Origin of the sequence: Gynuella sp. (assembly GCF_050297175.1) — a bacterium.
In the GTDB taxonomy this organism is placed as follows: Bacteria; Pseudomonadota; Gammaproteobacteria; order Pseudomonadales; family Natronospirillaceae; genus Gynuella.
In genome coordinates this window covers 56393-114063 of the sequence record NZ_JBNKSF010000026.1, presented here as the reverse complement: position 1 = coordinate 114063, position 57671 = coordinate 56393, and the positions used below count along the sequence as shown (strand labels likewise).

At 47.5% G+C, this 57671-nt stretch carries 46 protein-coding genes (2 of these 46 running past the window's edge); 25 read left to right on the top strand and 21 right to left on the bottom strand.

Going from position 1 to position 57671, the window contains the following annotated elements; genetic code table 11:
• From ACQY6I_RS09530 to ACQY6I_RS09520, 3 genes are all read right to left on the bottom strand, one after another.
• On the bottom strand, nt 1-314 hold the 5' portion of the coding sequence (locus ACQY6I_RS09530) for an ABC transporter permease (RefSeq protein ID WP_428241253.1). 817 nt of this gene lie to the left of the window's left edge; only the first 314 of its 1131 coding nucleotides appear in the window; its start codon is at nt 312-314; the stop codon falls past the left edge of the window.
• Nucleotides 311-1861 (bottom strand): ABC transporter ATP-binding protein, encoded by a 1551-nt coding sequence (locus tag ACQY6I_RS09525; RefSeq protein ID WP_428241252.1) that lies wholly within the window; start codon nt 1859-1861, stop codon nt 311-313. The genes ACQY6I_RS09530 and ACQY6I_RS09525 overlap by 4 nt, the downstream gene beginning before the upstream one ends.
• Nucleotides 1862-2150: 289 nt before the next feature.
• Complete coding sequence (locus ACQY6I_RS09520) at nt 2151-3155, bottom strand: BMP family lipoprotein (protein WP_428241251.1); 1005 nt, start codon at nt 3153-3155, stop codon at nt 2151-2153.
• Nucleotides 3156-3369: 214 nt separating this feature from the next.
• Between ACQY6I_RS09520 and ACQY6I_RS09515 the strand changes: the two genes are divergently transcribed.
• Entirely contained in the window at nt 3370-3567 is a 198-nt protein-coding gene (locus ACQY6I_RS09515; RefSeq protein ID WP_428241250.1) for a zinc-ribbon domain-containing protein, read from the top strand.
• 369 nt (nt 3568-3936) lie between these two features.
• On the top strand, nt 3937-5532 hold the full coding sequence (gene ushA, locus ACQY6I_RS09510) for a bifunctional UDP-sugar hydrolase/5'-nucleotidase UshA (protein ID WP_428241249.1): 1596 nt from the start codon (nt 3937-3939) through the stop codon (nt 5530-5532).
• 89 nt (nt 5533-5621) lie between these two features.
• Here ushA and ACQY6I_RS09505 read toward each other — a convergent pair whose 3' ends face one another.
• The gene (locus ACQY6I_RS09505; RefSeq protein WP_428241248.1) at nt 5622-6122 is read right to left on the bottom strand and encodes a dihydrofolate reductase; all 501 of its coding nucleotides are present in this window, start codon (nt 6120-6122) and stop codon (nt 5622-5624) included.
• Nucleotides 6123-6335: 213 nt separating this feature from the next.
• Between ACQY6I_RS09505 and ACQY6I_RS09500 the strand changes: the two genes are divergently transcribed.
• The 3 genes from ACQY6I_RS09500 (at nt 6336) to ACQY6I_RS09490 (ending at nt 10737) form a co-directional block, all read left to right on the top strand.
• Nucleotides 6336-6893, top strand: coding sequence for a hypoxanthine-guanine phosphoribosyltransferase (locus ACQY6I_RS09500; RefSeq protein ID WP_428241247.1), 558 nt, complete (start codon nt 6336-6338; stop codon nt 6891-6893).
• A 147-nt stretch (nt 6894-7040) separates the two neighbouring features.
• Entirely contained in the window at nt 7041-9101 is a 2061-nt protein-coding gene (ppk1, locus tag ACQY6I_RS09495; RefSeq protein WP_428241246.1) for a polyphosphate kinase 1, read from the top strand.
• 472 nt (nt 9102-9573) lie between these two features.
• The gene (locus tag ACQY6I_RS09490) at nt 9574-10737 is read left to right on the top strand and encodes a M35 family metallo-endopeptidase (protein ID WP_428241245.1); all 1164 of its coding nucleotides are present in this window, start codon (nt 9574-9576) and stop codon (nt 10735-10737) included.
• A gap of 103 nt (nt 10738-10840) precedes the next feature.
• Here ACQY6I_RS09490 and ACQY6I_RS09485 read toward each other — a convergent pair whose 3' ends face one another.
• The 5 genes from ACQY6I_RS09485 to ACQY6I_RS09465 all read right to left on the bottom strand — a co-directional run bounded on the left by ACQY6I_RS09485 (nt 10841) and on the right by ACQY6I_RS09465 (nt 19479).
• Nucleotides 10841-13792: a bifunctional diguanylate cyclase/phosphodiesterase gene (locus ACQY6I_RS09485; RefSeq protein ID WP_428241244.1), complete on the bottom strand. Its 2952-nt coding sequence runs from the start codon at nt 13790-13792 to the stop codon at nt 10841-10843.
• Nucleotides 13793-14451: 659 nt separating this feature from the next.
• Nucleotides 14452-15972 (bottom strand): exopolyphosphatase, encoded by a 1521-nt coding sequence (ppx, locus tag ACQY6I_RS09480; protein ID WP_428241243.1) that lies wholly within the window; start codon nt 15970-15972, stop codon nt 14452-14454.
• A gap of 18 nt (nt 15973-15990) precedes the next feature.
• Nucleotides 15991-16431, bottom strand: coding sequence for a D-aminoacyl-tRNA deacylase (gene dtd, locus ACQY6I_RS09475; protein WP_428241242.1), 441 nt, complete (start codon nt 16429-16431; stop codon nt 15991-15993).
• Between the two features lie 38 nt (nt 16432-16469).
• Nucleotides 16470-17438, bottom strand: coding sequence for a prolyl aminopeptidase (pip, locus tag ACQY6I_RS09470; protein WP_428241241.1), 969 nt, complete (start codon nt 17436-17438; stop codon nt 16470-16472).
• Nucleotides 17439-17646: 208 nt separating this feature from the next.
• On the bottom strand, nt 17647-19479 hold the full coding sequence (locus tag ACQY6I_RS09465; protein WP_428241240.1) for a L,D-transpeptidase family protein: 1833 nt from the start codon (nt 19477-19479) through the stop codon (nt 17647-17649).
• Between the two features lie 280 nt (nt 19480-19759).
• Between ACQY6I_RS09465 and ACQY6I_RS09460 the strand changes: the two genes are divergently transcribed.
• The 3 genes from ACQY6I_RS09460 to ACQY6I_RS09450 all read left to right on the top strand — a co-directional run bounded on the left by ACQY6I_RS09460 (nt 19760) and on the right by ACQY6I_RS09450 (nt 24611).
• Nucleotides 19760-22411, top strand: coding sequence for an ATP-binding protein (locus ACQY6I_RS09460; RefSeq protein WP_428241239.1), 2652 nt, complete (start codon nt 19760-19762; stop codon nt 22409-22411).
• A 48-nt stretch (nt 22412-22459) separates the two neighbouring features.
• Complete coding sequence (locus ACQY6I_RS09455) at nt 22460-23605, top strand: mechanosensitive ion channel protein MscS (RefSeq protein WP_428241238.1); 1146 nt, start codon at nt 22460-22462, stop codon at nt 23603-23605.
• Between the two features lie 361 nt (nt 23606-23966).
• Nucleotides 23967-24611 (top strand): response regulator, encoded by a 645-nt coding sequence (locus ACQY6I_RS09450; RefSeq protein WP_428241237.1) that lies wholly within the window; start codon nt 23967-23969, stop codon nt 24609-24611.
• Here ACQY6I_RS09450 and ACQY6I_RS09445 read toward each other — a convergent pair.
• Nucleotides 24608-28069, bottom strand: a complete 3462-nt coding sequence (locus ACQY6I_RS09445; RefSeq protein ID WP_428241236.1) for a hybrid sensor histidine kinase/response regulator — start codon at nt 28067-28069, stop codon at nt 24608-24610. The genes ACQY6I_RS09450 and ACQY6I_RS09445 overlap by 4 nt on opposite strands.
• A gap of 157 nt (nt 28070-28226) precedes the next feature.
• Between ACQY6I_RS09445 and ACQY6I_RS09440 the strand changes: the two genes are divergently transcribed.
• On the top strand, nt 28227-29192 hold the full coding sequence (locus ACQY6I_RS09440; protein WP_428241235.1) for a zinc transporter ZntB: 966 nt from the start codon (nt 28227-28229) through the stop codon (nt 29190-29192).
• Between the two features lie 226 nt (nt 29193-29418).
• On the top strand, nt 29419-31236 hold the full coding sequence (gene typA, locus ACQY6I_RS09435) for a translational GTPase TypA (protein WP_428241234.1): 1818 nt from the start codon (nt 29419-29421) through the stop codon (nt 31234-31236).
• A 71-nt stretch (nt 31237-31307) separates the two neighbouring features.
• Here typA and ptsP read toward each other — a convergent pair whose 3' ends face one another.
• A complete protein-coding gene (gene ptsP / locus ACQY6I_RS09430) occupies nt 31308-33581 on the bottom strand; it encodes a phosphoenolpyruvate--protein phosphotransferase (protein WP_428241233.1) in 2274 nt (757 codons plus the stop codon).
• A gap of 8 nt (nt 33582-33589) precedes the next feature.
• Nucleotides 33590-34114 carry an RNA pyrophosphohydrolase gene (locus ACQY6I_RS09425; protein ID WP_428241232.1) on the bottom strand — a complete coding sequence of 175 codons (525 nt, stop codon included), beginning with the start codon at nt 34112-34114 and terminating at the stop codon, nt 33590-33592.
• Between the two features lie 112 nt (nt 34115-34226).
• Between ACQY6I_RS09425 and ACQY6I_RS09420 the strand changes: the two genes are divergently transcribed.
• From ACQY6I_RS09420 to ACQY6I_RS09410, 3 genes are all read left to right on the top strand, one after another.
• A complete protein-coding gene (locus tag ACQY6I_RS09420) occupies nt 34227-34919 on the top strand; it encodes an HAD family hydrolase (RefSeq protein WP_428241231.1) in 693 nt (230 codons plus the stop codon).
• Nucleotides 34920-34938: 19 nt separating this feature from the next.
• Nucleotides 34939-36126, top strand: a complete 1188-nt coding sequence (locus ACQY6I_RS09415; protein ID WP_428241230.1) for an imelysin family protein — start codon at nt 34939-34941, stop codon at nt 36124-36126.
• A gap of 94 nt (nt 36127-36220) precedes the next feature.
• Complete coding sequence (locus ACQY6I_RS09410; RefSeq protein WP_428241229.1) at nt 36221-37069, top strand: HDOD domain-containing protein; 849 nt, start codon at nt 36221-36223, stop codon at nt 37067-37069.
• A gap of 7 nt (nt 37070-37076) precedes the next feature.
• Here ACQY6I_RS09410 and cysQ read toward each other — a convergent pair whose 3' ends face one another.
• Nucleotides 37077-37865, bottom strand: coding sequence for a 3'(2'),5'-bisphosphate nucleotidase CysQ (cysQ, locus tag ACQY6I_RS09405; RefSeq protein ID WP_428241228.1), 789 nt, complete (start codon nt 37863-37865; stop codon nt 37077-37079).
• A 171-nt stretch (nt 37866-38036) separates the two neighbouring features.
• Between cysQ and yrfG the strand changes: the two genes are divergently transcribed.
• From yrfG to ACQY6I_RS09375, 6 genes are all read left to right on the top strand, one after another.
• On the top strand, nt 38037-38708 hold the full coding sequence (gene yrfG / locus ACQY6I_RS09400) for a GMP/IMP nucleotidase (RefSeq protein WP_428241227.1): 672 nt from the start codon (nt 38037-38039) through the stop codon (nt 38706-38708).
• Between the two features lie 9 nt (nt 38709-38717).
• The gene (gene hslR / locus ACQY6I_RS09395) at nt 38718-39116 is read left to right on the top strand and encodes a ribosome-associated heat shock protein Hsp15 (RefSeq protein WP_428241226.1); all 399 of its coding nucleotides are present in this window, start codon (nt 38718-38720) and stop codon (nt 39114-39116) included.
• A 5-nt stretch (nt 39117-39121) separates the two neighbouring features.
• Nucleotides 39122-39988, top strand: coding sequence for an Hsp33 family molecular chaperone HslO (gene hslO, locus ACQY6I_RS09390; RefSeq protein WP_428241225.1), 867 nt, complete (start codon nt 39122-39124; stop codon nt 39986-39988).
• Nucleotides 39989-40020: 32 nt separating this feature from the next.
• Entirely contained in the window at nt 40021-42321 is a 2301-nt protein-coding gene (locus ACQY6I_RS09385; protein WP_428241224.1) for a Tex family protein, read from the top strand.
• Between the two features lie 44 nt (nt 42322-42365).
• Complete coding sequence (gene gshA / locus ACQY6I_RS09380; RefSeq protein WP_428241223.1) at nt 42366-43946, top strand: glutamate--cysteine ligase; 1581 nt, start codon at nt 42366-42368, stop codon at nt 43944-43946.
• Nucleotides 43947-44097: 151 nt separating this feature from the next.
• Nucleotides 44098-44298: a ribosome modulation factor gene (locus ACQY6I_RS09375; protein WP_428241222.1), complete on the top strand. Its 201-nt coding sequence runs from the start codon at nt 44098-44100 to the stop codon at nt 44296-44298.
• A 30-nt stretch (nt 44299-44328) separates the two neighbouring features.
• On the opposite strand, the gene ACQY6I_RS09370 is transcribed toward ACQY6I_RS09375, so the two are convergent.
• The gene (locus ACQY6I_RS09370) at nt 44329-44709 is read right to left on the bottom strand and encodes a flagellar basal body-associated FliL family protein (protein WP_428241221.1); all 381 of its coding nucleotides are present in this window, start codon (nt 44707-44709) and stop codon (nt 44329-44331) included.
• Between the two features lie 269 nt (nt 44710-44978).
• On the opposite strand from ACQY6I_RS09370, the gene ACQY6I_RS09365 reads away from it, so the two are divergent.
• The 5 genes from ACQY6I_RS09365 to ACQY6I_RS09345 all read left to right on the top strand — a co-directional run bounded on the left by ACQY6I_RS09365 (nt 44979) and on the right by ACQY6I_RS09345 (nt 49451).
• The gene (locus ACQY6I_RS09365; RefSeq protein ID WP_428241220.1) at nt 44979-45485 is read left to right on the top strand and encodes a disulfide bond formation protein B; all 507 of its coding nucleotides are present in this window, start codon (nt 44979-44981) and stop codon (nt 45483-45485) included.
• A gap of 231 nt (nt 45486-45716) precedes the next feature.
• Nucleotides 45717-46193 carry a sigma D regulator gene (gene rsd / locus ACQY6I_RS09360; protein WP_428241219.1) on the top strand — a complete coding sequence of 159 codons (477 nt, stop codon included), beginning with the start codon at nt 45717-45719 and terminating at the stop codon, nt 46191-46193.
• A gap of 294 nt (nt 46194-46487) precedes the next feature.
• A complete protein-coding gene (locus ACQY6I_RS09355) occupies nt 46488-47357 on the top strand; it encodes a WD40 repeat domain-containing protein (RefSeq protein ID WP_428241218.1) in 870 nt (289 codons plus the stop codon).
• Between the two features lie 230 nt (nt 47358-47587).
• A complete protein-coding gene (locus ACQY6I_RS09350) occupies nt 47588-48334 on the top strand; it encodes an AAA family ATPase (RefSeq protein ID WP_428241217.1) in 747 nt (248 codons plus the stop codon).
• Nucleotides 48335-48527: 193 nt separating this feature from the next.
• Entirely contained in the window at nt 48528-49451 is a 924-nt protein-coding gene (locus tag ACQY6I_RS09345) for a hypothetical protein (protein WP_428241216.1), read from the top strand.
• Nucleotides 49452-49478: 27 nt separating this feature from the next.
• Here the strand turns inward: ACQY6I_RS09345 and ACQY6I_RS09340 are convergent, their stop codons facing one another.
• Complete coding sequence (locus ACQY6I_RS09340) at nt 49479-49946, bottom strand: DUF2390 domain-containing protein (protein WP_428241215.1); 468 nt, start codon at nt 49944-49946, stop codon at nt 49479-49481.
• 242 nt (nt 49947-50188) lie between these two features.
• On the opposite strand from ACQY6I_RS09340, the gene ACQY6I_RS09335 reads away from it, so the two are divergent.
• A complete protein-coding gene (locus ACQY6I_RS09335; protein WP_428241214.1) occupies nt 50189-52096 on the top strand; it encodes an ATP-binding cassette domain-containing protein in 1908 nt (635 codons plus the stop codon).
• A gap of 141 nt (nt 52097-52237) precedes the next feature.
• On the opposite strand, the gene ACQY6I_RS09330 is transcribed toward ACQY6I_RS09335, so the two are convergent.
• The 6 genes in view from ACQY6I_RS09330 to ACQY6I_RS09305 are tightly spaced (at most 18 nt apart) and all read right to left on the bottom strand, a layout consistent with a single transcriptional unit that may run on beyond the window.
• The gene (locus tag ACQY6I_RS09330; RefSeq protein WP_428241213.1) at nt 52238-53479 is read right to left on the bottom strand and encodes a pyridoxal-dependent decarboxylase, exosortase A system-associated; all 1242 of its coding nucleotides are present in this window, start codon (nt 53477-53479) and stop codon (nt 52238-52240) included.
• Entirely contained in the window at nt 53476-55074 is a 1599-nt protein-coding gene (locus ACQY6I_RS09325; protein ID WP_428241212.1) for an acyl-CoA ligase (AMP-forming), exosortase A system-associated, read from the bottom strand. Before ACQY6I_RS09325 ends, ACQY6I_RS09330 begins: the two co-directional genes overlap by 4 nt.
• Nucleotides 55071-56060: an acyl-CoA dehydrogenase family protein gene (locus tag ACQY6I_RS09320; RefSeq protein WP_428241211.1), complete on the bottom strand. Its 990-nt coding sequence runs from the start codon at nt 56058-56060 to the stop codon at nt 55071-55073. Before ACQY6I_RS09320 ends, ACQY6I_RS09325 begins: the two co-directional genes overlap by 4 nt.
• Nucleotides 56061-56078: 18 nt before the next feature.
• Nucleotides 56079-57263 (bottom strand): acyl-CoA dehydrogenase family protein, encoded by a 1185-nt coding sequence (locus tag ACQY6I_RS09315; protein ID WP_428241210.1) that lies wholly within the window; start codon nt 57261-57263, stop codon nt 56079-56081.
• Nucleotides 57260-57550, bottom strand: a complete 291-nt coding sequence (locus ACQY6I_RS09310; protein ID WP_428241209.1) for a hypothetical protein — start codon at nt 57548-57550, stop codon at nt 57260-57262. The genes ACQY6I_RS09315 and ACQY6I_RS09310 overlap by 4 nt, the downstream gene beginning before the upstream one ends.
• A gap of 16 nt (nt 57551-57566) precedes the next feature.
• Nucleotides 57567-57671, bottom strand: the 3' end of a protein-coding gene (locus tag ACQY6I_RS09305; protein ID WP_428241208.1) for an MATE family efflux transporter. 1293 nt of this gene lie beyond the right edge of the window; the window shows 105 of its 1398 coding nt (coding positions 1294-1398); its start codon lies off the right edge, out of view — the gene reads right to left on this strand; its stop codon occupies nt 57567-57569.

Below are 57671 nucleotides of genomic sequence, written 5' to 3'. Positions count from 1 at the left end.
CCCAACCACAACGAAACGAGCGCTACTCCCAGCCCTCCCAGATAGGCCTGACCTTCACCACCAATATTGAACAGTTGTGCACTGAATGCCACGGCCACGGCAAGACCGGTAAAAATAAAGCCGGTTGTGTAATAAAGGGTATACCCCCAACCTTCGGAGTAACCAAATGCTCCCTGCCACATAACCTTGGCGGCATCGATTGGGCTGACACCGATATAAATAAATACCATTGCCGATACCAGGAATGCGGCCAAAACGTTCAACACCGGGATAACGGCATAATTAATCCATGCGGGAATACGTTGCTGACTCATGCGTTTCCTCCAGCCTGCTGCAGATGATCGGGAATACAATTGGCCATCATCAGGCCCAGGGTTTTTTCATCAGCCTGATCACTGGAGATTTCACCGACGATATTACCGTCGAACATTACAATGATCCGATCTGCCAGGCTCATAATTTCATCCAGCTCAACGGAAACCAATAACACTGCTTTACCGGCATTACGCATTTCAACGATACGCTTATGAATGAACTCGATAGCACCGATGTCGACCCCCCGCGTCGGTTGCCCCACTAACAGGACGTCGGGGTCCTGCTCAACTTCACGGGCAATCACCAGTTTTTGTTGATTACCGCCGGAAAAGTTAGCGGTTTTCAAATTGGGATCTGCAGGCCTGACATCCCAGGTATCCATTTTTTCCTGACAATCTTTAAGAATGGCAGCTTTATTCTGTAAAAACATATGGTTGTACTCAGCTTTCCGGTGATAGCCGAGAATAAAAGCTTCCTGAGCATCAAACTTGTTGATCAACCCCATCTTATGGCGATCTTCAGGGACGTGCCCTACACCAATGCCTCGAACCTGATAAGGATCCATATGATACTCTGCGGTAATCTGGTGGCCGTTCAGCTCTATGACACCGCCATTGATTGGACGAATACCTGACAATGCTTCCAGCAACTCTGACTGACCATTGCCGCTAACACCTGCCACACCCAGAATTTCACCTTCATGGACCTCAAAACTAATGTTCTTGAGACGATCCACACCACCTTCACGAACGACAACATCCTTAACGGATAACAGTGCTTTACCAGGCTCATGAGCCTCGCGTTCAACCTTAAAACGCACTTTTCGTCCCACCATCAGTTCGGCCAGTTCTTCACGGTTGGTATTGGGGGTATCCACATGAGCCACCATTTCACCTCGCCGCATGACAGAAACGTGATCCGTCGCCGCCATAATTTCCCGAAGTTTATGGGTGATCAGAATTACCGTAGTCCCCCGCTCCTTCAGCGAAGCCAGAATCTTAAACAGATGTTCGGTTTCCTGCGGAGTCAGCACACCGGTCGGTTCATCCAGAATCAAAACTTTGGCACCACGATATAAGGCCTTGAGAATCTCCACCCGCTGCTGCAACCCAACCGGTAACTCCTCAACAATGGCATCCGGATCAATATCGAGCCCATAGTCGTTTGCCAATCGTTGCAGTTCAGTGCGGGCCGCCCCCATTCCCTGACGTAACATCATGCCGCCCTCAGTTCCCAGCATAACGTTTTCCAAAACACTAAAATTATCCACCAGCATGAAATGCTGATGCACCATGCCGATACCGGCATTGATGGCATCCTGAGAACCCTTAATATGAACCACTTGACCATCTATCAGAATGTCACCGGCATCTGCCTGATAAAATCCGTAGATAATGCTCATCAGGGTTGATTTACCGGCACCGTTTTCTCCGACAATTCCGTGAATCGTGCCTTTTTTAACTTTTAAATCGATATATTTATTGGCGTGAACGTCACCAAACCGCTTATCGATACCGCGAAGCTCTATGGCGAGAGAGTCTGTCATATCATCACCGTGCTGGGCCTGCTATACAGGTAACTTATAAACCAGGTGCGCAAATGCATCGTCCTGATACATCTACCCTTTCACCCTGAAAAATCCGGTACCAAACCGTTTCAATCCTGTGAGTTTTTCGGGGCTGTCTGAGTCGCTGGAAATATCAAAATGCAGCCAGTCAAAGACCTGTATCAGGCATTTCGTTATCCAACAGACTCATTAAACAGCGTAACTGTGTTAATTAAAAAAGGCGGTTACCTTGCGATAAACCGCCTTATATAGTTCTTATTCTATTAGCTCACTGTATGTCACAACTGTTTGAAGTCATGTAGTCATATACTTTAATTTTGCCGGATTTGATATCTTCTTTAATCGAATCCATTTTGGCTTTCATATCATCAGTGATCAGATCTTTGTTGTATTCATCCAATGCCCAGTCAACACCATTGGCAGCAAGATTCATCACTTTCAGGCCACCTTTCCAGGTACCTTCCTGAGCCTCTTTCCAGGACTGGTAAGATGCGTCGCCCACTTTTTTGGTCATCGACGTTAGCATGGTTCCTGGCTGCATATAATTCTGATTGGAATCTACACCAATAGCATATTTGCCTTCATCTTTGGCAGCCTGATAAACACCGATACCTGTACCACCTGCCGCAGCATAGACCACGTCAGCACCTTTGGAAAACTGGGCCTTGGCCAGCTCTGCACCTTTGGCCGGATCCCCCCAGGCAGCAGGCGTAGTACCTGTCATGTTTTCAAACACGGAAATATTCGGGTTTACATATTTAGCACCCTGGACATATCCACAGGCGAATTTACGAATCAGAGGAATATCCATACCACCGATAAAACCGACGGCACCGGTTTTACTCTTCATAGCAGCCAATGCACCTACCAGGAATGAACCTTCGTGCTCAGCAAAAACGATGGATTGAACATTGGGGAGGTCAATAACAGAATCGATAATAGCAAACTGTATGTCCGGGAATTCTTTGGCCACCTTCTTCAATGGCGAATCATAGGTGAAACCAACTGCGATAATCGGACTGTTACCGCGTTGTGCCAGGCGTCGTAAACCCTGTTCCATTTGAGCTTCATTCTGAGGTTCAAATTCACGGACTTTAACACCAGTATCTGCTGTAAATGGCAAAACACCATCTTTATATACAGCTTCATTAAACGACTTGTCGTTCTTACCAGCCTGATCATAAATAACGGCAGGAGCAAACTTTGCTGCCATCGAAACAGATGCAGACAAAGCAACAGCGGCGGCAGCCGCGACTTTGATAAAACCATTCATGGTGACTTTCCCCTTGGGTTTACAGTTTTTAATTATATCGAGCTTCAAAGCGCCGCTAAATTAGCAATTTGCTTAAACAAATTGAAGCTCTATTCTTGATCAACTAACACCAATTTGGTAAATCGGTGCTTCTTTGACCATAACCTGATCATGGTCAACTTGAATCAAACCCTACAGCAGATAATAAGCCAACATTACCGCAAAAGTTAACCATATGGTCAAAAAATTTTGTCCCCACTGTAAAAACTTACTTGAACAGTTGAGAGCATGCGGCTGTCAGGATTGGTTTTGTCAACACTGTGGCGTTCTCGTCTCCAGGAAACAGGCACTGTCAGTATCTGCCGAATACTCCGAACAGGAGCTGAATTTATCTGCAACTGCAGCCGCTAACCTGTCAGACAATGGTGAATAAGATCGAGACAGAGGCTGTATTAACAAACAGGTTTGTCTAATAACAGTGGTAGAACAACGATAAATGTTACAGGATCTTCATCTATATATTTTTTAGGCATATGTACCGACCCGGTCATAAACATAACTGGTTAGTACCATTATTGATCACGACTGACCAAATGCGCACCAGCGCGGGGAACTACCTGCACAATTTCGACAGAATTGATTGATTTCACATTTTTTTGTTGACCACTTGGTCAGAGCCTGCTGTATTAACTCCCTCGCAATAATGTCATCCAACTGTCACAGTTGGACACAATCATGCATACAAAATACGTGCTAATAGTCCCAACAAACGATAACTAAAAGACAAAGGAAGCCACTCAATATGAAACGCTTACTATCTTTGGCCACGATACTGATCGCTTCGATCTCCCTGATCAACGGCTGTTCAATGATGTCCCCCAAGTACGAAGCAGGCAAGCAATATCACCTGACGATTCTGCATACCAACGACCACCATGGTCGCTTCTGGAAAAACGATAAAGGCGAATATGGCATGGCCGCCCGCAAGACACTCATCGACAGCATTCGTTCTGAAGTTGAGTCTGAAGGAGGCAGCGTACTGTTATTGTCCGGCGGTGACATCAATACAGGTGTACCGGAGTCAGACCTGCAGGATGCCAAACCTGACTTCATCGGTATGAAAGCACTTGGCTATGACGCCATGGCGGTAGGTAATCACGAATTCGACAATTCCCGGGAAGTGCTTGAAAAACAGGAAAGCTGGGCTGGATTCCCGTTCCTGAGTGCGAATATTTTTTACAAAGGCACCGATAAAACCCTATTCAAGCCCTATAAAATCTTTAATGTACAGGGTAATAAAATTGCGGTTATGGGCCTGACCACCGAAGACACTGTCAAAATCGGTAACCCTGAATACACCGGCGACCTGGATTTCCGCTCCCCTGTCAGCGTCGCTTCAAAACTCGTTCCGGAACTGCGCAAGAAAGCCGATATTGTCGTGGCAGCCACTCACATGGGGCACTATGCGAACGGTAACTACGGTGGCAATGCCCCCGGTGATGTAACTCTCGCACGCAAGGTATCCGGCATTGATGTGATCGTGGGCGGTCACTCCCAGAATCCATTGTTCGAGCCTGATGTTCAGAACAACACCTTGATTCTCCAGGCTTATGAATGGGGTAAATATGTTGGACGCCTGGATCTCGTCATTCAGGATGGCAAAATTCAGAACTACCAGTATCGCCTTATTCCCGTCAATCTGAAGAAAAAAGAAAAGGATGCTGACGGCAAATCCATTTATACCCTGATGGAAAAAGAAATTGCGGAAGACCCTGCCATGCTGGCTCTACTCACTCCATACCAGGAAAAAGGCTCCGAATCCCTGAACGTCATTATTGGCAGCAGCAATGGCCTTTTTGTAGGTGATCGTAGCGTCGTGCGTAAACAGGAAACCAATTTAGGTAACCTGATCGCCAAAGCTCAGAAGGAAAAAACCAAAGCAGACGTGGGCGTCATGAACTCTGGCGGTATTCGTGCCGATATGGAAGGCGGTGATATCACCTATAAAGACGTTCTGACTGTACAGCCATTTGCCAACATGCTGAGTTATGTGGATTTTACCGGCAAAGAATTGTTTGACTATCTGACAGTGGCTGCGAACAAAGAAGCGGGCAGCGGCGCATTTGCACAATTCGATGGCGTCAGTATGGACGTGAAAAACGGTAAGATCATGAATGTTAAAATTGCAGGTAAACCATTGGATATGAATGCTACCTATCGCCTGGCCGTCAATGCCTATGTGGCTTCCGGCGGTGATGGATATCCTAAAATTACGGATCACCCGAATTACGTCAACACAGGGTTCGTAGATGCGGACATGCTGGTTGAATACATCAAAAACCACAGCCCGCTGAAGGTTGAGGATTTTGCACCAAGTAATGCGGTTAACCGGATGTAGTTTTTACACCCCTCACCCAAAAAAGCCCTGATATCAGGGCTTTTTTTGTGCTGCTAATTTGCTGAACGATAATTTACCGGCAAACATGCTCAGCGGCTGTACACCGCAAAACTGTAGTCGTAGGAGTTATCAGTATCCGCACAGAACTCCTCTGTACTCTGCAACTGCCAGGGCTGCATATCAAATTCCGGGAAACAGGTATCGCCCTCAATATCGGCATGTACATGAGTAATATACAAACGATCTGCAACGGGCAACGCACGGGCGTATATTTCAGCTCCTCCCATAACCATGATTTCATCCTGCTGCCGGGTCGTAGACAGTGATTCCGCCAGCTCAATAGCCTCTTCAAGGCTGCCAACGACATGTACCCCCGGCAAACTAAGTTGCTGTTGTCGGGTGATCACAATGTTTTCGCGATCTGGTAAGGGCCGGCCCAATGAATCATAGGTTTTACGCCCCATGATGACACACTTGCCTGTGGTCAGCTGTCGAAAACGCTTCATGTCATTCGGCAGCCGCCAGGGCAATTGATTATCTTTACCAATAACCCGATTTCGGGCCATTGCCCATACCAATGCCAGTTTCATGGCGAAACTCCTTACTGTTAAAAGCCTGTGACGCTATAACATTATAAAGGGTCTGGTCGAACAGTTGCGATAAAACTGCCGAGCCATTAACCTTAGCTGTCCTCCTGGAACTGTGGATTCAATGCGTCCCGCGACTTCCCGGTTCCGTAAATATTTAGTGGCGCACTGTCCGTTGTTTCCGCATATGCCATACACCTTATTTTGGAGATAGTAATGACCCCCGTTCCCGGCGATATCCAGCAAGTTATGGACGAAGCTGATTGTTTATTCAGTGAAAGCCAGATAGAAGTTGCAATTGACCGCATGGCAAAAGAGATCAGTAACGATATTTCTGGTAAAAATCCGATTGTATTCAGTGTCATGAATGGCGGACTGGTACTAACTGGTAAACTGGTCACCAAGCTCGGCTTTCCACTTGAAGTCAGTTATCTGCATGCCACCCGCTATCGCAATGAAACCCGCGGTTCTGAACTGGACTGGAAAGCGTTTCCTGCTCAACAACTCAAAGACCGCACCATCCTGATTGTCGATGACATCTATGATGAAGGCTCCACCCTCGGTGCCATTGTTGACCATTGCCGTAATGAGCAGGTCGGTGACTTACACGTAGCCGTTCTGCTGAATAAACTGCACGACCGTAAAGCCCGCCCGGATATCCTTCCAGACTACATTGGCCTTGAATGTGAAGACCGCTTTGTCTTCGGTTTCGGCATGGACTACAAAGGATACTGGCGTAACGCTCCCGGGATCTACGCGGTTAAAGGCATGTAATCCCCCCCTCACCGATAGTCACTGATTTGCGGTTGACGGGTCACTGTCAACCGCCTCGTCTGAATAACTTTATCTTCCATTACAATTCTGTAACAGTTACGTCTTATACTGTTATCCGTTTATTGCCTGATAAAAAGCGGTTGTTATATGAAAGAATTATCTTTTTTTAATCGTGAACTCAGCCTGTTGCAATTCCACAAGCGGGTATTGCATCAAGCCACAGATGCGTCCCTGCCGGTATTGGAACGAGTTAGATTCCTATGTATCTCAGCCACCAATCTGGATGAATTCTTTGAGGTCCGGGTTGGAGGTCTGATTGAACTGATTGAGCGCGGATCAGGAACAACCTCCTTTGCCGATGGCATGACCATCACTCAGACCAAAGAGGCAATCGCAGAACAGGCACATGAGTTTGTCCATCAGCAATATACAGTTCTAAATGAACAGATTCTGCCGTTACTCAGGGAAAATGGTATTTATATTCTGCGCCGGGATGAATGGGTCAGCGATCAGATCAACTACCTGCATAACTACTTTCAAAGCGATGTTTTACCACTGCTCAGCCCGATTGGTCTCGATCCTGCGCACCCGTTTCCACGAATCCTGAATAAAAGTCTTAACTTTATCGTCAGCCTCAATGGCAAAGATGCCTTTGGACGAAACTCCGGGCGGGCCATTGTCCAGGTGCCACGATCATTGCCCAATATTATCGAACTCCCTTCTGAGTTGGTCAGCGAAGGACGCGGTTTTATCCTGATGTCATCAATCATTCACCATTTTATGGATGAACTGTTTGTCGGGATGACAGTGCTGGGTTGCTATCAGTTCAGACTGACACGGAATACGGACATCTTTCTGGATGAAGAGGAAACCGATGATCTGCTCAGAGCCATGGAAGGGGAACTTGCCTATCGCCAATACGGTGATGAAGTCCGTATTGAACTGGCAGACAATACACCGGAAGACCAGCTGGAATTTCTGCTCAATCGCTGCGAAGTAGGCAACCGTGATATGTTCAAAGTCAACGGTCCGGTCAACTTATCCCGCTTCAATGATCTGTTTAGTCTGATCAAAGATCCTGCTCACTATTTTCCGCCGTTTACGCAATCCGTACCACGGGCATTTAAACGCTACGATAACTATTTCGATGCTATCCGTCGCCAGGATATTCTGGTCCATCATCCATATGAATCGTTCAGCACGGTGGTGGAATGGATACGTCAAGCAGCCAAAGACCCCCAGGTCCTCGCTATTAAACAGACTCTCTATCGTACCGGTTCAGAATCACCTGTGGTAGACGCTTTGGTTCAGGCAGCCAGAGCCGGCAAAGAAGTGACTGTCGTCGTGGAACTGCGTGCCCGTTTTGATGAACAGGACAACGTTGCCCTGGCTAACAAGCTGCAGCGTTACGGTATCCACGTCATTTACGGTGTGGTTGGGTTTAAGACCCATGCCAAGATGCTATTGATTGCCAGAAAGGAAAAAAACCAACTGCGCAACTATGTCCACCTGGGAACTGGCAACTACCACGCCAAAACCACGCAGGTTTATACTGATTACGGTCTGTTTTCCGCAGACAAATCTTGTGGAGAAGATGTCTATCGTATTTTTCTGCAGCTCAGCAGTATGGGCAAAATGTCCAAAATGGAAACCCTGCTGCATGCTCCGTTCACTCTGCACCGTTCTATGATCCGTAAAATTCAACGGGAAGTGGATAACGCAAACAACGGCAAAACCGCACACATTATTCTGAAAATGAATTCGCTGTGTGAAGAGCAGCTGGTTACTGAACTGTACAAGGCTTCACAAGCCGGCGTCTCGATTGACCTGATCATCCGTGGCATATGCCATTTAAAACCAGGAATTCCAGGACTGTCAGAAAACATACGAGTACGTTCTATCGTAGGCCGCTTTCTTGAACACAGCCGGGTATTTTATTTTGAAAACAACGGTGATCCAGAACTCTGGCTGGCCAGTTCCGACTGGATGGTACGCAATATGTTTCATCGTGTGGAAACCTGTTTCCCGTTGAAATCCAAAAAACTCCGGGAACGTATCATAGATGACCTCAAGCTCGCGCTGGCAGACAATACCCACGCCTGGGTGCTGGACGGTGAAGGCAACTATCATCTGCTACAACCGGAAAACGAAGGCGAGAGTGTTGATTCGCAAGCGATACTACTGGCACAGTGGGCAGCTAACAGCTGATGTCACCCTTTAATAGGATATCTTATTAACTGACTCTCCAAACCCGGCCCGATTGACAGGCGCTGGGTTTATCCTCCCTATTTCCTATTTCCAAGCATCAACAAACTTCATTTATACGACACGAAAGGTTCTCAAAAACGCTAAGGGGCCTCTGAAAAATAGGAATAGTTTTAATGCAATCGAGGAAGCATCACTCGCAGCACTGCAATTTACTGGCCTAAATGAGGATGCGAGACTGGGGCTGACAATGTCCTGCGCGAAAATAGACCATTTTTCAGAGATTCCCTAATCAATCGTAATTTTTATGACAGACAAGGAATGCAATAAGCACAGATATATGCCACACGTGCGAAGCATTTCCAACTTTATCCCACTAATGAATGGGAGAATATTTTTGCCGGTTAACGTTAGTATTTTTTGGCAAAGTGTTCAGGCGGTATCGACAACATAATGCAGATGATAAAGGGCATAAGTGCGTCAACCTAAATTCGCCAGAAAGACAAGCCATTGCCTTATATTATTTTTCAACCACGATCACCGAAATCTTTATAGCAGGAAATCATCCATGAAGATAATAAAGCTACTGTGCACAATAATAATTCTATCATTAACTCCCTTCTTCGCACTTGCAGCTGGTAACGGGCTGTTATCCTTTTCACTTCAGGCGACCAAAAAAAGCACCAGCACTTCTGAAATCAACGTTGTTATCACCAATAACAGTGATGAATTTTTGAAGGTTTTGAAGTGGAATACCCCACTGGAAAAAGAACTCAGTGCAGACGTTTTCTCAATTTCGGCTGACGGCAAGTTCCAGAGCTATCAAGGACGGCTGGTCAAGCGGGGCGAACCTGAAGAAACCGATTATGTGACGTTTAAACCACACGAGAGTAAATCTGTAACTGTCGACCTGTCCCGTTATTACAAAATGGAGCAGGCAAGCTATTACTCTGTTTATCTCGATGGGTCCGTAACTGCAATCGTGGAAACCGCTAACAAGACAAATTCCACAATCAACACAACTCGGGCCAAAAGCACGGACATTGAAGCAAGCAGCAACAGCCTGAAAATTTTCTTTCAACCAAATACTGTAAAGAAGATTCAGAGCGAAACAATCTCAACTAATTATGAATATTGCTCATCCAGCCAGATCAATACACTCAACAGCTCAATGAATGCAGCTGTCAATATTGCCTCTGCGGCATCCAGTGCTCTAAACAGTGCATCCATGCCGACCAGCGCACCACGTTATACCACTTGGTTTGGATCACCCAACCGTAATCGGCAAAATACAGTGACGGCTCATTTTCGAAGTATTTCCAGCGCGTTAAGTTCAGCTCCAGTCCGTCTGAGTTGCGCATGCAATGACAATTATTATGCGTATGTATATCCAAATGACCCTTACAAAATTTACATTTGCAGAGCCTTCTGGTCAGCACCATTGACTGGAACAGACTCAAAAGCCGGCACTCTAGTACACGAGATGTCACATTTTAACGTGGTAGCCGGTACTGATGATAACGCCTACGGTCAATCAAATGCCAAGCGTTTAGCCAGAACCAATCCTGGAAGAGCCGTTCAAAACGCAGACTCCCACGAATACTTCGCGGAAAACACACCCTACCTTTCCATGTATTAGTCGTTTTGAACCGTATGCAGTATGGATGCTGCATACCTCTCAGGATTAAAACGAAGTGAATGTATTGACGGCTACCCACATGTCTACCGGTAGCCGTTTTTTATCAGGCGGGAAAACGGAGAATATTGTTATTATGTCCCATACGCGCACGAATCTGCTGACCACTTTCTGCTGCAGAAAAATAAAAACCCTGTAACGCATCACAATTCAGGTTCTGCAGAATTCTGACCTGTTGTTCGTTTTCCACACCTTCAGCCACTGTTTTTAGAGACAATGCCTTGGCCATATCAAGGATCGCCTTAACAAAGATGACATCCTGCTGACTAGAGCCCAGTTCCTGAACAAACTGTTTATCAATTTTCAGCACATCGAAAGGAAATTTTTTCAGATAACTAAGACTGGAGTAACCGCATCCAAAATCATCGATAGCAATACGAATCCCCATACTGCGAAGCTTTCTTAACACACTGATACATTGATCAGTATTGGTCAGTAATAGCGATTCAGTAATTTCAAAAATAAACCGGGTTCCAGACAAGTTGTAACTCGATAAAATCGTTGCCACGCTATCTATAAAACTACTGTCAGCGACTTGCCGGGCACTGATATTGATAGACATATTTAATTCTTTACCCTGACCTTTCCACTCGGTCATTTGCTTGCAGGCTGCTTCCAGAATGTATTTGCCAACATCATTAATCAGGCCAATGTTTTCAAGTACCGGAATGAAGGTTGCCGGTGCGACCATTTCTCCGGTTTTAGGGTTCTTCCAGCGACAAAGTGCTTCAGTGGCATACACCTCACCAGTATCGCTGTCGACGATAGGCTGGTAGTAGAGAAAAAATTCTTCCTGCTTAAAGGCGGTACGCAAATCATCTTCAAGGGCTACCTGACGAGACAAGACTTTTTCTATCTGATGAGAGTAAAAACAGACCCGGTTGCGGCCAGTATGCTTAGCCCGATACATGGCGGCATCTGCCCGACGCATGAGGGTCTCAGAGTCCTCACCATCCGTTGGGCACAACGCAGCCCCCATACTACAGCTGACGGAAATGGATTTGTGATTAATGATCATGGGCTGACGGACATCGTCAATGACTTTGTCACAAATTCTGGTCACCGCGGTGGAGTCTGAAATACCTTCAAAGACAAATACAAATTCATCCCCCCCAATCCGTGAAATAGTGTCCTCGCCCCGAACATGTTTGCGCAATCGGCTGGCAATGACTTGTAACAACTGATCGCCAGCCTCATGCCCCTGCGTATCATTGATGGTTTTGAAATTATCAAGATCCATAAAAACGACGCAAAAGCTGTAAGCACTGCGCTTGGTTCTGGCAATAGCGAGATTGATTCTGTCCATGAGCAGGATCCGGTTCGGCAGATCGGTTAACATGTCATGCTGGGCCAGATAACTCATTTTTTGGGAAATTTTTCGGGTTTCAGTGACATCCTGGAAGACCATTATGGTGCCAACGACTTCTCCTTTCTGATTAGTTATTGGCGAAATACTGTCCTGAATACCAAACGTGTCACCATTAATGTTTTTCAGCACTGCAAAATCCGGAATACCCTGAACGGTTTTTTCCTGCATCACCCGGTCGACCGGGCAGTCCAGACGTTTTCCTGATTGTTCATCATATAGGTGAATAACATCATTAAAATGTTTACCCGTGGCAACATCAGTACTCGTATACAACAGCGTCTCTGCCACTGCATTAATAAACGTAATATCACCCTTACTATCCGTAGCAACGACTCCATCACCTATCGACCTTAGGGTAATTTCCATAAGTTCGTTTTCTTCCATAAGCTTCTCGCTCAAACGAACTTCCTCTGAAATATTCTGGATGTGAAGGTGATACACTTTTTGGTTTGGGTGACCGTTTGACTCAAAGCTGGCAGAAACCGACAGGTAAATTTCCCGACCATAACGGCTGCGAACCTTGATCATGACATTCTCGACCAGATCTCCTTTTTGCAAAGTATTGAGTATTTCTTTGTCGTAAGTCGGCATGGATTCCGGCACCACTATTTTGCTGAATGGATAGCCGATCAGTTCAGTCGTGTCTAGCTCCATGATTCTTAGAAATCTCTTACTGGCCAGGACAGCATTACCTCCCGCATCAATAGTGCACAACAGCGCAGGCATATTTAAAAGCGCATCACGGGTACTGGTCATCTGCTCTTCGAGCTTGTCCATAACCAGTGTTCTGGCATGCTGTGAGACTGACAATACAACCGAAGGTATCAAGATGATCATAACTGGCAGATAGAACAGAATACCGGTCCTGCTAGGATCATCAATATTTGGCACGTATAACTGAAAAGATGTGATGGTCGTGATGAGAATGCTACATATGGATGCCGCAAAACTAATGGTAATAATATTGGTAAACAGCGCAGCCACCACCAACGTCAAAGCCAGGTAAGCAAAAGGATAAGCCAAGTGCAGGAAGGCATATATGCTGACGGCTGAAGCAATGGCTAGAAATCCCAAAGACCAGGTGGTCAATAATTCTTCTACACACTTTTTAAAACCAAAATGAGACAAAGCAATACCTGGAGCGCCAATGGTTAATCCCCCCAGCACTATACTGGTAAAGCTGACCACCCAGCCTTTATCTATATTTTGAAAACCATTCAGAAATAACCCTATTGCTGCTACCGTCGCAGAGATAGCTGCCGGCACAATGGCAATCACTACCAGTGCTTTGGCATAATTCACTGGGGAATCATAAACCTGTTCGAAATTGTTGCTTTTCTTAGTGAAATAGGCGATTAGCGAGACATTGGAAAGTGCTGTACAGGAGAACACCAGATTAACAGACAACGTTTGTGGTAACGACAGAGAAATACCCAACTGTGGAATCAGGACGGCTACCAGCCCCGCAGGCCAGAACCGATATGGTAATCTAGCCAACAATAAGCCCGCTGCTATGTTGGGGTACCAAACCATTGCAACACTACCAGGCTCTTTTGATAAATACAGTGCCATTGCCGCCAAACAGTAATATGACACCATTATCCCGGCGAGATAGGCCCAATAGGACATTCTTGTCCTCGAGGGTCGTAACTGATTCATCGATACCAACATGGCAAGCATCCTTTAAAATCGTTATCACGATAAAAACAAAATACCTGTCAAATCAAACCGATCATTTTCGACCTTAATTCAGTGAACTACATACTCCTCACACAAAAACGACTGGAAACATCTGAGCCTGAATCTGCTTTTATTATTCGACTACCCATCTACCATCCTGAGAAATTAGGCTATGAAAGAAAAACCCAAACAATTATCAAGACAACCAACAAATTAAATCTTTCTTAACCAAAACTAAAACTCTACAGCTACAGTCAATTATGAGGAGGTGTATAAATAATACCAGTACAAAGGGTCCTTCATTAGTTGTAGACTTTACGTAAATAAACATCTAAAGAAGCTTTGACAACAAACCTTACCGATAACAAAAAAATTGTGTTATTTTTTTATCACTAAAACGCGACAATAGAAAAATATGAACCATGATGACTATTTATGACACGTGAGATCTCACATAATAGTCAGGATTGATGAGAAGGATTGACCGCTTAGAGAGACACCGTTTCTGGCACAACAGTAGCAACAGAAAATGACAAAACCCGCCACAAAAAATTACTACAGCAACAAAATTGACAAACTGACAGATAAGACAACCAGTACTCTTATGATCAAGTACTAGCTTCCACACTATCATTCAAAAGAAGTGAATAACCAATCTGATTCAGATAACGAACCTCATTTTCCAGATCAGCTAATGTCAAAGAGTTATTTTCCAGCCATTCTGTAGCAACATTCAGCGATAACTGTTTACCCTTGGCAACCAATTTTATTTCCGGTAATGGAATATTACGACGAGCACGATTAAAGATAACTGCCAGACGGAAAATAATACTTAGCCGCAACAATGGCTCGTTATCCATTGGAAATTTCTTGACTGGAAAACGTTTTCGGTGCGACAGGACAAGAGCGGATAACTGGGCCTGCTCTGATCGGGAAAAGCCTGCCAGATCCACATGTTCAGCAATATAGGCCCCATGCTTATGATAATCACTGTGGGTGATATCCAGCCCGATCAGAAAAATTCTCGCCGCCCACTTTAATAGTTGCAGAGATTCTTCGGGGTTTAACGCCCAATCTTCAGTCACCTGTGGCAGAAAATCCTCAACAGTCTTTTCTATCTGTCCCACCCTGGGCGACACTACATGATAACGGGCCACCAATTTGTTGATGCTTTCATCGCGAATGTCTTTGTGTTCGAAGCGACCTTTCAGATCAAACAGCAGGCCTTCACGCAATGCCCAGTCCGACGCCGCTATAGTTTCCAGCTGCAAACTTTCAAACAGCGCACTCAAGACAATCAAACCACCGAAAAACACTGGCTGACGATCCGCTGACAGACCCTTCATAGATAAATCAATGTTGCCATGCTCAACAAACTGATCGATCAGGTCAGCAATGTTCTGACGATGGATTTCACCGGTCGTCCAACCCAATTCCGTACAGACCTCAGCAACAGCCTTAATCGATCCGGAAGCACCAATACATTCGGACCATCCCAAATCCAGCAGGTCATCACGCACTGGTTCCAATTCCTGCAGACAGGCTACCCGGGCTTTTTTAATCGCTTTGCGTGATATCTTGCCGTCATCGAAAAAGCGTTTTGTCAGTGCCACACACCCCATGTTGAGGCTTTCTTTGATTTCCGGGTCCATTCCCCGACCAATAATAACTTCGGTACTGCCACCACCAATGTCCATGACAATACGTCGGTCTTTACCCGGTTCGATGGCTTGTGCCACGCCAAGGTATATGAGACGCGCTTCCTCTTCACCGGAAATAATTTCCACCGGATGACCGAGTCTTGCCTGCGCTTCAGTCAGGAATTCACTGGCATTATTGATACTGCGAAGGGTTTTGGTACCCACAATGCGAACACTGCCGGCATTTACACTACGCAGGCGTTCACCAAAACGCTGAAGGCATTCCATAGCCCGCTGAACAGCTTCATCACTGAGGGAACCATCATCCCTCAAACCAAAACCCAGCCGCACGGGTTCCTTTATCCTGTCAATCACGACAGGGGCATCGTTTTGCCAATGAGCAATAATCATATGAAAGCTGTTCGATCCCAGGTCGACAGCTGCCAGCGTTTCAGGAACTGATTTAAATAGTCTGGAGAGATTGAACATGTATCAACGCCTTAATGTTCAAGCGGTTAGCAGGAAGGTAACGGGACCGTCATTTAACAGACTGACTTTCATGTCTGCACCGAACTGTCCAGTCGCGATACGCCCAGGCCAGTAGTCACTCGCCTTCTGCAGCAACAGTTCAAATAGTTCACGTCCCTTTTGTGGTTCTGCCGCTGTTGAAAAACCTGGCCGCAATCCCTTTCGCGTATCGGCAGCCAGAGTAAATTGCGAAACCAGCAGAAGTTCACCCTGAATATCCCGCAAGCTTAAATTCATCTTGCCCAGCTTATCATTGAACACCCGATAAGCCAGTAGCTTGGTAACCATTTTCTCGACAGAAGCCTCAGTATCGTTCTTTTCAATTCCTACCAGCGCCAATAGACCCTGTCCGATACTACCAATGGTTTGGTTATCTACCACAACACTGGCATGTTGAACTCGTTGAATCAAAACCTGCAAATCTTATACAACCCCGTATTCGTTTGTGATAAGGCCGATCAAGCCTGCATGGGATCATGCCCAAGACGTTTTGCCATCGTCCAGGCTGCTTTGATAGTGGCATCAACGATGCCGTTTTCATATTGCGAATGCCCGGCTTCACGGACCACATCCAGTTCAGCCTCCGGCCACCTCCGATAAAGATCGTAGGCATTATCGAGAGGACAGACCATGTCATAACGACCATGAATAATAATCGCTGGCAGATGTTTGATCCGATCCATATTGTCGAGGATCTGATTTTCCTGCAAAAAACAACCATGACGCATGAAATGGATGCCAATGGAAGCCATACCGAGTGCAAACGATGGATCAGAGAATGAAGTCTGGGTCTTTGGATCCGGCGTCAGAGTCAGGCAGTGGCCTTCCCATCCCGTCCAGCTTTTTGCGGCTCCCATGCGCTTCAGTTCATTGGTTCCGGAAAGCAGCTGATAATAGGCATCGATCAAAGGTGTTCCATTTTCACCTCCGACCATATCGGTAAAGGACTCCCAGAATTCAGGAAAAATCCGGCTGGCGCCTTCTTTATATAACCAATCAATGTCTTTGGTCCGGGCCAAAAACGCCCCTCTCAGCATGAATCCAAGCACCGAGTCTGGGTAGTCCTGAGCGTAAGCCAGTGCTAGAGTCACCCCCCAACTACCGCCAAACAACAGCCATTGGTCAATCTGCAGATACTGACGCAAAGTCTCGATATCACTTTTTAATGCGTCCAGGTGATTGTTGTCCAGGCATGCATGAGGTGTGGATCGTCCACAGCCTCGTTGGTCATACTGAATAATACGAAAGACATCCGGATCGAAGAAACGTCGGGCATGCTCACTCATACCGGCGCCAGGTCCACCGTGAATGATCAGCACCGGAATGCCTTCCGGACTGCCACTCTCACAGATGTAGAGATTATGCGGTGCCTGAACCATCAATCGATGTTCTGCATACGGTCTGATTTCTGGAAACATCTGCTGCATAATCAACTCCTTATCGTTCGAGGCAGTTTAACCCGAATACCTTACAAAGACATATGAAAAAGGTCTCTTATCCGGCAGATAGAATTTTTCAACCACAGCGTTCCAGATGATCCCTTTAAAAATAACCGATTAGCGACAACAACACATTTGGTGATTGTCGAATTTTTCTATTGGCGTTGCGAATACTGCGCCAAGAACCAAAAGCCTGCTAGGGACTCAGGGTTGAAATAATATTGCTGGCCAATTGTGCCGCTGCATGATCGCTGCCGAACTTGTCCAATCCATCCCATTGATACACGTCGGGGCGCTGTTGCAAAACACCTTTGTCATCAACCCAGGCAGTCCAGTACATCAGATAGGTCGGTACCGGTTGCGATAATTTAACATAGGTTGTCCGCTGCGATTGAATAACCTGAGTCAACTTTTCGGCCTGCCAAGACGGTGTGTCCTGCAACAGCAAACGGGCCAGCAACTCCGGTTTTTCCACTCGCACACAACCAGAACTCAAGGCTCGCATATCCCGTGAAAACAGATTTCGGTGATTGGTATCATGGAGATATATAGCCATGTTGTTTGGAATCACAAACTTCACCATACCGAGTGCATTATCCTGTCCAGCTGCCTGACGAAAGGTAAATGGCAACTGCCCTGCACCCAGTCGTTGCCAGTTAACCGTTGCCGGGTCAATGGTTTTCAATGTCCCGTTTCGGTCATAACGTATCAGCTGCAAGTGCTTGTCGGTCAGATAAGCCGGGTTTTTTCGGACCTGCGGCAGAATATCCCTGACCGCAATTCTCCCAGGCACGGTCCAGGTCGGATTCAATACCAGAGAGGAGATGTTGCCAATGATCGTCGGCGTACGGCGATCAGTACGACCAACGATGACTTTCATGGATGCCAGCGGCTGATGATCTGCAACTACCTGTAAACGGAAATCCGCCATATTCACCATCACATACTTTGAGCCCAGCCTATCCGGCAAATGGCGCCAACGCTTCATATTAAGAGCAATACGACGGGCAATACGCTGCGGCGATTGCTGAAGACACAAACGAGTTGCTTCATCAATCCATCCGGTTGGTTGCAGGCCGTTTCGCAACTGATAGTGCCTGACGGCCTGCTCCATTTCGTCATCAAATACAAATACGGGATGCGAGGGATTGAAGCTCACTTCCTGTCGATAGAGAGATCGTTCTTCACTGAACCAAACCCCCGAGTAATCTCCAAACAACAATAGGTTGTTTTTGATCACACGAATATCAGGATGAGCGTCTCCAGGCTTTAAAACCGGTCCGTCTCCAAGAGTTTCCCACTGCCCACCCAGATCCAAACGCTGATAGTATTCCAGCTGCTCCCTCAGATTCAGATAACCGGCATGGGAGGGCGTCAGACTTTTCAGTAGCACAAGCAGACCCTGAGCATCCAGTTTCTGCTGCAATTCATACAAAATTTGATCACTGGTCCAGCGTTCTGTCACCGGCTCCGCCACCACACGATAGTCTGACTGATGATCATGGGACTTGAGATCAGGCAGATAATTGTTATTGCGAACATCCTGAATAAAGGTCAAGAATGCATCGCTGAGCAGCAGATCCAGAGCAGTTACCCGGGCCGGCAAATTTCCAATTTCCGGCTCCGCTTTTAGAATCGCAGGTAAATGATAGCTGTAGAGATAACGATCATCGGCGACTGTTTCTCGCAGACTTTGAATCAATAGTTGGGCCGGAGCATTCAACACATAATTATCAAACCAGATGGTGTGGTAGCGATTGGAGCGATACAGCCTGCGTAATTCATCACGATGAAACAAACGGGCATAACTGCCATTCGGATTCTCAAATCTCGGCGGCTCACTGAGCCATTGTTGGATATGTTTGGCCGCCACTTTCTGAGGCAGCACAGGTTTTATCCCGGCAGCAAAATAAAATATACCGAATAACAGAGCAAAACACAGGGCAGCAACCAACGTTACCGCTATTGCAGTACGGGAGCGGCGCGAACGGGTAGCGGAATATTCAGGAGGAATGTAACTATAGCTCATAAACTAAGTATGGCAGCGATTCAGAATTTCGCCCGGTCATTCGGGCATAAGTCAGAGAGTTTTTCCCAGCATCACTTTTTTGCTTCAGGTATGCCGTGTCATACCGTACTTTTTGACGGCTTTCTGCTATCTCAACTATGCTAGGACGATAGACTTATCATTTTTGCACCGTCAAAATTGAGCTAGTGTGCTAAAAACAGGCAACTGTCAGTTGACCGGAACCACTAGCCCACCGGACACTGGCCTTGTTATCAAGGAAATCAGGAATATTTTGGAAGGTATGAACCAGAAGTCGGAGCTGCATACAGCGGGCCGGACCCTGATTGTCTGCTCGCTGACGATCTTGTTATATCTGATCAGCAATATGCTGGCCGCTGCTCCTGTTCAACAACTGAGGCAAGGTTGGTTCAATCCACCTGCTGATTTGAACCTGAATGCCCAACTCGATATCCACTCCATTCAAACCGGTGACGAAGCCGCAACTATTAAATTAACCGGCGGAGTGTTCTGGTATCTGACCCAAGTGGCCATCAATGAATCGGGCTCTTACGTCATTGATTTTAACAACTCCAGTGTGATTGGTCGTTTCAGCCATTTTATTTTTGATGAGCAGGGTAAAAACATCGCTCAATACAGTGGCGGTATACAAAGCAAAAGCAAAAACCCGTTTATGCTCCGACACGGGCGAACAACAGAACTGGATAGCGGCCGCTACACGATTATCACAAAGCTCGACAGCCCTTTCTTTCTGGCCAAGCCAGTACCATCGGTGACACCGATAGAACAATATCAGTCAAGCATCAAGTTCGGTAATCTGATCACCCTGATCGGATTAGGTATCTTTATTGCGCTTGGTTTTTACTATGCCGTACTATCTCTATTCCGATTCCGCCCAGCCGACATTTTTTATTCGACGTTTATTCTCGGCAACCTTATTTTTAACAGTACTGCTCTACTGGTGCTCAGTGATGTTTTTGATGTGCACTGGTTCTACAGCATCAGTATTCCTATCCTGATTTCCAATATTGCCTACATCTCATTCGTCCTCTATCTGCTGGATATCAACTACCGGCAACACCCCAGGCTGTTCGTTGCAGGGATTCTATGTATGGCGACACTCACCGGGCACATTCTGATTTCCATATTGTTGCCCAATCAGTCCCTTGAGTTGGATCGATATGGTGTGGCTATCTTCTCTGTGTTTGGTTTCACCTGCGGTATCATCCGGATGTTTCAAGGCAACATGACAGCCCGGCTGTATATGATCGCCAATGTCACATTTCTGATACCGGCGGTCATTTCCATTTCTCTGAACAGTCTGAGCTCTAACTTTAATCTGCTGATTGAGCATATTGGTTTGATCGCTGTCGCCACTGAGGTACTAATGCTGGCGTTGGTACTGAACTACCAGGTCGGTCAAGTCTATCAAGAAAAAGAAGAGGCTCTGGAAACAACCCGCAAGGCGCTCAGTTCAGCAGAAAAAGCGAATACGATTAAGAATGAATTTCTCGCCAACGTCAGCCACGAAATCAGAACGCCAATCACAGGTATCATGGGTGCTCTGGAACTTCTTAAACTGAAAATAGCCAATAAAGACGGACTCGAACTGGTACGAATTATTGACTCGTCTTCCAACTTTCTGCTGTCACTGATTAACGATATTCTCGACCTTTCCAAAATTAACGCAGGGCAGCTGGAATTACATAAAATGCCTTTTGACCTGGATCGTCTGCTGAGCGAGATGATTGAATTGTTCGCCCTGACGGCCACCCAAAAGAATATCTGCATCTCCCTTGATCAGGACCCTACACTTCCGTCGTCTGCGTTTGGTGACGAAATGCGGATCAGACAGATACTGACCAACCTGCTCGGCAACTCTCTGAAATTCACCTCAGAAGGAGAAGTGCGCCTGGAGGTCAAAAAAGGGGAAAACAACCACATCCTGTTTAAAATCAAAGACACAGGTATCGGTATTGCCGCCAATAAGGTTAAAGATATATTTAACCCATTCACTCAAACGGACAGTTCTATTTCTCGCCGTTTTGGAGGTACCGGGCTTGGGCTGAGCATCGCCCAAAAGCTGGCACTTATGATGGATGGAACACTGTCTGTGTCGAGTGAGGAAGGCCAGGGCAGTGAATTTACGCTTTCAATTCCTTTGCCGGAGCACCCGGTTTCAGCCATGAATTTTGCCTATCTAAAAGTCGTGGTTTTGTCAGACCAGGATGACAGCGAAGCACATAAAATTATTCAGGACCTGCCATTTTTTGGCATCAATGTCGAACATCATTTTCATGATCCCGAATGCATCAGCCAACTGGATTTTACTCCGGACATTTTATTTGTTTTTCCAGCTCAGAGCTCTATACCGGAAGGCAAGGAACTGCTGGAAAAGTTTAAGCATCAGGCAAACCGGGTATACTACTGGATTGACATTGCCCGCTATCATGACCCTGATTTCACCGACACCCAACTGGTATCACTCCCCTATACCCGTTTTAAATTGTACAGTTTATTAATTGCAGAACTAAGTCCATCCCGCACTGAGGCCAAACAGGTTACTGATTTTTCTAAAGCCAACGTAATTGCCATTGATGACAATCATGTCAACCTTCAGATTCTGGTCTCCATGCTACACCGAATCGGCGTAAACGCTACTGGGTTCATGAGTCCTGAACGAGCCATTGAAGCAGCAATCAACAGCCCCCCTGACTGCATTATCATGGATATGCAGATGCCCACACTGGATGGCCCATCAGCCACCAGAGTACTACGCCAAAAGCAAATTTCTGTACCAATTATCGCGTACACTGCGAATGCTACGGACACGGACAGAAAAATCTGTGTTGAATCTGGAATGAATGATTTTTTAATAAAGCCGGTCAAGCTGGAGGTGTTAAGAAGTACTCTCAGCCGATGGTTAAATAACTGACCCGGTTATCAAATCCGGGCAAAAAAAACTGTTGTAGGAGAGTTAACCATGTCATCCAATAAATGGGGGCTTTTATGGCCAATGTTATTAACCTTTATATTAACGCTGGTAACCGCCTGGTTTAAGTATCCGACAAACCATCTGCCTCCGGGTTTTGGAGTGTTTCCCCCCATTCAGATTGGAACCACTCCTGGGTTCAATTTGATCTACTTTATTGTGATCGCGATCGGTGCCCTCGCAGTGACCCTGTTTATATTATTTCCGACGCTGTTTGGTTTTCAAAAGCCAGCGTCATCTGGATCCCCGTCCGGCTCACGGAAACTGCCCTGGTGGTTTTTCCTGGGGTTTATTGTGATGGTTTTTTTCTGGTGGCTGATGTGGTCCAACAGTTTTGTTTTCGGCAACCTGGTGTACTACGCATTTACCCCAATGTGGTGGGGTTTCATTATCGCTGTCGATGGCATCGTTTATTATCGCAATAATGGTCATTCTATCTTGAGCACACGCCCGACCTTAATGATCATCAGCGCGATATTCTCAGTTTTTGGTTGGAGTTACTTCGAGTACTTTGATTACTTTGTACTCAGCAACTGGTACTACCCCAACGGTCATATGAGCGAACTGTCTCACATGACCATCGTAATTATCTTTTTGGCTGCCTATTCCACCGTGTGGCCGGCGGTATTTGAATGGTATACCTTGCTCAACAGTTTTCCCGGTCTGATGCAGCGTTATGCCAATGGCCCCAAACTGCCAATAAATGGAACATGGCTGCTGCTGGCAGGGTCCGTCATTTCTGTTGCTGTCGTCTGGTTGCCTTATCCTATGTTCTGGGGAATCTGGATCGGCCCGATGGCCATCATTTGTGGTCAGTTACTACGCCTGAACATCTGGAATCCATTGACGGACATTGCCAATGGCAATTGGTCTCCCGCCGTCTTAATTGCCCTGGCATCAATGGCCAATGGCTTCTTTTGGGAGATGTGGAATTATGGCAGTTCTCATCCAGTTCCACTTGAACCGACCAACCCTAACTATTGGATCTACGACATCCCTTATGTCAATGTATTGCATTTCTTCTCCGAAATGCCACTACTTGGTTATTTCGGATATCTACCTTTCGGTTTGTTTGTCTGGATCATGTATATCTGGGCAGGCAAGCTATTTGGCTTTAGGACAGATCTAACACTCTGATCAGCAAACAAACTTCATGTACTTCAACGGGCGTCGCACAACTCATTATGACGCTCGTTTTTGTGTCATATTTGCAACATTGCCAGACTTAATCGCCATTATTGACGACAATATTAGTCTTCACAAAACAAAAGGACATATTTGACTCATCCCTTTGAACGACAGAAGTTTCCTTAGCTATCAAAATGTCCATTTTTATCGGTTTTTATAGCACAAAACTTGGGATTTCCAGTCTAAAGAAGAGGCAAACGCTTCCTTTTTTCCACTACCAAAAATTAATATTGAGCGAGTTCATTTTATCCAGAAAAGAATTCTGTTATAACTGAGATCTGATTCGCGTTAACTTAATACAATAAAACCTATGAGTTCACTTAACCTCGTTGTTGCAGATGATCACCCTCTATTCCGTAAAGCGCTAACTGAAGCCCTGCGGGAATCCGATTACCAGGTAAATATTATTGAAACTGAATGCCTGGGCACCACCAAAGAAATACTGGATAAACAAAAAGGAGACATTGACGTTCTCTTTCTTGATCTACAGATGCCGGGCAGTGAAGGCATTATGGGACTCATTGAGATCAAAACTGCATATCCTGAACTGGCCATTGTGGTCGTTACGGCCAATAAATCGAGCAAAATCATGCAGCAGATCAAAGCTGCCGGAGCACTCGGTTACCTTCCAAAATCCTTGACACTGACCGAGATGGTAGGAGAAGTAAATAAGCTGTTTAAGGGACATCCCTGTTTTCCGGCTGATATCGAGGAAGAACAACCTAACGAGACTGATATTGACGCAGTCAAAAAAATTGCCTCTTTAACGCCTCAACAGCAAAAAGTACTCACTCTGATCAGTAAAGGCTTCCTTAACAAACAGATCGCTTATGAACTGGATGTCAAGGAAACCACAATTAAAACCCATGTCTCCGAAATTTTTCGCAAGCTGGGCATTTACAACCGCACTCAGGCGGCGGTGTATCGTCAATACATGGAGCACGACGATTCTTAGTTCAGTACCCGATCAACCAAGGAACGAAGCTGTAGTGGTTTGACGGGTTTTTTAAGCAGGTAGTAGTTGCGCGACTGTATTTCCTTCTGAACAGCATCCGTATAATCTGCGGTAATAACGATAACAGGTATATTTTTCAACCAGGACTTTTTCCATTCCGTCAGCAGATCAAGACCAATTTCATCATTATCCAAGTGATAATCGATGATGATCAGATCCGGCAGTTGCTGACGAACCAGATCCGTCACCTCGGAGCTATCCGATATTCCCATTACTTCATGACCCCATTCAGACAACAGGCTGCGCATTCCTTCTACAACCTGAACCTCATTGTCCAGACACAGAATATGCGCACTTCGACCACCTCGATAACTTGTTTCTATATTAACTTTATCCGTTACTCGAGCTTGAGTAACAGGCACTCTGATCATAAAACCGCTACCCCGACCAATTTCACTCTTGATGGAAATCGGATGCTGCAATAGATTGGATAAGCGTTTCACTATCGCCAGTCCAAGACCCAGGCCTTTTTCTTCATACGAGACATGAGGCAAACGATGAAACTCGTCAAAAATAACATCTTGTTCCTGCTTTGACAGTCCGGGACCGGTATCCCAGATTTCGATGGTGCAATACTCTCCGTGGCGGCGCACTCCTACACTGATACGGTTACGAAGACTATATCGCACCGCATTGGCCAAAATATTCTGAATCATACGCTTGATCAGCCGTGGGTCAGTGGTAATCCATAAAGAGGAACGTACAACCCGGAGACGGATACCTCTTTCGGCCGCCAACGCACTTTGTTCTGTCTCAATCGACGCAAGCACATCATTAAGACTGACGGCATCGACATTAGGCTTGACCACATCGGAATCCAGCTTGGAAATTTCCAATAACTCACTCAACAGGTTATCAGCTGAAACCAATGAACGTTCGATCTGACTGGAAAGCTCCGCCAGCTTGTCATGATTACCTTCTTGTGGCTGTCGTATCAGTTTGGCATGCAGGCTGGCTGCAAACAGTGCCGCAGCATTAAGAGGTTGCACGAGGTCGTGACCGGCTGCCGCCAGAAAGCGGGTTTTATTAACATTGGCTTTTTCCAGCTTCGCATTACTTTCCTGCAGCTCCTGGGTCCGCGCCCCCACTTTTTCCTCCAGTTCCTCATTAATACGACGCAGCCGGTTTTCAATATTGCGCTGTTCAGTGACATCTGTATAAACAATGATGTAACCCCCGCCTGGCATAGGGCTGCCTTGAGCTTCGATGAACTGTCCATTGGGGCGCTCACATTCATAGCGGTCCGGCTGTCCCCGGCTCAATTTTTCCAGATGCAGCTCCACCCTATCAGACGCATAATGGACCAGGTCACCGTGTTCATGGTTATGTCGTTGAATGGTCTTATAAGATTGACCCACGATCAGTAACTCTTCCGGGTAATCGAATAAATAACGAAACTGTTGATTCCACGCCACCAGATTACGATCCCGATCATAAATGCAAATTCCCTGACTGATGGATTGCAATGCGGAGTGCAAAATCTCACGGTTGAACTTGAATACCTGAGAGGCTTCATCAACCATGGTAGAGAGGTCCCGCCAGTCATCACCCCCTGGCTCAACAAAATGTTCAAACAATAATCTCACTGCAGGGGCACCCAACATTGAAGCCAACAGGCGCTCAGACTGAAAAATAAACTCCCGGTCAGCCTGCCGGTCACCAATCAGACGGCCATTCACCGGATTGGTATAAGGTGCAAACAGTTCCTGCATTTTTTCAGCATCGATAAAGCGCCCCATCAGAACATGCAGATCACCGATCGAAGCCTGGAAGGAAGTATGAGTGACCAACCCGTGTTTGGCCGGAATCGAGTGCACAAAACTGGCAGCCTGCAGGCGATCCTTGAAGGTGCCGGTGAAATACGCCGAACCAATCCACAACCCAAGTAAATTGGTACAGAGACTCCAGAGCACGCCATGGGCAACTGGATCCAGATGGACCCCCATAAATGCATGCGGATCAAGAAATACCAACATCCCTTCAAATTCCAGCCAATGTCGTGGAACAACCCCCACTTCCGCCAGCAATGGTAAAATCAACGTGTAGAACCACATGCCAAAGCCACCGATCAACCCCAGCATGACACCTCTACGATTCAGCCGGGACCAATAAAGGCCCAACACCAGAGCCGGCCCGAACTGTAGGGCCGCGATCAGGGAAATATTGCCAATTTCAGCCAGGCTGCTGTATTTGGTGACCGTACGCAGATAAAAATATGCCAACAGCAAAACCAATAAATGACTGCCGCGTCGCAGCATCAGAACAACCCGGTCAGAATTATTGGCCTCAACAGCCCACAACCGGGTACGAATCAACAGAGGCACCAGAATTTCATTACTCAGCATAGTGCTCAAGGATATAGAGGCGATGATCACAATAGATGTGGCAGCAGACAAGCCACCCACATATGCCAACAGAGTCAAACCACTCTGACCCTCCTGCATCGGCAGATGTAAAGTCAGATACTCCAGTTGCGTCACATCCCCCTGAAAATACTGATACCCAACAATAGCAATGGGTAATACCAACAGATTAATCAGAATGATATATACGGGTAACAGCCACCGTGCCTGTTTCAATTCCTGGTGGCTATGGTTCTCCACAGCGAGTACGTGAAAATGATGTGGCAGCGTCAGAAAGGAAATAAACCCAACGATGAGCATAACCAGATAGGTATACGGGGTACTGAAATCCGTCAGTGTTGCACGGATAAGCGCATCATTTGTGGCCGTATTGATGACACCGGAAATGCCATCTCCAAGATCAAACAATATCCACCCGGACACCAGCAGAAACGTAATAAGCTTGATCACAGCTTCAAATGACAATGCCAGCATAACGCCGGGATGACGGTCATTCACCCCCACTTTCCGGGTGCCAAATAACATTCCGAACAACGCCATCAGCAATGCACAATAGAATGCCAGATCAGAGTACCAGTGACGGGTTACAGGCTCCGTAGCCGAAACAATACTGAAACTGACCGTTATGGCTTTCAGCTGAAGTGCCATGTAGGGAACCAGCCCTACGATCGCCAGCAGCGTCATGGTCACTGCCACCGCACGGCTATGACCAAAACGACTGGAAGTCAGATCAGCAATCGAGTTGATGCCTTCGCGCCGGGTCACCTGTATGACTTTTTGCAGCAGACTGAACCCCAGCAGCAAAATCAGAATATTGCCAACGAATATCGGCGATATAAACCAGCCTTGTTCGAAATAGTCGAGGGTATTCCCATAAATTGCCCAGGTACTGCAGACAATGGTTAAAGAGAGACTGTAAATCCAGGGCTGCCAGGATCTGGGCAGGTTTTTCCGTTCGCCATAAATGGCGACCAGGAACAGCAAACCAATATAAACCAGGGCAACCAGCGCATAAAGATAGGTGGATAAATTCATAATCCCATTGCCTTATTGTTTTTTGAGGGGAAAAAAAGGGCTGGCACTCATTGTAGGGAGTTTCAAGAAAATCAAAATCGGCCATTTTTCAAAAACTTGCAAGACGTTTCAAGGTAACCGAAGCTTACAGCCTTCACAAGAGAGATCAGGAGCGCATATGGATCAGGGGCTAGTATATGCCGGTCTGCTGGATCAACCGGAGATACAATTCAAAGACTGGCAGGCACTTAATCAATGGCAACCGGAATCGGGCATTATTTGGGTACATTTGGATATCAACTGCCAGGATGCGAGAGACTGGCTGCTGATGCACAGTCAGCTGAATGATTACGCCATCGACACACTGCTAACCGAAGAAACCCGGCCGCGAATGGAGCCTCACAAGGGCAGTATCTGCATGGCATTAAGGGGAGTCAATCTGAATCCAGGGGAAGACCCCGAAGATATGGTTGCCATCCGGGTCTATGCCGATGCACATCGAGTTATTACTGCACGCCGCCGTCGACTGCACTCCATCCAAACCGTCATGAATCTGCTCGGTCAGGAAGATGCCCCAGCCACCACCGCGAGCTTCATTAATGAACTGATCAACCAATTAACTGCACGACTGGAAGAAACCATTGATTCGGTGGAAGACCAGGTGGATGCTCTGGAACAAGCACTGCTGGATGATGCCAGCCATGGTTTGCAGAAGGAACTGTCGTCACTGCGACGCGCTGCGGTAGTTCTGCGTCGTTATCTTGCTCCTCAACGAGAAGCCCTGTCCCGTCTGTATCTGGAAAAACTCGACTGGTACCCTGAATCGGAAAAGCTCAAGTTACGAGACTTATCCGACCGCCTGATCCGTAATATTGAAGACCTCGATACTGCCCGTGAACATGCCATACTCGCTCAGGAACAAATCGCCAGCCGGCTATCGGAACAGATGAATCAGCGCATGTATGTGATCTCAATATTCTCAGCCATCTTCCTGCCACTGGGTTTTTTAACTGGCCTGTTGGGAGTCAATGTCGGCGGTATTCCCGGCGCCCACGATTCCTTCGCATTCTTAATCTTCATCCTGATTTTGCTCAGTGTGTTTGGGGTGCAATGGTGGTTGTTTAAAAAATACCGATGGCTGTGATACTGAGCACAGCCTCAATTAGTTGCTACAAAAAATAAATTGCCGGAACAGAGTCGCAAATCTAGAGCCGATAACAAATTGCTACCGAAACAAACTCTGGCAAAGCCTTTGATTCCAAGGCCTTTCTATAACATCCATAACCCCGGAGAAAATATTCGGGCTAGGAAAGTCAAGTTTCTCAGGTATAATCCGCGCCCTTCAGAATTTTACCCGAGCGGATATCCTTGTGATCGAGAAATTACGCAATATTGCCATCATCGCCCACGTTGACCACGGAAAAACCACGTTGGTCGATAAATTGCTGCAACAGTCAGGCACTCTGAGCCGTAAAGATCAGGATTCCGAGCGGATCATGGATTCTAACGACCAGGAAAAAGAACGCGGCATTACCATCCTGGCCAAAAACACTGCCATCAGCTGGAATGGCTATCGCATCAACATCGTCGACACCCCTGGGCACGCCGACTTCGGAGGAGAAGTTGAGCGCGTACTGTCAATGGTTGACTCCGTATTACTACTGGTAGATGCAGTAGACGGCCCCATGCCACAGACCCGTTTTGTGACCCAGAAAGCATTTGAAAAAGGGCTTCGTCCTATCCTGGTTGTCAATAAAATTGACCGTCCCGGTGCCCGTCCGGACTGGGTGGTCGATCAGGTATTCGATTTGTTCGACCGCCTGGGTGCCACCGACGAACAACTGGATTTTCCAATCGTCTACGCTTCAGCTCTGAACGGTATCGCCGGTAGCGATCCGACAGATATGGCAGAAGATATGCGACCTTTATTTGAAATGGTCGTCAACCGGGTATCCGCTCCTTCAGTAGACCTGAATGGACCATTCCAGATGCAGATCTCAGCGCTGGACTATGACAGCTATGTCGGTGTCATCGGTATCGGCCGGATTACTCGCGGCGAACTGAAACCCAACCAACAGGTGGTTATTGCCAGTGCCAATGGCAAAACCCGCAAAGGAAAGGTTCTAAACGTCAAGGGTTATCATGGCCTGGAGCGGATGGACACCCAACTGGCAACGGCTGGCGACATCGTGTGTATCACCGGTATCGATGGCCTGGGGATTTCCGACACCCTGTGTGATCCCGAGCAGGTTGAGCCGTTACCGGCGCTGACAGTGGATGAACCGACCGTCAGCATGACATTCCTGGTTAATGACTCACCATTTGCCGGCCGTGAAGGCAAATTTGTCACATCACGAAATATCAAAGAACGATTGGAACAGGAACTGATCCACAACGTGGCATTGCGCGTTGAAGCCGGTGATACTGCCGATAAATTCAAAGTATCCGGTCGCGGTGAGCTGCATCTGTCTGTACTGATCGAAACCATGCGCCGGGAAGGGTATGAACTTGGTGTTTCCCGCGCTGAAGTTATCCAGAAAGAAATTGATGGCGTACTGCAAGAACCCTATGAATTGGTGATCTTTGATATCGAGGAAAGCCATCAGGGCTCAGTCATGGAAGAACTCGGACTGCGTAAAGCCGAACTGCTGAACATGGAGCCCGACGGAAAAGGCCGGGTTCGCCTGGAATATATGGTACCTGCTCGCGGCCTGATCGGCTTCCGGGGCCAGTTCCTGACCATGACCTCCGGTTCCGGCATCATGACCAGTATTTTTGATCACTATGGTGAAGTTAAAGAAGGCAACATTTCATCACGTCAGAATGGCGTCCTGATCAGCATGGTCAAAGGTAAAACCCTGGCATATTCATTGTATTCATTGCAGGATCGCGGTCGACTGTTTCTGGGCCATGGCGTGGATATATATGAAGGCCAGATCATCGGCATTCATTCCCGCTCTAATGATCTGACTGTCAATCCGACCAAGGGTAAACAGCTGACCAACGTCCGTGCCAGCGGCACCGACGAAGCGCTGATCCTGACACCACCGATCAAGTTCACACTGGAACAGGCACTGGACTTTATCGAGGACGATGAATTGGTGGAAGTGACACCTCAAAGTATCCGTATTCGCAAAAAAGCACTGAACGAAGCGGATCGCCGCCGCTCCAGCAGAAATAAAGACTAACGGAAACTTGACCTCCGGAGACAAAAAAAGCGCTGATCATCAGCGCTTTTTTTATGCCTGCTATTGTACATTCATCCCGGTTTGACGATACCGAGCTGAGCCAGTGACAAACCTGCTTTCTTCATCGCAAATTCCAGCGTACTGCGAATTACCAAAGGGTTATCCATTTGCAGGATCGTGTTTAACAGATCCCGGGCCCACTCAGTATCGATTTGTCGCAACAAAGCTTTCACCCGCAACAGACTGGTCGGGCTCATGGAAAGATTCCGAAACCCCATCGCTGCCAGCAAAATCACACCAATCGGATCGCCGGCCAGTTCACCACAAATACTGACAGGACAACTACAGGCACTGGCATCCTGATAGATTCGCTGCAATGCCATCAATACGGCCGGATGATAATTGTTATACAAACTGGCAACTCTTGGATTGGTTCTATCCACTGCCAACAGATACTGGGTCAGATCATTACTGCCAACCGAGATAAAATCGACCCGGGCCGCAATATCACGAATCTGATACACATTGGCAGGAATCTCAATCATCATGCCAATTCTTGGCATCACCACCTGATAACCTTCTTCCTGTAATTCGTACATGGCACGGTAGATCAGGTGCATGGCCTCTTCCAGTTCTCCGATACTGGAAACCATTGGGATCAAAATACTCAGGTTATCGAAACCCTCACTCGCCCGGATCATTGCCCTGACCTGAACGATAAAAATTTCCGGATGATCCAGTGTAACCCTGACACCTCGCCATCCCAGAAATGGATTCTCCTCCTGAATCGGAAAGTAGCTCAGGGATTTATCACCGCCGATATCCAAAGTTCGCATACAGACATTATTGGGTGCAAATGCCTGCAACTGCTGACGATAAATTTCGGCCTGCTCACTCTCGGAAGGAAACCGGTCCCGCATCATGAATGACACTTCAGTCCGATAAAGCCCGACTCCTTCGGCTCCCTGATCCAGAGAACGATACACGTCTGTCATCAGCCCGGTATTTACCTGGAGACAGAAACGCTGTTGATCAAGGGTCTCGCAAGGCTCATTTTTCAGATATTCCAGCCCAGCAACAAACTCCTTCTCTTCCCGAACAATTGCCTCAAAATGCTGCAGTTTGTCCAGGGTCAGATTGCAATAGACATGCCCCCGATATCCATCCACCACCAGTTGTTCACCATCCAACTCCTGAAATGGTATATCCACCAACCCCATCACCGTTGGAATGCCTAATGCTCTGGCAATAATGGCAATGTGACTGTTAGCAGAACCACTGACGGATACGATGGCTGCCACCCGGTCTTCCGGAACTTCCGCCAGAATAGCAGGGGTCAGTTCCGCGCCAATAATGATGGCATCTTTGGGGAACTCACCGGGGATGGGCTTGATATCAGCCAGATAGCTGATCAGCCTGCGAGCCAGATCACGAATATCCGTTCCACGCTCACGCAGGTAAAGATCCTCCATCTCCTCAAAGTGACGTGAGTAAGTCGTCGCTACCTGAGCAATGGCACCCTGAGCCCAGATGCCGGTATGAATTAGACGCTTAACCTCACCGGCTAACGCCTCATCATCCAGCATGCCAAGATAGACATCGAACAAAGCACGCTCTTCAGGTCGCAGATCACTTGAAAGCTTGCTGCCAGCCAGCTCGATATCAGCCCGCACCATCGCCAGCGCATTCTCGAATTCAGCCAGTTCATAATCGATATCTTTTACCAGTCTAGGGGGAATCGTTTCGAGGGATTTTCCCATGGTCAACAACACCGCAGTACCAATGGCCACACCATTGGCACCCGCCACCCCCTCAAAACGAACGTTTCGCTGATCCTGTCCAAAGAAAGAGCGGCGCAGATAGCCTGCGGCATCTGCATGTGCAATGGCGGAAGCCAACTGCGCAGATACAGTAACCAGGAACGCTTCATGACTGGCTTCAAATAATGCTTCGTCTTTTTTTTGCACCACCATAACACCATGCAGTTTCCGGTGGTGAATGATGGGCACCGCCAGCATGCCGTGCAAATCGCCCTCGGCCATACTCGACACTTGATGGAAAGCAGGATGCTCTTTGGCATTGGCAATGTTTAACGGCTCTTCACGCTTGGCCACAACCGCAATAATTCCCTGGTTAGCCTCCAGAGTGACCTTGCCCAACACCTCACGGTTAAAACCTTTATTGGCGCTCAATACCAGTTTACGGGCCTGGTCATCCCACAGAAAAACCGAACAGACTTCTGCCCCCACCCGTGAGGGCAGAACCTGAACGACCATTTCCAGCGTTTCGCCAAGATCCCTCGCACTGGTGATGTCCTGAGCAATGCGTTTTAACAGGTTCAGCATAATTATTATTATTGTCCAGCAATTCGTTTTAGCATTTGGCGCTCCCGAATTATTTTAACTTCGCGGGCCAGCCTGGGAGAAAGCTCTATCAACGCACGTCGATACACATCCTTTTTAAAACTAACCACCTTCCCCAGCGGATACCAATAGCTGACCCACTGCCAGCCATCAAATTCCGGAGCCTCACAACCGTCAACATTGATACGGTTCTCCGGACAGGCCATTTTCAACAAAAACCATTTTTGTTTCTGGCCCACACAGATCGGCAGACTGTTCTGCCGGATCATCCGCTTGGGTAACCGATATCTCAGCCACCCCTGAGTGCAGGCAATAATCTCGACATCGCGGTGCTCCAGCCCGACTTCCTCTTTCAGTTCACGAAACATGGCCTCCACCGGCGTTTCATGAGCACGAATTCCTCCTTGAGGAAACTGCCAGGCGTCCTGGCCGATGCGTCTTGCCCATAGTACCTGCCCCTTATTGTTGGCAAGGATGATCCCAACATTTGGCCTAAAACCATCAGCATCTATCATATTTGCGCCTCCAGCCCGAAAAATCCGGGCTGACTTTGATCGTTACTTGCATTGTTCCACAATAACTGCCATCAAGCCAGCTTGGTGCTTGATGCCAATTGCGCCGCCTAATATGCTTGAAACTTTCACCAATACTGGAGCGCAACGAGTGACCCTCGCCATTTTTGACTTGGACAATACCTTACTGAATGGAGACAGCGATCACGCCTGGGGTGAGTTCCTGATCGCCAGACAACTGGTCAACGCTGATCAACATCAACAGCAAAATGACTTCTTTTACGAACAGTACATGGCCGGGACCCTGGATATTTTTGCCTATCAGGAATTCGTTCTCAGCTTCCTGACCCAATACGATGAGACGGCCCTCGAACAACTGCATCAGGAGTTTATGACCGCAAGTATTGAGCCCATTATCCTGCCCCAAGGCCGGCAATTACTTGCCCAACATCGTGAGCAGGGTCATTTTATTATGATTATCACAGCAACCAATGACTTCATTACCGGGCCAATTGCCAATATGCTTGAGGTCGATCACCTGATTGCCACCCAGGCGGAGAAAATAAATGGTCGTTATACCGGCAGGATTACCGGAACACCGAGTTTTCAGCAGGGGAAGGTGATCAGATTGCAGCAGTGGTTGGATGAAAATGGAGAATCTCTCGATGGCGCGTATTTTTACAGTGATTCCCATAACGACCTACCATTGCTGCAGCAGGTAAGCCATCCCGTTGCAGTCGATCCCGATCAGACCCTGGCAACATATGCCCGGGAACATAACTGGCCGGTGATCAGTCTGCGAGATTAATTTACAAGGAAATCTTTGAGTGAATCGTAAAACAACTCTGGCAATCGTTGCCGCTCTGGTCATCCTGAACGGCTGTGACCGACCCGAACCGACCCAGGCGGAAATTGCCGCAACGGAGTCACCAGCCTTCCAACCGATTGCTGAAGTAGACCCGACACCATTGGTAGAATACTGGTATCACCGGGCGGAAAGCTGTCTGGATCTGGCCTTATCCTCCGCCAGAGAACTGCAATCCAATGTCGAAACGTTTCTGCTCGAACCCAGCCAGTCCAAACTCGACCTGGCCAGAACCAGCTGGCGAGCGGCCCACGGCAACTATATTTCCTGCACACTCTACAGAACTCAGGCTACCAGCTCGCAAAGGCAAGCGTTTCTGGACAGAATCACCTCAACCATCGATGCATGGCCGATTCAACCTGGATTTATCGACTACCTGCCGGATTATCCGCAAACAGGCTTGATTAATGACACGACACTGCAGCTGACTCAGGAACGGCTGATAAAGGAACATCAATTCAGTTCACTGGAAGATATTGCTCTGGGATTTCACGCTCTGGAATTTATGCTTTGGGGTAATGATAACAATCGTCCGGTAGATGACTTCATCGCCGTTGCCAGTCACAAAGCAGACAATGACATTGAACTTGAGCCACAGAACCGTCGCCGTCACTACACCACCTTATTAACCCATCATCTGACGGAGCAATTAAAGTTACTGACGGACGCCTGGAATATTGATAACGAAGGCGATGCCCTGAGCCTTAAGAACATGCCGGCTTCGGCACAACTGAACTATTTACTATCGGCACTCTACAATACCCTCAAGCAACAGGTATTGGCAGGATATTTCACCCCGGCCGCGGAAAATGACATGGAAGCCAGTAATGAGGCACCGTTCAGCAGCTCCACCCACGAGGCATTGGTTTCCATTCTGCTGGAGCTGAATGCCATGGTGGTCATGGAACCTCAGGGTGAACATCAGAATCTGGCCCAGTTTATCGATAAACAACATCCGGAATCAGCCCTCAAACTTACTGAGGCACTCAGTGAAGTAACGGCAGCACTTGATCAACTGCCAGCAGATTACCTGCAAGACCTGGAGGCTAATACGGCAAAAATCGATACAGTTAAACAAAAGATCAATGCTACGCTAGACGTTCTTCAGGAGATTGCCGGACAATATGATCAGACTCTGACATTATTGTAATAAATCCTGCAGCGCTGTTAACAAATTTATCCGACACCCAACCCGGAAGCGGCTAAACTGTACCGGTGTGTAGATAATCCACATAGAGAGCATTATGGAACTGACACAAGATCAGATTAATAGAATTCTTCAGGGCATTTCGATTCCTCCGCAGCCGCAAATCATGGTAGATCTCCAGATGGAACAGTTGCAGCCTAATCCGGATATTCAACATATTGCCCAATTGATCTCCCAGGATGTCGGTCTTGCCGGAACCATGCTGAAAATCGTCAACTCTCCATTGTTAGGTTTATCCAACTCCATAACCTCAATCCAGCAGGCCGTCATTTTGCTGGGTTACAACGCCGTTATCGGTCTTGTAAACGGAATTTCCATCAAAGGCGAACTGTCCGACGAAGAAATTTCCAATCTCAATCGCTTCTGGGATTCGGCCATGGACATTGCACTGGTTTGTGCCGCTGTGTCCAAACAGATCAACTTCCGCAATATCGATGACGCTTACTCCATTGGCCTGTTTCATAATGCCGGCATTCCATTGATGGCCAAGCGCTTCAAGGATTACTTTGACATCATGGCGGAAAGCTATCGCACTAAAGGCAAACGCTTGATAGATATCGAAAACAAACATTTTCAAACTAATCATGCAGTCATCGGCTACTACGTTGCCCGTAGCTGGCACTTACCCAAAGTTGTCAGCGACGCCATTGCCGACCACCACAACATCGACCATATTCTGCGCCAGGGTAACGCGGAAAAAACCGCACTGATCTGCATTTTGAAAATTGCCGAACATATTTGCCGTGAGTATAAAAATCTCGGCGATTCGAACATCAATTACGAATGGGAAACGTATGGAGAGGAAATTATGCTCTATACCGGACTCAGTCAGTATGATATCGAGAGCATGGCCTCTAATTTTGTTGACCTTGGCCTGATCGTCTGAACATCGGCTACAGCGCCAATAAATTGCTCAACCACCGGGGATCCCTCAAGGCATAAAAATGAGGATTCAGTAGTTGGGGTTTGTTATATCTAAACCGGCGTCCGTCACTATCTACCAGTAGACCACCAGCACCTTCCAAAATCGCCTGACCGGCGGCGGTATCCCATTCACACGTCGGTCCAATGCGTGGATACAAATCCGCCTGGCCTTCTGCCAGACGACAAAACTTTAACGCACTACCCTGCTGAATTCGCTGAATGCTGAAATCAGTCTGCTGCAACCACTCGAACCACGGTCCCCGGTGCTTCAGTCTCCGGCTTCCCACCACTCGAAATTCGTTATCATCATTTCGAAAACCGTGCAGACGCTGACGCCCATGAAAACTGCCCAGCACCCGGCTCCCCCAGTAATAATCACCGGTTACAGGCTGAAAAATGAAACCGAGCAATGGCTCATCCAGATCCATGAGTGCAATGGCGATACAGAACTCACCGTTGTGAGCAATAAAGTCCTTGGTGCCGTCCAATGGATCGACCAGCCAGTATCGTTGCCAGGATTTACGCTCCTCCCAATCAATAATTGACTCTTCTGACATAATGGGAATTTCCGGAGTCAACCGTGTCAGTCCCTCAAGAATGACATCATTGGCGGCAAGGTCAGCAGCTGTCACTGGAGATTCATCACTCTTAGCCTGAATATCGTAGTTTTCGGGACAGTCATAGATAGCCAGAATCACATTACTTGCACGCTGGCAAATTTCGACAAGTTCAGGTACAAGCTCAATTAAATTTTCCATAGTGGCATTCTTACTTCAGGAACTATTGGGGAAGTCGACCATCCGGCGAGCACCGACAGCCATTTAAATAATAGCAGTTATGGTAAAAAAAGATGGAGTAAAAGAGTCAGCTTTTACAGCATGAAAAGTACGCATTTACGAAGTCATCGTATATTCTTCAGGAGCACTTGAATGATCAAATGGGAACAAGTGGACTGGGTATTTCTAGACATGGACGGAACCCTGCTGGACCTACATTTTGATAATCACTTCTGGCTGAACTTGGTTCCTGAACAACTGGCCCACCGTGACTTCAACCACCTGCCTTTTGATCAGGCAATCGATGCCAGCAGAGCGGCTGTATATGAACGGTATCAGTCAGTTCAGGGAACTCTGGACTGGTACAGCACAGAATATTGGAATCAAACACTGCAACTACCGATCATGGAACTATCCCAACAACAGCAACACCGGATTCGCTATCGTTATGACAGCGAGCAGTTCCTGAAATGGCTTAAACAGCAGAACATGCAGGTGGTCATTCTGACCAACGCTCATCCCGATAATTTACATCTGAAACACCAGGTCACCGGGCTACTTGATTATGTTGATATGGCGATTAGTGCACATCAGGTGAAATATCCTAAAGAAAACCCTTTATTTTGGCCGGCATTGTCCCAACATTTGCCATTCGATCCAAACAGGACACTGCTCATTGATGACAATGAATCTGTACTTTCCACCGCAGTTGCAGCTGGTATTGCCCAGGTATTATGCATTTCCCAGCCAGATACCACTCAGCAAAGCCGGATAATTCCGGATTTTCCTGCCATCACCTGTTTCCATGAAATCATTCAATCGTAACCATTAGCTATGACAGATCAAAAATCAATTCGACTGGACAAGTGGCTCTGGGCCGCGCGTTTCTATAAAACCCGCTCCATCGCCAAAGATGCGATTGAGGGCGGTAAGGTTCACTACAATGGAGCCCGTACCCGTCCCAGCAGAGCGGTGGAACTGGAAGCCACCATCAGATTGCGGGTAGGCTGGGATGAAAAAACCATCATCGTCCAGGAACTTAGCGATCAACGGCGCGGCGCGCCGGAAGCTCAGAAGTTATATCAGGAAACAGAAGAGTCAGTGCAAAAACGTCAAGTTGCAGCACAGGCGAGAAAAGATATGAATCAAAGTATACTCGCGCCGGAAAAACGTCCCAGCAAAAAACAACGCCGGGATATTCTTAAAATCAAACACGATTATTCAGACGACTAACCGCCATGAGCAATCCAGATCAAAGCCAACGTTTTTTATTTGATAACAGCCCGGTCAGAGGAGAGCTGGTTGGCCTCCACAAGACCTATCAGGAAGTATTGTCAAAGCACAATTATCCGGAACCGGCCCAACAATTACTCGGACAGTTCATGGCCGCCGCCGCCCTGCTGTCTTCACGCCTTAAACTGGATGGCAGCCTGATTTTGCAGGTCTCCGGAAACGGTCAGGTAAGAGTGTTAATGGCCGAATGCAATGCTGCCGGTGAATTACGTGCCATCGCTCAATACAATGATGATTTCGATGATCAGGGTAAAACTCTGGGCAGCGGCCAGTTGACGATTACCTTCGATCCCGTCAAAGGCAATCGTTACCAGGGCATTGTCAGCCTGAATGACGGTGAAAACCTGGCCGATGTATTACAACAGTATTTTACCCAGTCAGAACAACTCGATACCCGCATATGGCTTGCTTGTGATGGTCAGAATGCCAGTGGACTGCTGCTGCAGCGATTACCAGCAGAACAGCATCATGATCGCGATGAAGACGACGATATCTGGAACCGGGTTACCCACCTGGCAGGAACCATTAAAGCCGATGAGCTGTTGAACCTTACCAACGAAGTTATACTTCACCGTCTGTTTCACGAAGAACAGGTTCGTCTGTTTGAGTCAGAGGATCTGAGTTTCAAATGTGGTTGCTCACGCGAGCGCTCCGCCAGAGCGTTGCTTCACCTTGGACTGGATGAAGCCCGCCAGCTTATAGAAACACTTGGACACATTGATACTGATTGCCAGTTCTGTCACCAGCGCTACAGTTTCAGTGCCGACCAGGTAGAGGCTATTTTTCAGGAACAACGAAATTCACTTAATTGAAATTCACTTAATTAATGGAACCACCAGAAAACATGCAAAAGATTTTTTCTCAAATTGCGACTGAACTGAATGCTGGACTGAATCAGGTTACCGCTGCAGTATCTTTGCTGGACGATGGCGCGACAGTGCCTTTTATTTCCCGTTACCGGAAAGAGGTCACTGGTGGTCTTGATGACGGCCAGCTGCGTACTCTGGAAGATCGTCTGCGTTACCTGCGCGAACTGGAAGAACGTCGTGGTGCAATTCTGAAAAGCATCGATGAACAGGGCAAGCTGACTCCGGAACTGAACCGCGATATTCAGTCTGCGGTCACCAAAACCGAACTGGAAGATCTGTATCTGCCTTACAAACCCAAGCGCAGAACCAAAGCCCAGATTGCCATTGAAGCCGGCCTGTTACCGTTAGCAGACTTACTACTGGAAGATCCGACCCGCACACCGGAGCAGGAAGCCGAGGCATTCCTCAATACCGAACACAATATCAATGATGTCAAATCAGCGCTCGAAGGAGCCCGTTTTATCTTAATGGAACGCTTCGCCGAAGACGCACACCTGCTGGCCAAGTTACGAGACTTCCTGAACCGTGAAGGTTTGTTAACCTCTGCGATCGTTTCTGGCAAAGAGTCTGAGGGGGAAAAATTCCGCGATTACTTCGAATACAGCGAAAAAATAAACAAAGTTCCGAGTCACCGCGCCCTGGCAGTCTTTCGAGGCCGTAACGAGGGTATCTTACAGATCAACCTGACACTGGATGGTGATGAACCGGGTCAGCCTTCGGCCTGTGAAGGCATCGTTGCCGACCATTTCAACATCCTCAATCAAGGTCGACCAGGAGATAAATTTCTGGCAGAAGTGGTGCGCTGGACCTGGAAAGTAAAATTGCTGACCCACATGGAAACAGAACTGTTCGGACAGCTGCGCGAACAGGCAGAAAATGAAGCCATCAACGTCTTTGCCAAAAACCTTAAAGACCTGCTGCTGGCTGCTCCAGCCGGCCCCAAAGCAACGATCGGACTGGATCCAGGTTTGCGAACCGGTGTGAAGGTTGCCGTGGTCGATGCAACTGGCAAGGTGCTGGATCACGGTGCGATCTTTCCTAATCCACCGCAAAACAAAATCAAAGAATCTGAAAAAATTCTGGCCGCCCTGTGTCAGAAATACAACGTTGAACTGATTGCCATTGGCAACGGTACCGCCAGCCGTGAAACTGATCGTTTTGTGGCCGGCATGTTCAAACAGTATCCGGATCTGAACGTTCAGAAGGTGGTCGTCAATGAATCCGGCGCATCTGTTTATTCCGCGTCAGAATTTGCTGCCAGAGAATTCCCGGATCTTGACGTTACCATTCGAGGTGCTATTTCCATTGCCCGGCGCCTGCAAGATCCTCTCGCCGAACTGGTGAAAATCGACCCCAAGAGTATCGGTGTTGGTCAGTACCAGCATGACGTTTCCCAGGTAGCCTTATCAAGACAGCTTGATGCCGTCGTAGAAGATTGTGTAAACGCAGTTGGCGTAGATCTCAATACGGCTTCGGCACCTTTGCTCAGCAGGGTGTCAGGATTGACCGCCAGCATGGCTTCAAACGTTGTTGAGTATCGCCAGAACAATGGTGGTTTCAAAAACCGTAAAGAACTGTTGAAAGTCACCCGTCTCGGACCGAAGGCTTTTGAACAGGCGGCCGGATTCTTAAGAATCACAAACGGCGATAACCCATTGGATCAATCGGGAGTACACCCGGAGTCTTACGAAGTCGTAAACACCATTGTTGCCAAGCTACAAAAACCGGTTACTGCCATCATCGGTGACCACAAAACCCTACGTGCACTGAATGCCGAAGAATTTACTTCAGAGCAGTTTGGTCTGCCAACCGTTAAAGATATTCTCAGCGAATTGGAAAAACCCGGACGTGATCCACGCCCGGAATTCAAAACAGCTGTGTTCCAGGAGGGTGTCGAAGAACTCAAAGATCTCCGCCCTGGCATGATCCTGGAAGGAACGGTTACCAACGTCACCAACTTTGGCGCATTTGTGGACGTAGGAGTACACCAGGACGGCCTAGTCCATATTTCTGCGATGAGCCATCAGTTTATTGATAACCCTGCCAAAGTGGTCAAAGCGGGGGATATTGTCAAAGTCAAAATTATGGAAGTGGATGTTGCCCGTAAACGCATTGGTATGAGTATGCGTCTAGACGATCAACCCGGCGAAGAGAAAAGCGAAAACAAACCCGGTAATCGCAATTCCGGTAAGGGTCGTCAATCGCAACCAGCTCCATCAAACACTATGGCGGCCTTATTTGCCAAGGCCCAGAACAAGCAGAAAAAGCGGCTCTGACCCGGTCACAACTTCGACCTGCTGCAAGCATGAGGAAACCCGAATTGAATACGATACTGGAAAAGCGCCTGAAATGGTTAGGCTCACTCACTCCACAAGCCATCCGTTTCATCCGTGGCATTGAAAAAGAAGGGCTGCGGGTGACCCCGGATAGCCGATTGGCACAAACCAGTCATCCGGTGGGACTTGGCTCGGCATTAACGCATCCCAGTATCACTACTGACTATTCGGAAGCCTTACTGGAGTTTATTACTCCAACATTCAACAGCACCGAAGAAAACCTGGATTATCTGGAAAACCTACATCGTTATGCCTATCTCAAAATGCCGGCCAATGAACTCATTTGGCCTGGCAGTATGCCGGCAATTATCGACAACGAACAGGATGTACGAATTGCCGAATATGGTTCATCGAATATAGGCCGTCTGAAACACGTTTACCGACATGGCCTGTGGCACCGTTACGGACGCATAATGCAGGCTATCGCCGGCCTGCATTTCAACTTTTCCATGACGGATGAGTTCTGGCAGCACTTTCAGCAGCATCAACAAAACAATCAGTCGATAGAGGATTTCAAATCAGACCGTTATTTTTCCCTGATTCGTCACTTCCGTCGTCACTCCTGGTTGTTAATGATCCTGTTCGGAGCATCTCCAGCCATTGATCAATCGTTCCTGAAGTCCGCGACCAATAGACTATCGCATCTTCACCGCAGAACACTGATTTCACCAACCGCAACCTCTCTGCGTATGAGTGATATCGGCTATACCAATAGTGCACAGGCAAACCTTCATGTTTGCTTCAATGGCTTACCCACCTACATTCAAACCCTGCGTTCGGCTATTCATACCGAGTACCCGGCTTACGCCAGCATGGGCATTAAAAAGGGCGATGACTATCTGCAAATGAATACCAATATTCTGCAGATCGAAAATGAGTACTACAGCGACATCCGTCCTAAAAGAACTGTTCAATCCGGCGAAAAACCGGTCTGCGCATTACAACGCCGCGGTGTGGAATACATCGAAGTACGGTGTATGGATCTTGACCCCTTCAACCCCATAGGTATCAGCGCACAAAGCATCGCCTTTTTGGAGTTGTTTTTGACCTGGTGCATGTTGAGTGACAGTGAATTCATCAGCGATGAGGAATGCGAACTGTTAAAACAAAACCTGGCAGGCATTGTTATGAACGGCAGTCAACTGGACCAGGACTATCCCACCATGACCGGCAGTTTCAAACTTCGGCAACAGGCCACGACAATACTTGATGAGCTAAAACAGTTAGCCGAAGTAATGGACCACATCAATGGCGATTCAAAATACCGGACAGTCATCACTGAGGCGCAAGAAAAAATCGACCATCCTGAACTGTTGCCATCGTCAAGAATCCGTGCACTGCTGGAAGATGGACAGGAATATCACGAACTCATGCACAACCTGGCGCAGCAACACCGTGAAACCCTGATGCAGACACCGTTATCAGAGCAACAGATTCAGTCAATGGAAACCATCACTGCGGAGTCGTTACAACACCAGCGGGAAATCGAGTCAAACGATGATATTTCTTTTGAGCAGTTTCTTGCTGAATATCAGGATCAGGATGCGCGTTTCTGTCACGACTGACAAAAACACCTATGACTAAAATATGAGAACATATTTGCGTATTTTGTGAACAACTAGGTGGAGCCATTTAATTACGCTTCGATACAATAAGATACACAAAGGTGATAACTCACTAAAAAATCCAGTAAAACTGATGCCAGGAGCACGGCTTATGGATAATAAAACCGAATGGAATCTTGAATCTCTGAATAAGGCATACCAGCAAGGCTACATGCGTGGCCTGGCTGGTTACAGCGATGCTAAGGACAACCCATATATAGATGAAATCCTTGCTGCGGCGTGGGATTCGGGTCTTGATGATGGTAACGAACAACTCAGCAAAATATCTGAGGATCACCCCAAAAGAGCTTGAATTATTCGTTATCAGGGTTACGTCAGATGGTTATTGAACCACAAAACTGGTAAACAGCACCTTGTCAATCATGGGTTTTCCAGTTTCCTGAATCATAACTTCCTGTAAGCCGGTCAGTGCTTCTTCTTTAACCTTCTCTTTTCCTTCAATGGTCGAAAAATCGTCTGCCTTCTGTTTACTCAACAGCATAATCAATTGATGCCGCAAATAATCTGCATGATAGGTAATTTCTGAGCTGGCCATTTCATCATCTGTCGTCTGCAGAGTCACCTCCACCTTGAGATAGTGCAGTCGTTTACCATCGTTGTAGTTCACAATAAAAGCTGGTTGCAGGTCCACAAACGTGGACGCACGGGTCAATCCCGAAATCAGCAACAACAAAATCGGAAAAAATTGTCTAAAAATAGCCATTCCAAGTCACGATTTTCTGTAAATACCAGTAACTATCTTAGCTGGTTTTTCCGTTTTCGCGTAACATATCTGGCCGATTGTTGAAGATCTGTCTTCACGCATAGACGCATAGAGCCCCCTGGACACATGATCAATCGTATCGTCCCCCGGAATGGGATCAATATTGACGTACGGATCCACGATAAGCCTGGGCAGGCATTCGTTGCAGATTCCAACAAACAGTGAAACATTACCCTCAAATTGTTAACTGATAAGAACTTAGGAACCATATGCTCTGGAATATCCGTACTCTCAATTTATTGGCCTTTCTCGTTACCGCCGTTGCAATGGCAACAGCCCTACTGTATTTCCAGGGATACCTGGGCCTGACGGCATGCCCGCTGTGCATTTTCCAACGGGTCGGCATGATAGGGGCCGGTGCAATATTCCTCATTGCCGGACTGCACAAACCCGCCAATACAGGAACCAGAATTTACGCACTGATAGGCCTCATTCCCACAGGTTTTGGTGCGTTCATCGCCGCAAGACACATCTGGATCCAGGGACTGCCACCTGATCAGGTACCCGCCTGCGGTCCGGACCTTGCGTACATGATGCAAAATTTTCCATTGCAACAAGTGATTAATACTGTTTTGAAAGGTAGTGGGGAGTGTGCCGACGTTCAGTGGAACCTGCTGGGTTTGACGATTCCCGGATGGACTCTCACTGTATTTATCATTCTGATGATGTTCCAATTGCTGCAACTGATCAAAGGTGACTTTACCCGGAAAGGTTAATCCCTTTTCGAAGCTTTCGGTAATGCTTGCTTTGCCGTTTGGTGTAAACTTACCTATATTACAAGCAGTTGAATTAGACAGGTTGTTGAAAACTCTGCCGGGCCGCAAATATAACAACAGCGCCCGATGATCGAACATTCGATCAACAACCTGAGGATACTTACTTTAACAACACACTGACAGAATAGCTGCACGGACAGTGTGTGAGCCGACTCGTAGGATGATGCCATTATGTTGCAACAAATCACTAATGCAAAAGAACGCTGGGGTGGCGTTAACGATGTCATCGACAGATGGCTGAACGAACGTCAGGAACTGTTGGTCAGATTCTGTTCAATTGAAGGACTGGAAGAGTTTCAATCCACACCAACCTCTGTATCCTCAAAGATCCAGTCTTTCTTCGATATTCTCATTGACTATGTTTCTGCCGGGCACTTCGAAGTATACGAAAAGCTATTGAAACAGGCTGATCAATACAACGATGACGGTAGAACCCTGTATGATCGCGTGTATCCAGAGTTGCAAAAAAATACCCAGGAAAATCTGGACTTTGCCGATAAATATGCAACCGAAGAACTGTGTCGCCAGAATCGTGAATCGCTGAGTTCTGATCTGTCAAAACTGGGTGAAGCTTTGGAAAACCGCTTTCAACTGGAAGACCAGTTAATAGAACAGTTACACGAAGTTCATCGTGAAAAAACTGCCTGAGTCATGATTCAAACGGAGTAGTTAAGTACTACTCCCTCCTGCGTTTTTGCCTTTCTCTTTTCAGCCGCACACCCATCTGTTTTAACTTCTGTACCGTCCCATACAAATGGCACAACAGTATTCTCCATCATTTCAATGAGCATTAGGGCACTGAGGCAGCTACAATATTTCAATGAATACCTACATCATCGTCATCCTAACTTAAAGAGCAGCATGTTCAGGCCCTTATACCTTTTGATCTGTCTTGCACTAACAGCATGCGAGATACCTGACAAACCCGCCCGGCAATGGCAAATGGCCTTACAGGGTAGTTATGACACCAGTATTTCAACAGATGGTAGCTACCTGCTGATAGCCTCTATTTTTCATGGGGCCAGTCTATGGGACACCCGCCAATACGCCCGCCTGTATAACTGGAACCACAAGCAAGGCAACTTCACTGAAGTGCTGACAACAGCCATTTCACCGGACCAACAGTTTGCATTAACCATTGAAGAACGCGATATGGTTATCTGGAGCACCAAATCAGGTAAAGCACAGGGATACTGGAGCGCTCCGGACGATGTACTGGATGCAGAAATCACCAATGGTGGCAAATTTGTCTTTCTGGGCATGGCGAACTTCAGAGCCAGCCTGTTTGATGCTGTTCACGGCGGAACGATTCGTGAGTTTCGCCATGATGGTCCGATCATGAGCGTTTCCCTGAGCGCAGATGGCCTGACTGCACTCACAGGGTCTGAAGACCATACCGCCAGAGTCTGGGACATCAGTACAGGACAACAGCGTGCATTATGGCCACACGACAATACCGTAAGACTGGTGAAACTGGCTCCGAGTGGCGAGTTCGCCTTCACGGCTTCAAATCGTGAGAAAGCCAACCTCTGGGACGTGCATACCGGCAAACTGATTCAACAGCTGAGTACCAGTAATCAGACTCTAAATGCCGCCAGGTTTGTCTCAGAAGATAAGGAAATCATAACCGGCAACAATAATCGTCTGGTGCAGCTCTGGGACATCAAATCAGGCAAACAAATCAAGTCCTGGAAACTCCCTCAAACCGGTAAAAAGCAGTATAGCAGCTCATTTATTTATGACCTTGCACCCGCTGGAGAAAATTTTCTGGCAGCATCTTCAGATGGCTACCTGTTTCTGTTATTAAGATAATAGCAACAAAAAATCATTACCCCCGTAACAATTTTCAGACCGGTGAGTTTGAAAACCGGCCCGATAAGTTGCCGCAAAGCCAGGCGGCACCCTCGCCAGATGTAAATGCTTACTCAGGATTATTTTTGACTATGCTGAGATAAATTATGCAAAACTGTATCTGTTCTGCTAGTACTGATAGCATAGATATAAAGTTTTCGACGCAAACTTACTCAAATGTGGTGACTCCGTTGTCAGAGCAGCATTCCAGTAAAGAATCTCATATTAACGATATGCGATCTCAGCCCCGGGTTATTTCCAAATCCCAGCCGGTAAGAATTCTGATTGCCAACGCCAAAGGGGGCTGCGGCAAAACCACTATCGCCACGAACATTGCCAGCCGTTATGCTTCCAACAATCTGAACACCTGCCTGCTTGATTTTGACCCACAAGGCTCCTGTATGCAGTGGCTTCGGGTGCGGCAGTCTGACCAACCTGAAATCCATGGTGTGGCGGCTTATCAAAAAACCCCAGGACAAGTAACCCGTACCTGGCAGCTCCGAAGCCTTCCCATCAATACCAACAGAATTGTTATTGATACACCTAGTGGCATAAATGGCCCACTATTAAACGATCTGATCAGAGAAGCAGATCTCATTCTGGTACCTGTCACCCCCTCTCCTATCGATATCAGAGCAACGACACAATTCATTAAAGATGTGCTATTGAGTCCGGCATTCAGAAGCAAGCCCAAACATATTGGTGCAGTAGCAAACAGAGTGAAGCGTAATACACTGGTATATGCAAAACTAAAACTGTTTTTAAACAGCTTGAAAATCCCCTTTATTGCGACCCTGCGTGATACTCAGTTTTATATTCGTGCATCTGAATATGGTGTGGGAATCCATGATTTGAAAAACCGGCAAAAATCAGATGAAAAAGAATGGTCACCATTAATGCAATGGCTGGAAGATCACATTCCGGATCAAAGTGGATGACTTTAATCATATTCGCCTGAATATTTAGGTTTTTTTCAGTACAAACCCAAAAAAACCATTGACACTTTAATTGCGACTGGCTATTCATTGCACATCCTGTTTAGCGGTCAATTCTGATTCACTTTAATCAATAAATCTGCCTAAAACAGACTCTATAATGAAAGTAGCAGTTTAACTAATGAGGTAACTCCTAATGCCAGCAGCTAAGAAAAAAGCGCCCGCCAAGAAAAAAGTAGCGGCGCCTAAAAAAGCCGTAAAAAAAACCCCCGTAAAGAAAACAGCCACTGCCAAAAAAGTTGCTGCTAAAAAAGCTGTTGTAGCAAAGCCTAAAAAAGCTGCTGTAGCAAAGCCGAAAAGCGCAGCGGTTTCCCCTGTTGAGAAGCTGGAAGCAGAAATCTCCAAATTGCAAGCTCAACTGGAAAAAGCAAAAGCAGGCTTGGTTGCTGACGCAGAAAAAGCTTTCCAGAAAGCGAAAAAGGCTGCCGACGCTGCCACTAAAAAAGCAGTAACAGCTACTCAAAAAGCAGCTAAAGCCAAATCCTCTGCCGCCAAAGCTAAAGCCGTTGAACAAAAACAGGCAGCATCTGCTGCAGCCTCTGCCGCCAAAGCAGCTCTGGCTACCGCGAAAGAAGAGTTAAGCGCACTTGCAAATCAGGCAAAAGAAGAGAATGCCCTGAAGAAAGTGGTTGATAACGCAGTCAAAGAGTTCAATAAGAAAAAAGCCGTCGCAGAAAAAGCCAAAGCTAAAAAGAGCAGAGTAAAGGCAAAAGCGAAGACCAAGGCAAAACCAACGGCCGCTAAAGCCCCCAAAAGCAGCGTAGCAGCACCTGCAGCGAAAACCGCGGCACCCAAAAAAGCCAAAGCAGCCAAAGCGACCAAAACAGCAACTAAAAAGGCTGTTGCCAAGAAACCCGCCGCGAAAAAAGCAGTCGCCAAGAAAGCACCCGCTAAAAAGGCTGCTGTTAAAAAAGCACCTGTAAAAAAAGAAGCGGTTAAACCAGAAGCAGTAGAGCCAGTCTCAACTCCTATTCCTCAGGAGCCTACTCCAGAAGTAGTGACTACCGTACCGGAAGTTGGTGAAAATCGCAGTCTGTTCAATCCTGAAGAAGACGCATAAGGTTTTCATTCCATTAAAGAGGGCTATTCAGCCCTCTTTTTCATTGACGTCATGTCCCAGCTGAATCAACCACTCCAACTCTGCTTCTGAGAGCACATCACCGCCCCCCAACTTGTCCAACAACAACGACAACGATGATTCTGGCCCACTACTCGGAGCTACCGATACCACACGCCATAGCTCATCGAAATACGCCCGTTCCAACTGTAATTCCAGTTGTAGCAGCCGATGATAAAACCCTTTAAATGCCGACATCTCACGTACACCTGTACGAATCCTTCGCCAGGGTTTAATGACTGCCTGGTAAAGCTGGCGGGCGTCATCAGTAAGAGAGCTCACTTCCTGTTGATGTGTGTAAAACCACAAAGCCAATAAGATACGCACCACATCCAGATCTCGCTGATCCTGCCATTGCAGCAAGCGTTCAGCCACACTATCCTGCTGATACATTGCACAAATATCTTGCCAGGCCTGTTCCTGCTTGTTTCCGGACATAGATGACTACTCCCATTGAAATATCATTAGCGCTATGCTCTTGCCAACCGTCAGAATGGCCAGCTCCGCTCACATACCTCACTGGCCGTTTAAGAGATTTCCCAGCGCAGGATGCATTTATACTGGCTCTCAACAATATCCCTCTGTCACACAAAAGCGTAATTCCTCAGGCAGAAATACCTGCCTGCTGAATAACCTGCTAAAATCCGCGGCCAAAACTCATCATATACGCTAATCAATTCATGATTCATATAAAAGACCTCAGCATGTATCAGGGTGCCACCCGGCTGCTGGACCACACTTCTGTACAACTTCACGATGGCTGGAAAATTGCCCTGATTGGTGCCAATGGATGCGGAAAGTCCAGTTTCTTCTCTCTGCTGCTGAATGGTCTGACCGCTGACAGCGGCGAATGCTCCATTCCAAGTGTCTGGCGTGTATCTCATATGGCCCAGGAAATTTCGGACAGTCACAGATCTGCACTGGACTACGTGCTGGATGGACACACCGAATATCGACGCCTGGAAGCCGTTATCCATGATGAGACCCAGAATCCGCAAACCCTATCCAGGGCACTGGCGGCATTCGACGACATCCGTGGATACGAATGTCCCAGTCAGGCTGAAAGATTACTATCCGGCCTTGGCTTTCAACCCCAACAATTCAACAATCCGGTCAATTCATTTTCCGGTGGATGGCGTATTCGTTTGAATCTGGCCCGGGCGCTCATGGTTCCATCAGATCTGCTGCTGCTTGACGAACCAACCAACCACCTGGATATGGAAGCCTGTATATGGCTGGAGAAATGGCTGAATGCTTATCAGGGTACATTGTTGTTCGTATCCCATGATAAAGAATTTATTAATAACGTTGCTGATCACATTGTCAGTTTCGAGGCCCAGACCTTACAGCTCTATAACGGCAATTATGACACTTATGAAATCACCAAGGCTCAGCGTCTGCTACAGCAGCAGTCAGCATACGAGAAGCAGCAGCAACGAATTCAGGAGATCCAGTCTTTTGTAACCCGCTTCAAAGCCAAGGCCAGCAAAGCCCGTCAGGCCCAGAGTAGGGTAAAAGAACTGGAGCGTATGGAATTGATTGCACCGGCGCATATGGACAGTCCGTTCAACTTTCATTTCCGTGAAGCAGACAAAACCTCCGACCCTCTGATCAGGATCGATAACCTGAACATCGGTTATCAGGATACCCCCATCCTGGAAAACATAAACCTGATGATCAGTCCCGGTGACCGGATAGGCCTGCTCGGTGTGAACGGTGCGGGAAAATCCACATTGATCAAGTTTCTGGCCCACGAGATCAGAAAAATCAGTGGTGATGAATATCGTGGACAGAATCTCGCCGTTGGCTATTTCGCTCAGCATCAGCTGGAGGCACTGCGTGCAGATGATTCGCCTCTCAGTCATTTTCGTCGTCTCGCACCTGATACCCATCAGCAGGAGCTGAAAAATTATCTGGGAGGATTTGGTTTTCAAGGAGATAAAGTCGATGCCCGGATTGCCAACTTCTCTGGTGGAGAAAAGGCCCGGCTGAGTCTGGCCACCGTTTCCTGGTATCGACCCAACCTGCTGTTACTCGACGAACCAACCAACCACCTCGATCTGGAAATGCGGCATGCGTTGACCATGGCACTGCAATCATTTGAAGGGGCGGTTGTCCTGATTTCCCACGATCGTTATCTGTTGAGAAATACTGTGGATCAGTTCTGGGTTGTCGCCAATGGTCGAGTCACCAGCTTCGACAATGAATTGGAAGATTATTATCGCAACCAGTCCGGCACTCCCAAAAATGAAGTGGTCACTGAAACCAAAACAGAAAACAAATCCGCAGCAGATGCACAAGCGCGCAAACGCCGTGAAGCCGAGATTCGCCGGCAGTTAAGTCCGATAAAAAAACAGATTGAGAAAACGGAACAACAACTGAATCAGTACCAGCAACAGAATAGTGAACTGGAACGGCAGCTGGCCGACAGCGAACTGTACAGTGATGAGCGCAAGGCCACTCTGATTGAGTTACTGGAACAAAAAAAATCTCTCGACAGTAACATCGAAGCCCTGGAACAAACCTGGCTGAGCCTTCACGATGAACTGGAAACCTTGCAGCAGGATCTCACTAAAGACCAGGCCTGAAGCTACCACAATCACAACAGTCGCGCCGGATACTCATCCGGCGTTCCGGCACTCACCAGCATCCTCTGCGCACTTCATACTCTTAAAAACGCCGATTTATTCAGGTTTATTGTTTCCGTTCAGATATTTCATTGGAATGCATTAGACCAGTGCCTCCCTCACCTCCGGATGACTCAGAAACAAACCCGGACTGGCACTTCGACCATACGCGCCCGATTGGAAGACCACCACCAGATCACCTGGTTGCGCAGTATGAAGAGTGGCGTTATCCGCGAGTTGATCCAACGGTGTACATAACGGCCCCACAACCGTGGCGATTTCATTCGCATCACCGTGGCGGGCATTAATGGCCAAAGGATAGTTACGCTTGATCACCTGACCAAAATTACCCGAAGCCGCCAGGTGCTGATGCATACCACCATCGATAATCAGAAAGTTTTTTCCCCGCGATTCTTTTTTATCAATGATACGACTGACATAAACACCCGCTTCACCAACCAGATAACGACCCAGTTCAATCACCAGTCTGGCATGGGGATGACTGACATTGAGTTCAGCGTCCATGTCATGAAGCTGGCGTGCAATGGGTTCAACGTCCAGCGATGTGTCATTCACCGTATAGGGAATGCCAAAGCCACCACCGAGATTAAGATATTTCAACGATAATCCAAAATGCTGAACCCATTCCAATGTCAGCTCGTAACTTTTTCGCTGCACTTCAACAATGGCGTCACTCTTCAGATTCTGTGAGCCGGCGAACATATGAAACCCTTCAAACGACAGATCGTATTTCTGAATACGTTCCAGCATGTCAGGTACATATTCCGCATCGATACCAAACTGTTTTGAACCACCGGACATTTTCATACCAGAAGCTTTCAACTCAAACGGCAGGTTGACGCGAACGCTGACGCGTATTAGTGGATAGCGTTTACGAAGGTCTGCGAGCAATTCAACTTCGCGGAACGACTCAACATGAATAAGTATCCCTGCAGCAACAGCCTGCTCCAGTTCTGCCAATTGTTTACCAGGACCGGCAAAACTGATGTGCTCGCTGTGCATGCCGCTGTCCAGCGCAACTCGCAACTCAGCGGACGAAGCTACATCAAAGCCTTGCACACTCGGCTGTAATGCACAAACCAACGCAGGCATGGGGTTGGCTTTTATAGCGTAGTGCAGCAACAAACGTTCAGGCAGCATGGCTTTCAGTTGTGTGATGCGCCTTCCTATTCGCTGACGGTCATACAGATAACAGGGCGTTCCGCCAACACTGGCAACAACATGTGAGAGAGGCTGACCATTCAGGGTAAATTCACCCTGTTCATTCCTGGGCCAGATCGCAGAGTGTTCGTATGCAGTCTTGTGCTTGTTTACCTGACTCATTGGTCGACAACCTCCGTGTTGTTTTCCAGTAAAGTATTGCGCAACAGGTTGCGGTCGATTTTGTTATTACTGTTACGTGGTAAGGAATCTGTCTCAACCATAATCGTCTTTGGTAACATGTAGTTCGCCAGGGTTTTGCTCATATGGGCAATCAGAGCACGTTCGTCAAAATCGTCCGAACTTGTGTGAACCACCAAAACCACTTTCTGGCCGAGCCGCTCATCCGGCACACCAAACACAGCAGCTTCATGAACCAGGTGACTGCTGTAGGCAGCCTCTTCCACTTCCGTCGGACTGATGCGATACCCGGAGGATTTGATCAGCTCATCACTCCGCCCAACAAAATACAAATAGCCTTCATCATCCCGGTAAACCAGATCACCGGAAAACACTGCCATCTCGTTGCTAACACAACCACCGGCTACAGGAATCTGCCGGAAACGCTTCGCCGTTAACTCAGGCGCATTCCAGTAACCCAGACTGACAGTTGAACCACGATGCACCAACTCACCATGCTCACCGGGCGCACAGGGAGTCAGATCCGGTCGCAGTACCATGATTTCCTGATTGGGAATGGCTTTGCCAATGGAATTGGGTCTGGCGGACACCTGCTCGGGGTCGAGATACGTTGAGCGAAAGGCTTCGGTCAATCCATACATCAGATAAGGACGTGCTTTGGGTGCTTTTTTCTGCAACACATCCAGAACACTGCGAGGCATGGCGCCACCAGTGTTAGCGAAGTAACGCAAGCTTTCAGCAATTGCTTCTGACCAGGGGTGTTCAATTAACTGAATCCACAACGGTGGTACTGCTGTCATGCCTGTCACACCTTCCGCCGCAATTACTTTCAAGGCTTCTTTAGCGGTGGTGTATTCGTACAGAACAACCGTCGCCCCTGCAGTAAAGGCAGTGGTTAATTGTGAAAAGCCAGCGTCGAATGAAAACGGTAGAGCCGCTATCAAAACGTCATCTGCCCGTTGCTGAAGATATTCAGCAACACTGGCGGCACCCGAAACCAGATTGCGATGGCTGACAACCACCCCTTTTGGTAAGCCGGTACTGCCAGAGGTATAAAAGATGGCTGCAATATCCTGATCAATGATATTCACGGCCTCGGTACTGGCCGGTGCCGGAATAAATTCGTCCCATTGCCGGAGCATGTATGCGGGCTCAGTCTGAGATGATACGGTCATCCCCTGCTTGAACACCACGGTTCTTAAATCCGGGCATTCGTTGAGCGTGGATTCGATCGACAGGTAACGCTCCGGCGAGGTAATCAGAACCTCCACATTGCAGTCATTCAATATGTGTTTCAGTTGTGAGGCCTTCAGCGCCGGATTGATCGGCACGAAGACACAGCCGGCCATAGCCGAACCAAACGCAGCGATAACGTATTCAAAACATTTGGACAGATAAATACCAACCCGTGCAGAGCGAACAGCACCACATGCCAGAAGTGCATCAGAAAATTCCTTCACAGATTGGTGAAGTTCGGCATATGTCATCACCTGTTGTTTGTGGCGCAATGCAATTGCATCGGGCGCCACCTCACTGCGATGGCTCACCAGATGATGTAACAGAGTCGCAGGTTTCATACGGCCTCCTTAGAATCTGAATCAACCGAAGCCCAGAGATGCAGTTGCCCCATCAATGTTTTAACCTGTTCAAACAAACGGCTGAACGGCAATCCTTCCACAAAACCGTGACCAGCAGCAGTTTGCAGAGCATCTCTGGAGAGTTTAAATGTCAGCTCATCCAGATAATCCAGAACGGGTACTATTGTGTCTGCAGCTGCTATTTCCTGATCGAACAGAAAATCCAGATACAGGGTGAGCGCTTCCTGGTGCAGCGTAATATCCGCAAGGCGCAGCGCAACCGCCTGGTGCTGGTAAATGGGTTTGCCGGATGATTGCCGCTCACGTGCATACTGATATGCAGATTCCGTCATTTTTTGGCAGACACCCACCAACAAACCACCGTACAAACCCAGCATCAACGTTTTAAACTGCTGCCATTGTTCAGCTACCAGTGTATGTGTGACAGTTGCCTCGAACGTATCTGAAGGTATAAACAACAGCCGATGAAAAACAAAACCCGGTGTCTGCACCGCTGAAGGCAGAAGCGACGTAACCGCACTAAAAGGTATAGTTCGGGTCTGCATCTGCCCGGTTGAAGTTTGCCTTTCCAGCAAGGTGATGTCGGATTCGTTACCGGGAGCAGCCAACAGCATCACCGCATGATTCTGGTTAAATCGCAGAGCAATGTTTTCAGTCATCGGCACAGCGATCATCTCTGCCGGGGTAGCACTCAGACCTTGCAGAGCAGCATCACTGTTGGCAATGGCCAGCTGCTTTGCCGCCTGGTACATCAGATTGATTTGTTCCTGAAAGGTATCGGTCAATGCCCCGGCTTCTGCAATATCCAGTGAGCGGATCGTTTTCACGGCTTGCTGCACACCCGCGGCAGTTAAGTGATCCGGATTGACTGTATCAATACCGTGAGCAACCCGTTGTAGCTCCTCAATATACGGTTCTGTCTGGACAGACGGTCCAAAGCGAATATCAGCGGTTATAGTTTCCATGATGAATCCTTCTTGTGTTTACGCAGCCGATTGCGCTTTGGCGATCATCAGTCGTTGCATGTCTCCAGTGCCTTCCAAAATGTCGAATCCTTTCGCATCGCGATAAAACTTCTCAATCGGGTTATGTTTCTGCATTGCCTGAAACGGAAAAGTGCACGTCAGGTAATGGGCCAGGTCTATAGCTGTTGTGGAAGCAAACGCTTTGGCAATGGAAGCAAAGGTTGAAGCACGCTGCTGCTGATCGTAGCTATGAGCAGCACGCAACGACATCAGCCGCGAAGACTGACAACGGGCAGTAAAGACATCAAGCCGATGTGCTACCGCTTCACGCTCGGCGATAGTCAGTTCAACCTGATTTGTCTGCAGTAGATTGCGCGTGTATCGGATAATTCCGATACAACTGCCGTTAATGACCGAAGATAACACCGGGCGCATAAAATCCCAGGAGTGCTGAGCACCTGTGAAAGCGTCGATCAGTGGACCGCGTTTACCGTTATGACCCAGCATGTATTCTTTAGGTACGCGACACTCGGTAAAGGACAGATGTGTTAACTGACTCGACCTTAAACCGAGCATGTCCTCGCAACGGTTAACCTTGAAGCCTGGCGTGTTTGCCGGCACGACATACGCCCGGATACCAAAGCGCCCTTTCGACGGATAAGCATTGGCGAAAACCACCACCACTTCAGCTCTCGCACCATTCGTGATAAAACACTTTTCGCCGTTGAGAATGTAATCATCACCATCCTGAGTGGCGGTTGCTTTCAGGGCAGTGGCGTCCGAACCGCAGTCGGGCTCAGTGATGGCAAACGCACCCCAGACAGGAACATCGCGATCTATAAAGCGTTGCAGGTAAGCACGCTTCTGCTCTTCTGTTCCCAGGTGCAATACCGGCGGCATCGACAAACCCGGGCCCGGCATACTGATGGGCAGGCTCGGGCAAATTTCACCAATACGCTCAAACAGCACAGCCCTTTGCAGAGCTGTTTCCGTCATTTTCACACCACCGTAAGCAACCGGGATATTGATTCGATTCAATAGATCCACCGGGGTTACCGACCAGATTTCCTCTGGTATTTCTCCGGTCATGTCCGCTTGCAACGCCCATTCATGCATGGCGATCCGATACGCTTCCAAACGGTTGAAGTGTTCGGGGTCGCTGTCTTTTATTTGCCTTAGAATGGCATCGGTATCTACGTTCACGACTCAACACCACTGGTTTTCTGACGATAGACTTCCAACAACTCCAGTACCGAAATGCCTTCAATGGTCATCCCGTCGTAGCGGCTGTTTTTAATGCTGACGTCAACCCAACTGGTGTTGTCGAACTGGCTTTGGTCGAACAAAACCTGCGAAAACCGGCTGTCTGAAAAACTGACCTCCATCAGCGTGCTGCCAGACAAGCGAACATCTTCCAATTGGCTGCAGGCAAAGTCACAATCGGTGGCGTGCATTTCATAAACAGCGTCAGTCAAATCTAACTTTTGCATTGTTATTCTCCTTGAACTAGAAGTTGGTAGTGTTTCGAGTAGGTTTGAGTTCGCGCATACAGCGCAGGGAAATAATGATGGCCGTAACAACGTAACCGGTGATCATTCCCCACCAGATACC

Coding starts and splice junctions, on each gene's coding strand:
- ACQY6I_RS09525 (WP_428241252.1), bottom strand. CDS start 1,861: ATGACAGACTCTCTCGCCATAGAGCTTCGCGGTATCGATAAGCGGTTT.
- ACQY6I_RS09520 (WP_428241251.1), bottom strand. CDS start 3,155: ATGAATGGTTTTATCAAAGTCGCGGCTGCCGCCGCTGTTGCTTTGTCT.
- ACQY6I_RS09515 (WP_428241250.1), top strand. CDS start 3,370: ATGGTCAAAAAATTTTGTCCCCACTGTAAAAACTTACTTGAACAGTTG.
- ushA (WP_428241249.1), top strand. CDS start 3,937: ATGAAACGCTTACTATCTTTGGCCACGATACTGATCGCTTCGATCTCC.
- ACQY6I_RS09505 (WP_428241248.1), bottom strand. CDS start 6,122: ATGAAACTGGCATTGGTATGGGCAATGGCCCGAAATCGGGTTATTGGT.
- ACQY6I_RS09500 (WP_428241247.1), top strand. CDS start 6,336: ATGACCCCCGTTCCCGGCGATATCCAGCAAGTTATGGACGAAGCTGAT.
- ppk1 (WP_428241246.1), top strand. CDS start 7,041: ATGAAAGAATTATCTTTTTTTAATCGTGAACTCAGCCTGTTGCAATTC.
- ACQY6I_RS09485 (WP_428241244.1), bottom strand. CDS start 13,792: ATGTCCTATTGGGCCTATCTCGCCGGGATAATGGTGTCATATTACTGT.
- ppx (WP_428241243.1), bottom strand. CDS start 15,972: ATGTTCAATCTCTCCAGACTATTTAAATCAGTTCCTGAAACGCTGGCA.
- pip (WP_428241241.1), bottom strand. CDS start 17,438: ATGCAGCAGATGTTTCCAGAAATCAGACCGTATGCAGAACATCGATTG.
- ACQY6I_RS09465 (WP_428241240.1), bottom strand. CDS start 19,479: ATGAGCTATAGTTACATTCCTCCTGAATATTCCGCTACCCGTTCGCGC.
- ACQY6I_RS09460 (WP_428241239.1), top strand. CDS start 19,760: ATGAACCAGAAGTCGGAGCTGCATACAGCGGGCCGGACCCTGATTGTC.
- ACQY6I_RS09455 (WP_428241238.1), top strand. CDS start 22,460: ATGTCATCCAATAAATGGGGGCTTTTATGGCCAATGTTATTAACCTTT.
- ACQY6I_RS09450 (WP_428241237.1), top strand. CDS start 23,967: ATGAGTTCACTTAACCTCGTTGTTGCAGATGATCACCCTCTATTCCGT.
- ACQY6I_RS09445 (WP_428241236.1), bottom strand. CDS start 28,069: ATGAATTTATCCACCTATCTTTATGCGCTGGTTGCCCTGGTTTATATT.
- ACQY6I_RS09440 (WP_428241235.1), top strand. CDS start 28,227: ATGGATCAGGGGCTAGTATATGCCGGTCTGCTGGATCAACCGGAGATA.
- ptsP (WP_428241233.1), bottom strand. CDS start 33,581: ATGCTGAACCTGTTAAAACGCATTGCTCAGGACATCACCAGTGCGAGG.
- ACQY6I_RS09425 (WP_428241232.1), bottom strand. CDS start 34,114: ATGATAGATGCTGATGGTTTTAGGCCAAATGTTGGGATCATCCTTGCC.
- ACQY6I_RS09420 (WP_428241231.1), top strand. CDS start 34,227: ATGCTTGAAACTTTCACCAATACTGGAGCGCAACGAGTGACCCTCGCC.
- ACQY6I_RS09410 (WP_428241229.1), top strand. CDS start 36,221: ATGGAACTGACACAAGATCAGATTAATAGAATTCTTCAGGGCATTTCG.
- cysQ (WP_428241228.1), bottom strand. CDS start 37,865: ATGGAAAATTTAATTGAGCTTGTACCTGAACTTGTCGAAATTTGCCAG.
- yrfG (WP_428241227.1), top strand. CDS start 38,037: ATGATCAAATGGGAACAAGTGGACTGGGTATTTCTAGACATGGACGGA.
- hslR (WP_428241226.1), top strand. CDS start 38,718: ATGACAGATCAAAAATCAATTCGACTGGACAAGTGGCTCTGGGCCGCG.
- hslO (WP_428241225.1), top strand. CDS start 39,122: ATGAGCAATCCAGATCAAAGCCAACGTTTTTTATTTGATAACAGCCCG.
- ACQY6I_RS09385 (WP_428241224.1), top strand. CDS start 40,021: ATGCAAAAGATTTTTTCTCAAATTGCGACTGAACTGAATGCTGGACTG.
- ACQY6I_RS09375 (WP_428241222.1), top strand. CDS start 44,098: ATGGATAATAAAACCGAATGGAATCTTGAATCTCTGAATAAGGCATAC.
- ACQY6I_RS09370 (WP_428241221.1), bottom strand. CDS start 44,709: ATGGCTATTTTTAGACAATTTTTTCCGATTTTGTTGTTGCTGATTTCG.
- ACQY6I_RS09365 (WP_428241220.1), top strand. CDS start 44,979: ATGCTCTGGAATATCCGTACTCTCAATTTATTGGCCTTTCTCGTTACC.
- rsd (WP_428241219.1), top strand. CDS start 45,717: ATGTTGCAACAAATCACTAATGCAAAAGAACGCTGGGGTGGCGTTAAC.
- ACQY6I_RS09355 (WP_428241218.1), top strand. CDS start 46,488: ATGGCCTTACAGGGTAGTTATGACACCAGTATTTCAACAGATGGTAGC.
- ACQY6I_RS09345 (WP_428241216.1), top strand. CDS start 48,528: ATGCCAGCAGCTAAGAAAAAAGCGCCCGCCAAGAAAAAAGTAGCGGCG.
- ACQY6I_RS09340 (WP_428241215.1), bottom strand. CDS start 49,946: ATGTCCGGAAACAAGCAGGAACAGGCCTGGCAAGATATTTGTGCAATG.
- ACQY6I_RS09335 (WP_428241214.1), top strand. CDS start 50,189: ATGATTCATATAAAAGACCTCAGCATGTATCAGGGTGCCACCCGGCTG.
- ACQY6I_RS09330 (WP_428241213.1), bottom strand. CDS start 53,479: ATGAGTCAGGTAAACAAGCACAAGACTGCATACGAACACTCTGCGATC.
- ACQY6I_RS09325 (WP_428241212.1), bottom strand. CDS start 55,074: ATGAAACCTGCGACTCTGTTACATCATCTGGTGAGCCATCGCAGTGAG.
- ACQY6I_RS09320 (WP_428241211.1), bottom strand. CDS start 56,060: ATGGAAACTATAACCGCTGATATTCGCTTTGGACCGTCTGTCCAGACA.
- ACQY6I_RS09310 (WP_428241209.1), bottom strand. CDS start 57,550: ATGCAAAAGTTAGATTTGACTGACGCTGTTTATGAAATGCACGCCACC.